Genomic DNA, 56,770 nt, shown 5'->3' with positions numbered 1-56,770 from the left:
GACAGCCCCGCGCCGACCGCATTGTGCTCATAGAGCACGGCGTCGAAATCCGAATATTTCATCACATAGAGGATCGGCGCGAAGGTCTCTTCGGTCACCGGTGACACCTGCTTCGGCATTTCGACCAGCGCCGGACGCACATAGTAGGCCTCAGGCTGGCCGTTCTCGACCCGCATTCCGCCGGTTATCTTACCGCCATGCGAAGCCGCCTCCTCCAACGCCTTCTGCATGTTGTCGTAGGCAGCCTTGTCGATCAACGGGCCGACGAGAGCGCTTGTCTCCAGCGGATTGCCGACCGAGACGCTTTCATAGGCCTTCTTCAGGCGCGGAACGAGCTGGTCATAGACGCTCTCATGCACGAACAGGCGCCGCAGCGTCGTGCAGCGCTGGCCGGCCGTGCCCATCGCTCCAAAGGCGATCGCGCGCAGCGCCATGTCGAGATCGGCCGTCGGGCAGACGACGCCGGCATTGTTGCCGCCGAGCTCCAGCACGGCACGGGCAAAGCGCTTCGCCAGCCGTGGGCCGACATCCCTGCCCATGCGCGTCGAACCGGTGGCGGAGACCAACGGCACCTTCGGATGGTCGACCAGGATCTCGCCGACGGCGCGATCGCCGATCAGCACCGGCACCAGCCCTTCCGGCGCATCGCCGAAACGCTTTGCCGCGCGCTTGAAGATCGCTTCGCAGGCGAGCGCCGTCAGCGGTGTCTTCTCGGACGGCTTCCACACCACCGCGTCGCCGCAGACCAGCGCCAGCGCTGCGTTCCACGACCAGACCGCCACCGGGAAATTGAAGGCCGAAATGACGCCGACGACGCCGAGCGGATGCCAGGTCTCCATCATGCGGTGGCCGGGGCGCTCGGTGGCGATGGTCAGGCCGTACAATTGCCGGGAGAGACCGACGGCGAAATCGCAGATGTCGATCATCTCCTGCACTTCCCCAAGACCCTCGGATGGAATCTTGCCGACTTCGATCGATACCAACCGGCCAAGCTCGGCCTTGTGGGTGCGCAATTCCTCGCCGAGCAGCCGTACCAGTTCGCCACGCTTGGGAGCTGGCACCTGCCGCCACGCCAGGAAAGCCCTGTGCGCCTTGTCGATGGTCGTCGCCGCATCGGCCGGCGAGATGGTCTTCAGCGCGGCGATCTGCTCGCCGGTCACCGGGCTGCGCACGATGAGATCGCCGCCCGTAAGCGCGCCCTCGGCAACGCCCAGTTTCGCCAGAAGCCCGGCCGTTTCCTTCGCAATCGTCATTTTCATCCCTTTCAGATCCCGTCGCTCATATGGCGTCGGTCAAAGCCTTGTGGCACGCCGTCTCCGTGCCGGTCGGCACATCGGGCACTGTCATGGCGTGGCATTACTCGTTTCAGGGAAAAATCGCCACCCCGGCATGGTCTAAGCAAAGGTCAGACCGTTGAACCAGGCGGAGGCGTCGGATCAATGCGCCGTTTGCTTGGCGCCTTCTTTCATCAGCCGGTCGATATGCATGCGGATATGCGCCGCCTCGGCGGCCGTATTGGCAAGCGCGATGGCGCGGTCGAAAGCGACACGCGCCTCGTCGCCGCGGCCAAGCTGCATCAGCAGGCCGCCCTTGAGGCCGAAGAAGTGGAAATAGCCGGAAAGCCTTTGCTCCAGCGGCTCGATCATGGCGAGTGCGGCTTCCGGCCCACGCACCTTGGAGACGGCGACGGCGCGGTTGAGCGTCACCACCGGCGACGGCTGCATCTGCTCGAGCAGCCCGTAGAGCAGGTCGATCTCGTTCCAGTCCGTATCCTCGGGCTTTTCCGCCCGTGCATGCAGCGCGGCGATCGCCGCTTGCACCTGGTAGGGACCGGGCTTGCGATGGCGCAACGCCTTATCGACCAGCGCCAGGCCTTCATCGATCATCTTGCGGCTCCACAGGCTGCGGTCCTGGTCTTCGAGCAGCACGATCTCGCCGTTCTCGTCGAAGCGAGCCGGCGCGCGTGCATGCTGCAGCAGCAACAGCGCCGTCAGCCCCATGATCTCCGGCTCGGTCTGGAATAGCCTGAGCAGCAGCCGGGCCAGCCGGATCGCCTCTTCGCAAAGCGGCGCACGCGCCGACGCCTCGCCGCTGTTGCTGGAATAGCCTTCGTTGAAGATCAGGTAGACCATGGCGGCGACGGCGGCGAGCCGTTCGGAGCGCTCGACCGCTCCCGGCGTCTCGAACGGCACCCCGGCATCGGCGATACGCGCCTTGGCGCGCGTGATACGCTGCTCCATGGCGCTTTCCCCGACGAGGAAGGCGCGGGCGATCTGCTTGACCGTCAGGCCGGAGACGATGCGCAACGCCACCGCGATCTGCTGGGTGGCCGGCAGGTCGGGATGGCAGCAGATGAACAGCAGCCGCAAAATATCGTCGCGGTAATGCGCACCGTCCAGCCGCTCGGCGATGTCGCTCTCGGCATCGTCGAGATCGGAGATCTGGTCCTCCTCCGGCAGCGGCGCCTGCTTGGCGCGCTTGCGCACCGCATCGATGCCGCTGTTGCGGCCGACGAAGATCAGCCAGGCTGCCGGATCGCGCGGCGGGCCATTTTTCGGCCAGTTGTTCAGGGCCCTCAGGCAGGCGTCCTGGAATGCTTCCTCCGCCGCGTCGAGGTCGCGGAAGTAGCGCAGCAATGCTCCCATCGCCTGCGGGCGAGCGGTGCTGATTGCCGTGCTGATCCAGGCAAGTTCGGTCATGCGGAAACCTTGGCGGGATTGAAGAGCGAGACCGGCCGGATCTCGTAGGAGCCGCCGCTCGGGTTGACCTCGGAAAGCTCGCGCGCGAAGTCGACGGCCTCGTCGAGGTCGGCGCATTCGAGCGTGTAGAAGCCGAGGAACTGTTCCTTGGTTTCGGCAAACGGGCCGTCGATGACGATCGATTCGCCCTTGACCTTTCGCAGCGTTGTCGCCGCCGTCGTCGGCAAAAGCCGCGCCACGGGGCCAAGCCGCCCGGCGTTGGCATATTTCTCTTGTACGCCGATAAGTTTTTCCATGACGGCATCGTCCTGCTCCTTGCTCCAGGAGCAGACGACGTCTTCAGAGGCATAGCAGAGGATCGCGTAGAGCATGGGTCGTCCTTTTCTCTGTCAAAGGACGAAACACTAGGACCGATCCCGACATGGCGTCGACAAAAAAATACGCCCCCGGTCCTGCGTCATTCCCTCGCCTTCAGCCATCTCAAGACCAGGGCCTCCTCGTCGTCGAGCCCGGCGATCGAGCGCTTGCCTCTGTTGGCGTCCGCCATTTCGCCAAGCAGCCCTCCTTCGGACCAGGCGCGGAAGACTTCCGGATGGATGTAGCAGCGGCGGCAGACGGCGCGCGTATTGCCGAGCCGCTCGGCAACCTTGTCGATGACGCCGTTCATCGCCCGCTTTTGTTGTGCCTGGCCTTCCGGGCGTTCGGTTTGCGCAAACAGCGACGCCGCGTGGATGGTTCCGCCCCACGTTCTGAAATGCTTGGAGCTGAACTCGACGCCGGCATTCTCCCTGATATAGCGGTTGACGTCGTCGGAGCGCACCGGATGCCTGTTTCCTTCCTCGTCGAGATACTGGAACAGTTTCTGGCCCGGCAGGTCCTGCGCTCCACGCACGATCTTGGCGATCCGGCGATCGACAAGCTTCAATCTCCATTCCTTGCCGGATTTGCCGATGAAGGCAAAACGCAGGCTCGAGCCCTTGATGTCGACATGGCGGTCGCGCAGCGTGGTCAGCCCAAAACTCTTGTTATCGCGGGCGTAGGCGGCGTTGCCGACGCGGATCATCGTGTTGTCGAGCAGCCAGACGATGGCCGCAACGACGCGTTCCAGCGGCAGGCCGTGACGGCGCAGATCGGCATCGATCTGCCGTCGCAATTCGGGCAGGCTTTCGGCGAAGGCGATGAGGCTCGAGTATTTGACCCCGTCACGCTCCTCCGCCCAGTGCTGATGATAGCGGTATTGCTTGCGCCCGCGCTGGTCCCGACCGGTTGCCTGAATGTGACCGTCGGCATCCGCCGAGATCCACACATCCGTCCAGGCCGGTGGAATGGCGAGCGCCTTGATGCGTGCCAGCGCGTCCTGGTCGACGGCACGTCCGTCGGGCCCTTTGTACGAGAACCCGTTGCCTGAACGCAGCCGGCGAATACCGGGTTCGGTGTCGGCGACATAGTTGAGCGAGGCCCGAACGGCCGAGGCGTGCGCGCCGTTCTCCAGCGCTCCGTTCCGCGGCACCCCGTTCTTTGGTGCAGCTTTCCTAACAGCCGATCGGCCAGACGACGACCCGGATTTGTCCAGCATGTCCTCTCCACGGAATTTCCGTAGATAAGCCGCCTGCTGGCTGCGGGTTCCACCGCCTTTTGATTGCCAGGACAGATTAACGACGACGCCGTGCAACGAGGAGGTGCCATCACGCCTTTTCGAGCACGACCGGTATGACGTCGACTGCCTGCTCGCCAACCTGCCCGCCCGTGGTTTTCAGCACGCCGACGATCGGCGCCACATCGGAGTAGTCGCGGCCATAGCCGACCGTGATATGATCGTTGCTAGCGCGCATGCCGTTGGTCGGATCGAATTCCTGCCAGCCGGCATCGCGCCCGCACCACACCTTGACCCAGGCATGCATGGCGTCGGCGCCTTCGAGCCGCGGCTTCCCACGCGGCGGGATGGTGCGTAGGAATCCGCTGACATAGCCTGCAGGAATGCCGAGGCCACGCAGGCCGGCGATCATAATATGGGAAAAATCCTGGCAGACGCCGCGCTTCAGGCCGAAGGCGTCGCTGGCCCGCGTCTGCACCGTGGTCGCCTCGCCGTCATAGGTGAAATCGCGGTGAATGCGGTTGCACAGAGCCATGGCCGTGCCGACCGTCGAACTGCTGGCACTGCCTTTCGCATAGGCAGTGATTGCCGGGTCGATGCCGGCATGATCGCTGGCGGCCAGAAAGTGATGCGGCGAAGCCGGCGCCAGCGAGTGCACCGCGCCGAGTTCTTCCCTCAGCCGGCGTAGGTCGGGCGATACGTCGAGCCCGGGCTCCGGCCGCGACACTGAAACACGCGCGCTCATCCTGATGTCGAGCGCATCATGTGCGTCACGAAAGGCGATCGAGGTGACACTGTTGCCGAAAAAGTCGGAAAAGTCGGAGCGTTCGCTGGGCGCCGGCACAAAAGACAGTGAAGCGGCGATGACGCGCTGTACGCCAGGGATGGTCGGCGGCAGCACACGCACCTGATGGCGGCCGCCGCCGGCCGCCGCATCATAGTCGTAACGCAGGTGAAGCCTGATGTCGTAGAGCATGCCGTCTCTACCCGAAATAGGCTTTGGAGAGGCTGTTGTAGAGGCCGCCGATTTCATTGGCGAGATCGCTGAGGGCCTTGGCCGTCATGTCCGAGGGCTCCCTGATGGCGATCGACGTGTTGAGCTGCAGGATTTCCTTGGCCGCCGGCGACATATGGCCTTCACCGCCGACAGAGGGCAGCAGCGCGATTTCGGCCTTCAGCCGTTCGAGCTGGAACAGGATTGAGCGCGGGTTGAGCGGATCGAGCGCCAGAAGGTCGACAACGGTACGCCGTCCCGCCTGCACCGGATATTGCCGGCGGTGGGTCATAACGCTGTCGCCGATCTCCAGCATCATGTCGAGCGCGCCTTCCGGCGCCTCGGCCCTGGTCAGTCGGGCGAGCGTGCGGGCGATCTGGATGCCGCGTTCGAGCCTGCGGCCGATTTCCAGGAAACGCCAGCCGGCGAAACGGTACATATTCTCGTGCAGCAGGCCGGAAAACCCGGCCAGCTTGCGCAGGATGACCGTCATTGCCCTTGTCGCGTCGTCGCCCGGCGCCACTGTCACGGCAAATTGATGGATCGTCTTCGACAGGTCCTTCAATGCCAGCCAGCCATCGGGCGAGAAGCGGTCGCGGATCTGCCCGGCGCTGTACACGGCGCTGTCCAGCGTGCCGATGAGCCCCAACGGGATTGCCGTCTCGACGTCGATACCGAACGGCGCGAGATAGTCCCTGATGTCGGCGAGCAGCGGCATCTCGGGATCGGATGTCTCGGCCAGCCGCACGTGGTAGGCGCGCAGGATGCGCACCGTGTCTTCCGATCGCTCGATATAGCGGCCGAGCCATGTCAGGTTTTCCGCCGCGCGGCTGGGCAGGCTGCCCGGCAAGGTTCGGGTGAAGCTGTCATGCTCCTGCGGCAGCAGCGTCTCACGCTCCACCGGCCTGTCGCTGACCACCCAAACATCCGCCGCCTGGCCGCCGCGCTGCATGGCGATGGCCGTCGGGTCGAGCGAGAAGCCGACACGGGCAAAACCGCCCGGCATCACGGTCCAGCCTTCCGGCGTCCGCGCCAGATAGACGCGCAGGCTTGCCGGCCGCGGCTCCAGCCAGCCGCTGACATAGACAGGAGTGGTCGACAGCGTCACCGCTTCCTGGCCGACAAAGTCGCCGCCGTCTTGTTCGATCCGGGCGACGAGCTCGGCCCGTTCCTCGGCCGACAGCGCTGACCCGAGCTTGGTCGAGCCGTCGTCCTCGAAGGCAAGCCGCGTCGACAGTGCCGGGCCGATCACCATGCTATCGATATTGGCGAGCACATGTTCGCGCTCCGTATCCTGCCCGCACCACCATGTCGCGACCGTCGGCAGCAGCAGTTCCTCATTGCGCAGGGCGCGCGAAATCTTCGGCAGGAAGGCGAGCAGAGCGCGCGTCTCCATCAGGCCGGAACCCAGTGCATTGACGGCCGAAACCGCCCCTTGCCGGACCGCTTCGACCAGCCCCGGCGTGCCGATCTGCGAGTCCGACCGCAACTCGAGCGGATCGGCAAAGGCAGCGTCGAGCCGTCGCCACAAGACGCTGACCGGCATCAGCCCCGAAACTGTGCGCACCATCAGCCTGCCGCCGGAGACAGTCAGGTCCTCGCCCTCGAGCAGCATGATGCCGAGATAGCGGGCGATATAGGCATGTTCATAATAGGTCTCGTTCAGCGGTCCCGGCGTCAGGATGGCGACACGGCCGCCGGCTTGCTTGGCCATGCCGATCAGCGCATCGCGAAAACGGCGGAAGAAACCGGCCAAGCGGTGCACATGCATCTCGCCGTAAATGTCGGACAGTGCCCTTGTGGTGGCGACGCGGTTTTCCAGCGCAAAGCCGGCGCCCGACGGCGCCTGGGTGCGGTCGCCAAGCACCCACCAGCGGCCGTCCGGGCCACGACCGAGCTCGAAGGCGCAGAAATGCAGGAAATGGCCGCTGGCAGGCCTGGTGCCGACGACCGGCCGCAAATATTCCGGGCTGGCCGCGATCAATCCAGCCGGCAGAATGCCTTTCTCGACCAGCCGGTTCGGCCCGTAAATGTCGGCGATGGTCTCCTCGAACAGATCGGCGCGCTGGACCAGGCCGGCGCTGATGTCAGCCCATTCCTCCTCCTCGATCAGCAGCGGCACATGCGCCAGCGGCCATTCCCGCTCATTGGCGCCGGCCTTGTCGTAGACGCGGTAGTAGACGCCGGCATCGCGCAGGTACTGGTCGGCGCGGGCAAAACGCTGGGCAAGCTTTTCCGGCCCCAGGTCCTCCAGCGCCTCGATGAAGTGCCGCCAGGCCGGCCGCGGATTGCCCGACGCATCGACCATCTCGTCGACGACGCCGTCGATCGGCTGGTAGTGCTCCAGCAGACTGTGGGTTTGCGGCTTGCTGCGCAGCTTTTTGTGATTCCCCTTCGCCATAGCTGATCAGAGTCTTTGCGGCCGCCGAAGGTCAAGGGTCATCGGGAAATCTTCAGAGGCTTCTTCGTTGCGCAGCACATAGCCGGACGGAGTATGGCCACGCGGCTCGAAGCGGGCGAGCCGCCGCGCCTCCGCTTCATTGCCGTTGACCGGGAACGTGTCGTAGCTGCGCCCGCCGGGATGTGCCACATGGTAGACGCAACCGCCAACCGCGCGGCCCGACCAGCGGTCATAGATATCGAAGACCAGCGGCGTGTTGACCGGCAGCGCCGGATGCAGGCCCGACGCCGGCTGCCAGGCCTTGAAGCGAACGCCGGCCACCGCGATCTCGCGGTTGTCGGTCACCTTCATCGGCACCCGGCGGCCGTTGCAGACGACGGCGTGACGTTCCGGGTTGAGCCCCTCGGTCTTCACCTGCAGCCGTTCGACGGAGGAATCGACAAAGCGCACCGTGCCGCCGATCGCGCCTTGCTCGCCCATCACATGCCAAGGCTCCAGTGCTTGCCTGAGCTCCAGCTTGATGCCGGCATGCTGGACCTCGCCGCAGAACGGAAAGCGGAATTCGAGCTGGGCGTCGAACCATTCCGGACGGAACGCAAAGCCGTTCAGCTTGAGGTCGTCCAGCACATCGAGAAAATCCGCCCAGACATAATGCGGCAGCATGAAACGGTCGTGCAGCGAGGTGCCCCAGCGTACGAAGCGGCCGTCGAGCGGGTTCTTCCAGGCCCGGGCGATGATGGCGCGCACCAGCAATTGCTGCGCCAGGCTCATGCGCGCGTTGGGCGGCATCTCGAAGCCGCGGAATTCGACCAGCCCCAGCCGGCCGGTCGGCCCGTCCGGCGAAAACAGCTTGTCGATACAGATTTCGGAGCGATGCGTATTGCCCGTCACGTCGGTCAGGAGGTTGCGGAACAGCCGGTCGACCAGCCACGGCAGGGGTGCCGCGCCCTTGTCCGGATGTGGCACCTGCGCCATCGCGATCTCGAGTTCGTAGAGCGAATCGTGTCGTGCCTCGTCGAAGCGCGGCGCCTGGCTGGTCGGGCCGATGAACAGGCCGGAGAACAGATAGGATAGCGACGGATGCCGCTGCCATTGCAGCACCAGGCTCTTCAACAGGTCGGGGCGGCGCAGGAACGGACTGTCATTGGGCGTGGCACCGCCGACGACGACGTGGTTGCCGCCGCCGGTGCCGGTGTGACGGCCGTCGATCATGAATTTGTCGGCGCCAAGCCGCGTCTGCCGCGCCTCTTCGTAGATCGCCGTGGTCGTCGCCACGCAATCCTGCCAATTCGCGGCGGGGTGGATATTGACCTCGATGACGCCGGGATCGGGTGCGACACGGATGACATTAAGGCGCGGATCGTGCGGCGGGCCGTAGCCCTCGATATGCACCGGCAGGCCGATAGCCCTTGCCGCGTTCTCCGCCGCCGCGACCAGTTCGAGATAATCCTCCAGCGCCTCGACCGGCGGCATGAACACACAAAGCCGTCCGTCGCGCGGCTCGACCGAAAGCGCTGTGCGCACGGCGCCGCCGATCTCGGTAATCTCCTGTTCGACGCGGTCTTGCTGGCCGGTAACGGCCGTGAAGGAGACCGCCTGCTGGCGTCGCGCCATTTCGTCGGCGCCTTCCAGTTCGGCCGGAGCGGGCGAAGAAGCAGCACCGGGCAAGATCGCCTCACGCGCCGGCAATGGTCCGCGCGGCAGCGATGGATCGACCGGTACGATATAGGGGAACTGCGCCGGCGGCACATAAGGCAGCGTGCCGAGCGGCAGGCGGTAGCCGACCGGCGAATCGCCGGGCACCAGGAACAGCCTGCCGCGCCGCGTCTTCCACTTCTCCGAGCGCCAGCGCGGTCCGGAAGCCTGGCTGTTCCAGCGCTGGACGGGCAGCACGTAACCCGACGGCTTGGTCAGCCCGCGTTCGAACACCCGCGCCATGCGGCTGCGCTCCTCCGGGTCCTCCAGCTTCGAATTGGAGGGATCGACATTGTCCGGCAGCTTGCCTTCCTTGAGCAGCCATTCGGCCGGATCCTCATAGGCTTCGCTGACCATCGTCTTGTCGATGCCGAGTTCGTCGGCAATCGCGGTCAGCAGGCTCTCGGCCTGCTTCGGTCCGACATCCGCCTCGCTCTTTTCATGTGCGATCAGTGACGGATCGCTCCACACCGGCTCGCCGTCGGTGCGCCAGTAAAGCGAGAACGTCCAGCGCGGCAGGCTTTCGCCGGGGTACCATTTGCCCTGTCCGTAATGCAAAAAGCCGCCCGGCGCGAAGCGTTCGCGCAGCCGGCGGATCAGCGCATCGGCCTTTTCGCGTTTGGTCGGCCCGACGGCGGCGGTGTTCCACTCGGCCGCCTCGAAATCGTCGATTGAGACGAAGGTCGGCTCGCCGCCCATGGTCAGCCGCACGTCGCCGGCCTGGAGTGCTGCATCGACCTCGACGCCCAGCGCGTCGAGCGCCTGCCAGCTCTCGTCGGAGAACGGCTTGGTGATGCGCGGATGTTCGGCGATGCGGTCGACCCGCATGTCGAAGCCGAATTCGACATTGGCGAAGCTCGCCATGCCGGAGATCGGCGCGGCATTGCGGAAATGCGGCGTTGCCGCGAGCGGCACATGGCTTTCGCCGGTAAGCAGGCCGGAGGTCGGGTCGAAGCCGATCCAGCCGGCGCCCGGCAGATACACCTCGCACCAGGCATGGAGGTCAGTGAAATCGGTCGCCGTACCGGGCGGTCCGTCGAGCGCGACGAGGTCGGGTTTGAGCTGGATCAGATAGCCGGAGACGAAACGCGCGGCGATGCCGAGGTTCCTCAGTATCTGCACCAGGAGCCAGCTCGAATCGCGGCAGGATCCCTTGCCGGCGGCCAGCGTTTCCTCGGGCGAGAAGACGCCGGTTTCCATGCGCACGATATAGGCGATCTCGCGCTGCAGCCGCGCATTGAGGTCGACGACAAAATTGACGGTATTGGTCGCACTGCGGTCGATGGTTTTGAGGAACGCCTGCAACAGTGGCCCTGCCGGTTCCGGCGTCCGGTAGATGGTCAGATCGTCCCTGATCTCTTCCGGGTATTCGAACGGAAACGTCTCGGCCGACGGTTCGACGAAGAAATCGAACGGATTGTAGACCGTCATGTCGGCAACGAGATCGACCTCGATCTTCAATTCCGTTACCGGCTCGGGGAAGACGAAGCGGGCAAGGAAATTGCCGTAGGGGTCCTGCTGCAGATTGACGAAGTGGTTTGCCGGCCCGACCTTCAGCGAATGGCTGAGCACTTTGGTGCGGGAATGCGGCGCAGGCTGCAACCTTATGACTTGCGGGCCCAATACGACCGGCCGGTCGTATTTGTAGTGGGTCAGGTGATAGACGGCTGCCAGAATTGCCATGGTGCCCCTGAAGTCGGCGTTTCAAAAGGAGTTCGCTGAACCCTGACACGAATGCTGACCATTCTCCAAGCAGAGATGTTGCGCTGCACCTAAACTAAGCAGCCTTCACAGCCTCACAAACGGAGCGCCGACCCTGGGATTCCGCAGCGTGGCCGCAGACGTTGCAACGCTGCAGAGCCGAAGGCCGGTGGGTCAGCACCGGCCACTGTCCCGCCGATATCGATGATCGGCAACCCGCGCGACGCTTGGTCGAAAAGAGCTGAAAAGAAAACCCGCCTCTGTGGGCGGGTCGTCGGTGCCAATTAGCACCATAGCCAAATTAGTAGCATAGCTGCCGGCACAAAGCAAGAACAAAATGTGGCACCGTCGGCGAAAATTGCCGATCTGCCGCTTTGCGAGGGAAGATGCGAAGCACGGGCATCCTTGGAGCGAAGAACACCTGAACCCTAAAAGAACGCCTGCAACCCGGTCTGCGCCCGTCCGAGGATCAGCGCATGCACATCATGCGTGCCCTCATAGGTGTTGACCGTTTCCAGGTTCTGGGCGTGGCGCATGACGTGGTAGCCGATCTGGATGCCATTGCCGCCATGCATGTCGCGGGCCTGGCGGGCGATGTCGAGCGCCTTGCCGCAATTGTTGCGCTTGACGAGTGAGATCATCTCCGGCGCCATCTTGCCTTCATCCATCAGCCGCCCGACGCGCAGGCTGCCCTGCAGGCCGAGCGCGATCTCGGTCTGCATGTCGGCGAGCTTCTTCTGGAAAAGCTGCGTGCCGGCCAGCGGCTTGCCGAACTGCTTGCGGTCGAGGCCATACTGGCGGGCGCGGTGCCAGCAATCCTCCGCCGCGCCCATGGCGCCCCAGGAGATGCCGTAGCGCGCGCGGTTGAGGCAGCCGAACGGCCCCTTCAAGCCCGAGACATTGGGCAGCAGCGCGTCCTCGCCGACTTCGACGCCTTCCATCACCACTTCGCCGGTGATCGACGCTCGCAGCGACAGCTTGCCGCCGATCTTCGGCGCCGACAGCCCGTTCATGCCCTTTTCCAGGACAAAGCCGCGAATCTCGTTGTCATGCGCGGCCGATTTTGCCCAGACGACGAACACGTCGGCGATCGGGGCGTTGGAAATCCACATCTTCGAGCCGGAGATCCTGTAGCCGCTCGCAGTCTTCTCGGCCCGCGTCTTCATGCCGCCCGGGTCGGAACCGGCATCCGGCTCGGTCAGGCCGAAGCAGCCGATCCATTCGCCCGACGCCAGCTTCGGCAGGTATTTCTTGCGCTGCTCTTCCGAGCCATAGGCATGGATCGGATACATCACCAGCGACGACTGCACGCTCATCATCGAGCGATAGCCGGAATCGACGCGTTCGACCTCGCGCGCCACCAGCCCGTAGGTGACGTAGTTGGCGCCGAGCCCGCCATATTCCTCGGGGATGGTGATGCCGAGCAGACCGGCCTCGCCCATTTCGCGAAAGATCCCGGCGTCGGTCTTCTCCTCGAGATAGGCTTCCTCGATCTTCGGAGCGAGCTTGTCGGCGGCAAACGCCGCGGCGCCATCACGCACCATGCGCTCGTCTTCCGAAAGCTGGTCCTCGATCAGGAAAGGATCGTCCCAGACGAATGCATTCTTATCGGCGGCCATGGCTCTCGGTCTCCCAAACTCATGCATGTCGCCCAAAGCTTGCCCACGGGCCTGACCCGAGGGTGTTCGGCAGCTTGGGGATAACGACATGCATCAAACAGAAATCTTGAAACGCGCGGCTTATCGGCTTCCGTCCTGAAAAAATCAAACGAAATAGCTTCGCCGATCCATGAGCATTGGTGATGGATCATCAATGTCGAGCGCCGCCTTCTGACCTGGCGTAGCCCTGCTCGCGAATTACTTGCGCTTCAACGCATCGGCCAAAGCGGCGCCGAACGCGCCCTGCTGCGCCGGCCGCTCCGGCTGGCGTTGGGGCGTGGGCGCGCGCGGCACCGGCCTGTTGCCATTGTCGCGCGGCTTCGGGGCGCCACCGTCGCCGTCCTTGCGCATCGACAGGCCGATGCGCTTGCGCTTGATATCGACGTCGACGACACGCACCTTGACCACGTCGCCGGCCTTGACCACCTCGTGCGCGTCCTTGATGAAACGGTCGGCCAGTTGCGAGACGTGCACCAATCCGTCCTGGTGCACGCCGATATCGACAAAGGCGCCGAAGGCCGCGACATTGGTGACGGTGCCTTCAAGCTGCATGCCGGGCTTCAGATCCTTGATGTCGTCGATGCCGTCGGCAAAGGTCGCGGTCTTGAAGCCGGGGCGCGGATCGCGGCCGGGCTTTTCCAGCTCCGACAGGATATCGCGCACCGTCGGCAGGCCGAAGCGCTCGTCGACGAAGACGCGCGGATCGAGTGCCTTGAGTGCGGCGCTGTCGCCCATCAGCGAGCGAACGTCGCGCCCGCAGGCCGCAACGATCTTCTTGGCCACGCCATAGGCTTCCGGATGCACCGCCGAGGCATCGAGCGGTTCGGTGCCGTTCGCAATGCGCAGGAAGCCGGCGCATTGCTCGAACGCGCGGGGTCCAAGGCGGGACACCTTCAACAGTTCGCGGCGGCTGGCGAACGGGCCGGTCGCATCGCGATGCGTAACGATCGCTTCGGCCAGCGATGCGCCGAGACCCGAAACCCGCGCCAGAAGCGGCGCCGACGCCGTGTTGAGATCGACGCCGACGGCATTGACCGCATCCTCGACCACCGCCTCAAGCGAGCGGCCGAGGCGGTACTGGTCGACATCGTGCTGGTACTGGCCGACGCCTATCGACTTCGGCTCGATCTTGACCAGTTCGGCGAGCGGATCCTGCAGGCGCCGCGCGATCGACACCGCCCCGCGCAGCGACACGTCGAGGCCGGGAAATTCCGCCGCCGCCGTTGCCGACGCCGAATAGACCGAGGCGCCGGCCTCGCTGACGATCACCTTGAGCGGCTTCGGCCCGGACCCGGCCGGCATATCAGCCAGCATGTCGGCCACCAGCCTTTCGGTCTCGCGGCTGCCAGTGCCGTTGCCGATCGAAATCAGCTCGACCTTGTGCAGCCGGATGAGCTTCGCCAGTTCGGCCTGCGTGCCGCGGACATCGTTCTTCGGCGGGAACGGATAGACCGTCGTCGTCGCCAGCAGCTTGCCGGTGCCGTCCACCACCGCCACCTTGACGCCGGTGCGAATGCCCGGGTCGAGGCCCATCGTGGCGCGCGAACCGGCGGGGGCTGCGAGAAGCAAATCCTTCAGATTGCGGGCGAACACATGGATCGCCTCCTCCTCGGCTCGCTCGCGCAAGTCCCGCATCAGATCGAGCGTCAGGTGCAGCGACAGCTTTATGCGCCAGGTCCAGCCGGCGACCTCCATCAGCCAGCGATCGCCTGGCAACTGGCGGCCGATGGCGTAGGCGTCGGCGATCATCCGCTCGACCGGTTTCACCGGCGAGGCATCGTCGGCATCGACCTCGATATCGAGCGACAGAACCTCCTCGTTGCGGCCGCGCAGCATGGCCAGCGCGCGATGGCTGGGCACGTTGGCCCAGCGCTCGACATGGTCGAAATAGTCGGAGAATTTCGCGCCCGCCTCCTGCTTGCCGTCGACGACGCGCGAGCGCAGGAAGGCGCGTTCCTTCATGTAGGCACGGAGCTTGCCGACCAGGTCGGCATTCTCGGCGAACTGTTCGGACAGGATATCGCGCGCACCTTCGAGCGCTGCCTTGGCGTCGGCCACCTCCTCCTCGACAAAAGCCTGCGCCAATTCGGCCGGCACGGCCGTACGGTCAGCGAGAATGGCCTCGGCCAGCGGTCCCAGTCCGCGCTCGCGTGCGATCTCGGCCTTGGTCCGGCGCTTCGGCTTGTAAGGCAGGTAGATGTCTTCGAGCTCGGCCTTTGTGATGGCCGCAGCGATCTTTGCCTCAAGCTCTTCCGTTAGCTTGCCCTGCTCGCGGATCGAACCAACGATGGTGTCGCGGCGCGCGTCGAGCTCGCGCAGATAGGCGAGCCGCTCGGCGAGGTCGCGCAACTGCGTGTCGTCGAGGCCGCCGGTGACCTCCTTGCGGTAGCGCGCCACGAACGGCACGGTCGCACCGTCGTCGAGCAAGCCGATCGCCGCCGCGGCCTGTTCGGGCCGGGCGCCGATCTCGGCGGCTATGATGGTTGCGATGCGCGTGATGTCGGATGCCATGTCGATCCTGCTGTTCGTCGAAAAGAGACGCGACCATAGGCGCAGAGCACTGCTGCGCCAACTGCGCCATTTTCAACCCGGCGAAAGGTCCACAGGAAAGGCGCGGCTGTCTGGATCGGATCAGACCATCCGGCCCAGCGCCTCGAAGAAGGAAACCATGTCCAGATCGAGCGGATCGTCGACCGGTACCGGCTGCGACGACATCTTTGCGATTACCATTTCGGCCTTCGGATTGACGTAAAGCCACTGGCCGTGGATGCCGATGCCGCAGAAGGCGCCGCTTGCCGCGCCCGTCTGGTACCATTTGTTGCGATAGCAGCCACGCGGAAACAGGAACGCCATCGTGCCGCGTTGCCAAGCCTCGGCGTCACCGCCAGTTTCGGTCGTGTCGCGCACCCAGCTCTCCGGCACGATACGGCAGCCATTGGCCATGCCGCCTTGCCGCATCATCTCGCCGACCCGGGCGAGGTCGCGCGGCGTCACCGAAATGCCGCCGGCCGTACGCGCCGTGCCTTCCATGTCCACGGTTACCGAAGCTTCGCTGACAGCGCCGAGCGGCTCCCATAATTTCTCGCGCATCAGATCGGCGAAGCGCCGGCCCGACGCACGTTCGAGCAGGATGCCGAGCAGGTCGGAATTGGGCGAACGGTAGCGGAACGTCCGGCCATGCGGCTCGGCCAGGCCCTGCAGCGTCATGAGGAAAGTGGCCAGGCTCTCGGTGCCCCCGCCTGGATTCCACAGCATGGCGCGGCGATAGCGGGCGAAGGCGCTTTCCGGATCGAGATAGGCCTCTTCGAAGTCGAGGCTGACACCCATGTCGAGCACGTGCCGCACACTCGCATCGCCATAGGCCGAGCCGGCAGCTTCGGGCAGATAGCGGCTTACCGGAGCCTGCGGATCGAAAATCCCCTCGCCTGCCAATATCCCGGCAACAATCGCGGTCAGCGACTTGCTGATCGAAAAGACGATGTGGCGCGCCCCGAACTCCATATGCGGTGCGAACCAGTCGCCGACGAATTTGCCGCCTTTCATGATCGTCAGCGCGTCGGTATCGGAGCGCTTGAGAAAAGCTGCGACAGTCTCCGCGCCGCCTGCAAGAGCGACCTTTTCACCAAGTAGCTCGCCGAAATCCTGCGCCGGCGCCTCGCTGCTGCCCGGCTTTGCCGCCACGGCAGCGCTCGGCACCAGCTCGCCGGCATTCTGGAACGACCACCGGCTGAACGGGCTTTCTCGCCAATTGCCGAGCAGCACCTGGTTTCGGGCAAAGCCATATCTCGTTTCGAACGCGGTCTTGCCGGTCATGGCGCTTCCTTCGGTCTTGGCGTTCTAGGCGAGCGCCGCGGCGATCGCGTGCACGGCTTTCAAAGTCGCCACCGAATAGGCGACGTTGGTAAAATCCGGATAGCTCGAAAGCTTCACCACGACCATTTTCATGTTCCAGTCGATATGGATCAGCTGCCCGAACACGCCCCGGCACATCAGTGCCCGCGAGCGCGGGTCCTCGATCCAGAACTGGTTGCGGTAGCTGCCTTCCGGCAGGCTGGGACTGAAGTCCGGTCCATGCCTGCCATTGCGCGTCGCCTCGATCCAGTCGGCCGGCACGACGCCGCCGCCATTGTCGAGGATCAGCTGGCCGAAGCGGCCATAGTCGCGCAGCGTGGCGTTGAAGCCCCCGTCGGCAACTGCATAACCGGCGCTGTCAACGGTGAAGCAGGCACTTTCATCCGCGCCGAGCTTTTGCCAGAGCTCTTCCGAGACCAGCTGCGCCAGGCGCTTGCCGCTCACCCGTTCCATGATGAAGGCAAGCACGTCGGTCTCGATCGAGCGGTATTCGAAGGCAGCGCCGTGCGGTCGGCTCTTTTCCTTAAGCCCCAGGATCAGCTCGAACATGTGCGACGGCCAGCGGAAGGCCGGATCGCTGTCCGGCGGCACCGGCTTCCAGCCGGTGGCGACATCGACCTGGCCGATGTCCGAATAGGGATCGGTGTATTCCTCGGAAAAGCTCACCCCGCTCGTCATGTCGAGCGCATGCTGCACACTGGCGCCTGCCCAGCCGGTCGCCTCCAGCTCCGGCAGATAGGTCGTCACCGGCAAAGCCGGATCGATCAGCCCGCGTCCGACCAGTATGCCGAACACCGATGCGGTGACCGACTTCGCCATCGACTGCGACAGATGCAGCGTGCGCTCGGTCATGCCGTTGAAGTAGCGCTCATAGGCGACCTTGCCGTCCTTGAGCACGAGGAACCCGTCGGTGTAGGTCTCGTCGAGCAGCCCGGCCAGCGTCGTCGCCTTACCCGTGCTGTCGCTCACCGGCAGCGCATCGAAATCGACCTCGGCCCGGTCCAGCCTGTGGCGATGGCCGTTGCCGCGCCAGACTTCGACGGTCGGCAGAATTTCGCGGATATGCTGGAACGCCCATCGGTTCCATGGCGGCCGGTCCCAGTCGAGCTTCGGCGGAACCATCTGCGGCGGCGAACCCTGCATGATCGGCGGCGCCGGTTCGCTGTTGCGGTAAGATTGCATCCAACCCCCTTGCGCAAGGAAGGGAGGCCGAAGCCTCCCTTCAGTCTGATCCTAGAGCAAGGCTACTTGCGCAAATTGGTCCAGATCTTGTTGTAGATCTCGACCACTTCCGGTGGGCAAGGCGGTACGAATTCCGCCGCCGGTGCATCGGCCGGCGGATTGATTTCCGGCGCGCTGGCGAAATCGGGCGGCAGGAACTTGTGACTGCCGGCAATGCCGTTGTCGTAGCCGGCGAATTCCGAAATCAGCGCCGCGTTTTCCGGAGCCATGACGAAATCCTGGAACAGCTTGGCGTTTTCGAGATTCTTGGCGCCCTTCAACACGGCGACATTGTCCATCCAGCCTTCGATGCCTTCCTTGGGATAGGCATATTTGATCGCCGGGATTTTCTGGCGCGCACGATAGGTTGCGCCATTCCAAGCCTCGGTAACGATCACGTCGCCGGAGGTGATCTTGGTGATGGTGTCGTAGCTGAAGGTCTTCCATGACGGCTTGGCGGCCATCAGTATGTCGTTGACCTTCTTCAGATTGGCCTTGTCGGCGCCGCAGCGCGGCACGCCGGCATAGCGCTCGGCCGCATGCATCACAGTGTTGACATCGTCGAGCATGTTGATCTGGCCCTTCAACTCGTCTGGCGGATCGAACAGGATCGCCAGCGTGTCGATGTCGCCCTTGTATTTGTCGGTGTTGACTTCGAACGCAGTGGTGCCGAATTGCCACGGGACGGTGTAGTGACGGCCATTGTCCCAGTAGATGTCGACGAAGCGCGGGTCGAGGTTCTTGCCGTTCGGCATCGCATTGGGCTCGGTCTTTTCGAGCAGGCCCTCATCGATCATGATCTTCACGGTGTAGTCGGAAGGGACGACGATGTCATAGCCGGAATTGCCGGCGCGTACCTTCGACAGCATCGTCTCATTCGAATCGTAGTCGTCCAGCGTCACTTTGACGTTGTACTGTTTTTCGAATTTTTCGATCAGCTTCGGGTTGGTGTAGTCACCCCAATTGTAGATGTGCAGCTCACCGTCGGCGAGCGCAGGCACCGCCCATAAAAGCGCCGCCGTCGACACGGCAGCCATCATTTTCCTAGACATCACACTCTCCTTTGCCTTCGCATTGATTCACTGGCCTATAATTTACTTGGCGCGTCGGCGCGCGATCAGGAACGAGATTGAGACGAACAGGATCGAAACCAGCAGCAGGATGGTGGAGATGGCATTTATCTCCGGCGTCATTGGCCGCCTGATCTGGTTCCAGATGTAGAGGGGCAGCGTCGTCTGCCCGGGGCCGGCGACCAGCTGCGTGATGGTGAAATCGTCGAAGGAGACGATAAAGGCGAGCGCCCCACCTGACAGGATGCCGGGAACCAGCAATGGCAGCGTTATGCGCCTGAAAGCATGCCACGGCGTGGCATAGAGGTCGGCCGCCGCAGCTTCGAGCGTCAGGTCCATGTCCTCGAGCCGCGCCCGGATCGGCATATAGGCGAATGGAATGCAAAAAACGGTGTGGGCGAGGATCAGATTTCCGATGCCGAAATTGAGCCCGAAAGTGCCCGCGATCAGCGCAAAGAAAGAGAGCGTCGCCACCGCTGTGATGATTTCCGGAACCATCAGCGGCAGGTTGATGACCATGAAGGCGGCCGACAGCCCGCGCCACGGCTTCACCCGGGTCATGCCGATTGCCGCCAGCGTCGCGGCGATCGTCGAAACGATCGTGGCGGTGACAGAGATGATCAGCGTGTTCTTGGCGGCGTTGTGGAATTCCTGGTTGAACAGCGCACTGCCATACCAGCCGAACCCGATGCCCTCCCAACGCGTCACCAGAGACCCTGTATTCAGCGAAAAGATCATCAGGATCAGGATCGGCGCGTAGAGCACGCAGAGGCAGATGATGGCGATCGAGCGGAACCCCGGCTGGTCCTTGATATCGGCACTGCGGGGGTCAGCCATGCGCCATCTTCCCCGACGTGTTGCGGACATAGAAGTAGAGCGCCACCAGCACCGCGGCCATCAGGATCAGCGCCTGCGCGCAACCGAGCGGCCAATTGCGCCCGGAACCGAACTGCTGGGCGATGAGATCGCCGATCATCAGATGGATGCCGCCGCCCAGGATCAGCGGCGTCACATAAGCGCCGAGGGCCGGAATGAAGACCAGCAGGCAGCCGGCGATGATGCCGGGCCGCGACAGCGGGATGATCACGCGCCACAGCACCTGCCGACGTGTCGCGTAGAGGTCGTAGGCGGCCTCGACCAGCCGGAAATCCAGCTTCTCCAGGCTGGAATAGAGCGGCAGCACCATGAACGGCAGGAACGAATAGAGCAGGCCGAGCTGGATGGCGAAGTTGGTGTAGAGCATGGTGATCGGCTTCTCGATCACCCCCAGTGCCATCAGCGCGTTGTTGATGAGGCCTTCGTCGCGGATGATGAACATGATGGCGAGCGTGCGCACCAGAAGGTTCGACCAGAATGGGATGGTCATCAGCAGCACCCACCAGTTGCGCTGCGCCGGCGGTCGCGTCGCCATGAAATAGGCGGTCGGAAAGCCGAGCAGCAGGCAGATGATCGTCGTCACCACGGCAAACAGAAACGAGCGCAAATAGATGATCAGGAAATCCGGCGTGAACTGCAGCGTGTCGTCGAAAATATCGCGCTGGAACAGGAAGTTCAGATAGGCGTCTGTCGAGAACTTCCACTGCACCCCGCCATAGGGTGCTGCGGCGAGAAATGAATAGATGAGGATGATGAGAAGCGGCAGCACGCCGAAGATGCCGATGATTACCAAAGCCGGTAGCGAAAGCAGGCGGTGGCGCCTTGCAGTGGCTTTCTCCGCCTCCGCTTCGAATACCGCCGCCTTGGAAAACGTGACTGCCATCAATCCCTCAAAATGCGCGCGCCATCGTCCTCGAACACGACACCGACCTTGGCGCCCGGCTCGAATGAGACGGCGCCCGAGCGGCTGTTCTGGTGGCGCACGATGAAATCGTCGCCGCCGTCGAGCTTCACGTGATAGTGGGTGTCGGTGCCGAAATAGACGACATTTGCCAGGGTTCCCGAGACCATGCCCTTGGCGGCATCGGCGACGAGATCGGCGTGTTCCGGCCGCACCACAACAGTCACCGCGCCGGAAGGGTCGAAGTTTTCCGGAAATCCCGCCGCCACCGTCGCTTCGGAGGCGATCTTCACCATCGCGATACCGGATTTCTTCGACACGACAGTGCCCTTGAGGAAATTGGTTTCGCCAATGAAGTCGGCAACGAAGCGCTCGGCCGGCCGGTCGTAAATATCGCGCGGCGTGCCGACCTGCAGGATCTTGCCGGCCGACATCACGGCGATGCGGTCCGACATGGTCAGCGCTTCTTCCTGGTCGTGGGTGACGAAGATGAAGGTGATGCCGGTCTGGTGCTGCAGCCGTTTCAGTTCGATCTGCATTTCCTTGCGCAGCTTGTAGTCGAGTGCCGACAACGGCTCGTCGAGCAACAGCACTTTTGGCTGCGGTGCCAGCGCGCGCGCCAGTGCCACGCGCTGTTGCTGGCCGCCGGAGATCTGGCTGGTGCGGCGGGCGCTCAGCGCCTCCATCTTGACCAGCTTCAGCATCTCGGCGACGCGTGCCTTGATTTCGGTCTTCGGCTTGCCCAGCATCTCCAGGCCGAAGCCGATATTCTCGGCCACGGTCATGTGCGGGAACAGCGCGTAGGACTGGAACACGGTGTTGACTGGCCGCTTGAACGGCGGCAGCGGCGCGATGTCGTGCCCGTGCAGGAGGATTTCGCCTTCGCTGGGAAAATCGAAGCCGGCGATCAGCCGCAGCAGCGTCGTCTTTCCGCAGCCCGACGGCCCCAGCAGCGTGAAGAACTCGTTCTCGCGGATTGACACCGAAACCGTGTCGAGAGCGGCGACTTGGGCGTCCCCGGTACCGAACACCTTGCGGACGCCGCGGACCTCGATTGCACTCTTACCCGGCTGATCCGGCACGCATTACCCCATTTTCATGTCCGCTCTTGATGGCGGATCCAGTTCCCATTCGATTGTCAGCATATGCCGGTCGGCTTGGCAACCATGCATCTGGACCTCGGTTCAGAATGCAAGCTCCGTGCCATCGTCAGCGTCATCATCAACCCTGGTAAGTGATCTTGCCGCCGCAGATGGTGCTGACCGGATGCACCTTGTGTAGCAAACCCGGTTCAGTTGCCTCGATATCGGCCGACAGCACCACCAGATCGGCCAGATAGCCTGGTTTCAGCCGGCCTTTGCGGTGCTCCATGAATTCGGCATAGGCACCTTCGACCGTATAACCGGCAAGCGCCTCGATTAGCGAGAAGCTCTGGTCTGGATCGCCCTCTGCCCAAGGCTTGCGCAGCACCGCCGCCTGAATGCCCAGGATCGGGTCGACCCGCGACACCGGCCAGTCGGAAGCGAAGACGACATGCGCGCCCGCCTGTTTCAGTGTCCGCCAGGCATAGCTCAGCGGCCATCTTTCGCGGCCGATGCGCGAAAGCGTCGGCTCCAGCGGGAAGTCCATGGCGCCGGGCGGGTGCGGCGGCTGCATCGAGGCGATGACGCCGAGTTCGGCGAAGCGCGGCACGTCGGCGGCAGTGGTGACCTCGATGTGCTCGACCCGGTGCCGGCTGTCGCGCCTGCCGTTCTTCCGCTGCGCCGCCTCGTAACCGTCGAGAACCGCGCGCACCGCGCCGTCGCCGATCGAATGCACGGCGATCTGCAGGCCGCGCCGGTCGGCCTCCAGCGCCACCTCGGCGAAATGCTCGGGCGTAAACAGCGGCTCACCGCGCCAGCCCGGCCGGTCGGCATAGTCGTCGACCATGACCGCGGTCCAGCCTTCCAGCACGCCGTCGTAAAACATCTTGACCATGCCGGACGACAGCCATTCCGATTGGTAGGAGTTGGCCATGCTCGATGCCTTTTCCAGCACGTCGAGCGTCATGAAATTCTTGAAATGAAAAGGTATCTTGGTGCGGCAGAGCAGCCGCCCTTCCTGTTCCAGCCCGGCTAGCAGCTCGAGCTGGTAAAAATTGCCGTCCATGTTCTGGATCGAGGTGATGCCGTGGCGGGCGCACCATTCCAACCCGCGATGCATCAGGTCGCGATCGGCAGCGACTTCGGCGGCGGAAGGGTACGGCTCGGGCTCGCCGCCTGTCGCAAGGCCGAGCCGCACGCGGTTCTGCCCGGAAAGCTCGAGGATCGGCCCGAACGCCTCGCCCTCGCGCAATTCGCCCGCCGCCAGGCCATCCGCTCCCATGACGATCTCGTTGCCGGGACCGAGTTGGTTGCCGTGCAGGATGCCAGCCAGTTCCAGCGCCTTTGTGTTGGCCCACATCGTGTGGTGATCGGAAGCCGACATCGCGAACGGCCGGTCGGCGATGATGCGATCGAGATGATGGCGGGTGACCGGCTCTTCCTTGGAAAGGATAGTGTAGTCGACGCCGGCCCCCAGCAGCAATTTGGCGTTCGGCCGTGCCGCCGCGTAGGCGCGGATCGCGTCGCTCAGCGCATCGAAGCCATGCACGCCCTGAAGGTGCAGATTGTCGAGTTCGGCCGCGCCGCCGAAAAGATGCATATGCGCTTCGATAAAGCCCGGCACCACCGACCCGCCTTGCGCATCGATGACCTTCGTGGCCGGCCCTTTCAGCGCCTCGATCGTCCGGCGATCGCCAACCGCCAGGATGTTGCCGTCCTTTATCGCCACCGCTTCGGCCGTCGGATTGCCTTCATCCATGGTCAGCACGCGGGCATTGGTGACGATCAGGTCGGCATTTGAACTCATGATTTCCCACGGTTTGGTTGCGCTGCCGGCAGGCTAGACGACCGGCTGCCGCGCCAGCAAGCCATGGCTGGTTGGCCCAGCGCCTTGTGAAGGGCCATGCAGGACGGTTAGGGTCGCCGCGTCTCACCACGGAAAGATTTCATGAAGACTGTTTTTTCGCCTCTCCATGCCGGCCATTCCGGCAATGTCGAACTGATCGCCGGCGCCATCGTGCCGGCTTTTGAAAAGCCCTCGCGCGCCGAGTTCATCAGGGCGCGGGTGGAGAGCGAAAAGCTCGGTCCGATCCTGTCACCGGAAAGTCACGACCTCGCCGCCGCCAAGAAGGTTCATGCCAGCGACTACATCGATTTCCTGCCGACCGTGTGGCCGCTCTGGGAAGCGTCGGGCCGCACCGGTTCGGCCATTCCCTTCACCTGGCCGACGCGCGGCCTGCGCGACGACGTGCGCCCGAAAGGCATCGATGCGTTGCTCGGCTTCTACTCCTTCGACGGCGGCGCGACTTTTGTCAAAGGCACATGGGACGCTATCAAGTCGTCCTATGATGTCGCGCTGACAGCCGCCGCGCTGGTCAAGGCCGGTGAGCCTTCCGCCTTCGCGCTGTGCCGCCCGCCGGGGCACCATGCAGGGGCGGCCTTCATGGGCGGCTATTGCTTCATCAACAACGCCGCCGTCGCCGCGCAATGGTTTCGCGACCATGGCGCCGGGCGCGTTTCGATCCTCGACATCGACTATCACCACGGCAACGGCACCCAGGAGATATTCTATCGCCGCGGCGACGTGCAGGTGCTGAACCTGCATGGCGATCCGATGACCGAATATCCGTTCTTTCTCGGCCATGCCGACGAACGCGGCGAGGGCGACGGCGAAGGCTTCAACGACAATTATCCGATGCCCTTCGGCACCGGCTGGGACGTGTGGAACGCCTCACTCGAGGAGGCCTGCACGAGGCTTTCGGCTTATGCTCCTGACGTCGTCGTGGTTTCACTCGGCGTCGACACTTTCGAGAAGGACCCGATCAGCCAGTTCAAGCTGAAAACGGAAAACTATCCCAGAATCGGCCGCCGCATCGCCAGGCTCGGCCTGCCGACGCTGTTCGTCATGGAAGGCGGCTACGCCGTCGAGGAGATCGGCGTCAACGCCGTCGGCGTGCTGACCGGCTTCGAGGACCGCTAGAAGTGCCGCCGGTGCCTGCAATCATGTAGCGGCGCTCGGCGTGGCAAGCGGTGCGGCCTGCCCGCGCGAGCGGCCAAGATAATAGACCGCCGCCGCCGCGATGACGCCGGCGGCCAGGATGCCTGCCGCCAGCACCGGCCGGTACCAGAACCAGGCGATCGCCATCGTCGTCGTGCCGACCAGGATCGCCAGGAAAAAGGCAATGATGCCGGTGCCCATCCGCGCCACGCTGCCGAGCAAAGGAATAATGTCGAGGACGACGCCAATCGGGCTGAGCAGCAGGGCAAAGCCGATGGCCAACAGCAGCAGGCCGGCGGCGCGCAGCAGCCAGGTGATAAGCGTGTTCTGGCTGACCGCGTCGGCGAACATCTTTTCCGCCAGCACATTGCCGATGTCGACCATCAGCAACTGGTCGCCGGCCTTTGTCTGGTAGGGTTCGAACCCGCCCGCTGCCTGGCGCGCGACGACGCTGACCAGGCCGAGCGGCGCCAGCTCGTAGCCAATGCGATAGTCGCCCAGCGCCGGCGACGTGGTGTTGAAGCCGAGATAGATCTTTCCGTCGACGATGTTGACCCGCTTGGTGCCGGTATAGGCGGCATCGATGGTAGCCGACTGGTCCGGTGACAGTGAAAATTCCTTGTCGCCGCCGATCAGGTCCAGCACCGGCCGGTCGAGCGTGAAGGCACCGAGCTTGCCGTCCGGGATCTGGAACCTCTTGCTGTGTATCTCCATCGGCGGATTCTCATGGCCGTCCGGCTTCTTGAACTCCGACGAGTTGATCTGGCTGTCGTCCCACACTTTCGAATAGCTGTAGGTTGTCACCGTCTCCTCGCCGCCACCAAGCTTCTTCGTCGTCTCGGATTTCTGTTCTTCTTTCCACTGGTACATCTCGGTGCTGCGCGACAGCCGCAATCCTTGCGCCGAAATGCCAAAGTCCGGATCGGCAAGGCCGCCGCTCGCCGTCACCGCCCCGGTGACATGGACAAGCTTGCCGTCATTGCCAGCATCGATGCTATCGGCGCCAACCGAGATCACCGCGCCCGATCCCTCGGCCAGCGAACGCGCCGTCTGCACGGCGCGACCCTCGTTCCAGAACAGGCCGATCACCATCAGCACGATCAAGAGCAAGCCGAAAACGATCCCGCCGACCGCGCGCTTGATCCGCCCGAACCACGAGACGGACGTTATTTCCTGAATTGAATCGCCCATTGTTTCCCCCAATTCCCCAAAGCCAGTTTCACGAATCCGCGCTCTGTCGCGCAGTGGCATGCAACCGGCGTTACGCCAAACCGAGACAGACGCCCCATCCGTCCCGACAACAGGAGCCTATCGCAATCGACGAATTGCCGATACGGCACACTTGCAGTTGGATCCGACCGCCGCAAAGCACACGGGCGCTTCGAAAATGTACCCTCGGAGCGCCCCGACCGATGGAATTCGTTTCAGTCAAATCGCGTTTGATGTCGGATTCGTCTACGGTTAGATTGTAGCCGAATCAGCCGTTCCTCGGGGGCGCGGCGACCACCAAAACCTCATGTTCCGGAACCATTCCGGAGCCGGATTCGCGCTCCCTGCAACAGGTGCGATTTTTGTGCGCGGCGTCGCGTGGTGGTGTCCCTGGTGAAGTGATGCGTATTCGGCAGCTGGCGATGCCAGCATCTGGATCAAATCTCGCAACTCGATCTGTTGAGTTTCCTGACCTGACAACGCCGACGGAGCGGTAGAGCAGCAACGATGTATCAATTCCCCCGAGCCGAAATGCAGACCGCTGCCGGGGCCAGGCATCGGCAGCTTCTTAGCCGTTCGATCCACATGCTGTTGGCGGCGATGGCGGCTGGCCGCGATTCGCTGGAAGCGGCCGAGGCCCTGCATTTCACCAGTCGCGTCTGGACCGCCTTCGTCGAAGATCTCCGCTCTGGCGACAGCGCCCTGCCCACGGAGCTGCGCGCCAATCTCATCTCGATCGGTTTGTGGCTGCTGCGCGAAACCGAAGACATCCGCCAGGGCCGCACCGACAATTTCGAAGGCTTGATCGAAGTGGCGGCGATCGTCAGGGACGGCATGCAGTGAGCCCGCTATGGCGCGCGCGGACGGGCTCCGCGCTCGCTATCTTGTTGTTGGACCATGATCTTTCTCGAGAATGCGTTCGCCCTTTGCGCTGTGATGTTCTATTTTTTGAATCCATGGCTTGAGGGGCCGATTCATCGCAAGAACAAACGCATTTGAGCCCGGGAAAGCATCGATGAACGACGACACACCGGAAAGCGAAAGCGCCTCGGCGCTGGCGCCGTTCCGGCACGGCATCTTCCGGGCGGTGTGGTCCGCCAGCCTCGTCTCCAATTTCGGCGGCCTCATCCAGGGCGTCGGTGCCGCCTGGATGATGACTACGATCGCTACCTCGTCCTACCAGGTCGCATTGGTCCAGGCCTCTACCACTTTGCCGATCATGCTCTTCGCGCTGCTGGCCGGCGCCATCGCCGACAGTTTCAACCGGCGCAAAATCATGCTGATCGCGCAGATCTTCATGCTCGCCGTCTCGGCTCTTCTCACCGTCTTCACCTATCTCGACCTGATGACGCCGTGGACGCTGCTCGCCTTCACCTTCCTGATCGACAGCGGCACCGCGCTCAACAGCCCGTCCTGGCAGGCTTCGGTCGGCGACATGGTGCCCCGTCCCAAGGTGCCGGCGGCGATCGCGCTCAACTCGATGGGCTTCAACCTGACGCGCAGCGTCGGCCCGGCGATCGGCGGCATCATCGTTGCCGCCGCAGGCGCCGCCGCGGCCTTTGCCGTCAACACGCTGAGCTATGTCGGCCTTATCGTCGTGCTGGCCCGCTGGAGACCGGAACTGCCGGCATCGACTTTGCCGCGCGAGACGCTGGGCGCCGCAATGGGCGCCGGCCTGCGCTACGTCGCGATGTCGCCCAATATCGGCAAGGTGCTGGTCAGGAGCTCGGCTTTCGGCTTCAGCGCCGGCGCGGTCCTGGCGCTGCTGCCGCTGGTCGCGCGCGACGTCGTCAAGGGCGATGCGCTGAGCTACGGCATCATGCTCGGCGCCTTCGGCATCGGTGCCGTCGGCGGCGCGCTGACCAGCGTCAGGCTGCGGCAGCTGCTGTCCAGCGAAACCATGGTGCGCATGGCATTCGCCGGTTTCGCTGTCTGCGCCTTCAATGCCGCCGTCAGCGAGAATGCCTGGCAGACCTCACTCGGCCTGCTGGTCGGCGGCGCCTGCTGGGTGACAGCGCTTTCGCACTTCAATGTCACCGTGCAGATGTCGACACCGCGCTGGGTGGTCGGCCGCGTGCTTTCGGTCTACCAGACCGCAACCTTCGGCGGCATCGCGCTCGGCAGCTGGGTCTGGGGCGTCGTTGCCGACGCCCATGGCGCCGAAGTCGCCCTGATGGCGGCCAGCGTCGCGATGCTGGCGGGAGGCGCCATTGGCCTGCTGCTGCCGCTGCCGCAGCAGGCCGTGCTCAACCTCGATCCGCTTAACCGCTTCCAGGAGCCGCATCTGGCGCTTGATCTCAAGCCGCGCAGTGGTCCCATCGCCATCATGATCGAATACGTGATCCGCAACGAGGACGTGCCGGAATTCCTCGCCACCATGGCCGAACGGGGCCGCATCCGCCGTCGTGACGGCGCCCGCAACTGGACATTGGCGCGCGATCTCGAAAATCCCTCGATATGGATCGAGCACTACCACACGCCAACCTGGGTCGAATATATCCGCCACAACAGGCGAGCCACCTACGCCGACGCGGTCATCGGCGAGCGCATAAGGGCCCTGCACAGCGGCAACGAGCCACCCCGCGTCCGCCGCATGATCGAGCGGCCGACGACAGCCGGCACGGCGCTGGTGATGCCGAAGGGACCGATCGAGCATTAGTGGCCGGCGCGGCGTCCAGTTGGACGAGCAAATGAAATTGCTACGCCTGGCCCAATCCGCGAATGTACGAATGGGATGGCCATTGTGGAGAGACGGTTTATATCAGTTGATGTGATTATGACCACTAAGGGGAGACGATGCGTTACATACGTCCGCTTTCAATTGAAGACGCCGCCGGCCTGTTGGCCGGCTCAGCCGGCACGGCCGCCATCCTTGCCGGAGGCAGCGACCTCTTGGTGAGAATGAAAGGCGGCTTTATCGAACCCGACCTGATCGTCGACATCAAGGCGATCGACGGGCTTGGCGAGATCAGGGAAACAGCCGAGGGCTTCAGCATCGGCGCGGCGGTCCCCTGCGCGGTGCTGGGCGAGAGCAAGGCCCTGAAGAACGCATGGCCCGGCGTCGTCGAAGCTGCGAACCTGATCGGCTCGAAGCAGGTGCAGGGACGCTGCACCATCGTCGGCAATCTGTGCAACGCCTCGCCGGCCGCCGACAGCGTGCCGGCGCTGGTAGCCGCTGGCGCCAAGGCGGTGGTCGTCGGCCCGGGAGCCAGGCGCACGATTGCCGTGGAAGCGGTACCGACTGGGCCGGGCAAGACGTCGCTGACCAAGGGCGAGATCATCGAGGCAATCCTGCTCGACAAACGTCTGCCGCGTTCGGGCGATGCCTATCTGCGTTTCATTCCGCGCACGGAGATGGACATCGCCGTGGTAAGCGCCGGCGTGAACCTGATGCTCGATGAGCAAGGTCGCGTCAAATTCGCCCGCCTGGCGCTGGGCGCCGTGGCGCCGACGGTGATTCTGGTCGAGGAGGCCGCCGAGGTTCTCATCGGCTCCAAGCTGGACGAAGCCACGCTGGAAAGGCTCGCCAAGGTCTGCTCGGGGGCCTGTCGTCCGATCGACGACAAGCGAGGCACTATCGAATTCAGACGGAAAGTTGCGGGTGTGCTGGCCAAGCGGGCCGCCACGACCGCCTATGCACGTGCAGGAGGCAAATAATGGCTGGTGTGGCAGTATCAACGACAATCAATGGCGACAATGTCGAGTACCTTTGCCAGCCGGACGAGACGCTGCTCGATGTCCTGCGCGATCGCCTGGGGCTGACGGGCGCCAAGGAAGGCTGCGGCACCGGCGACTGCGGCGCCTGCAGCATCATCCTCGACGACCGGCTGGTGTGCTCGTGCCTGGTGCTCGGCGCGGAGGCTGAAGGGCGGCGCATCGAAACCATCGAGGGCATGGCGCATGGCGACAAGCTGCATCCGCTGCAGCAGAAATTCCTGGAACACGCCGCGCTTCAATGCGGCATCTGCACGCCGGGCTTCCTCATGGCGGCCAAGGACCTGTTGGCCAAGAACCCCGATCCGACCGAGGAGGAGATCCGCTTCGGCCTCGCCGGGAACCTCTGCCGCTGCACCGGCTATGACAAGATCGTGCGTGCCGTTCAGGACGCCGCGAGCGTGATGAAGGGAGCATGACGATGAATTTCGATCCACGTTACTCCGGACGCAATTTCACCTCTGTCGGCACGCGCCCCATCCGTCCCGACGGCGTCGACAAGGTGACGGGCCGCGCACGCTATGGCGCCGACTTCAACATGGCCGGGCAACTGGTCGGGCGCGTTCTCAGAAGCCCCCATGCGCATGCCACGATCAGGAAGATCGACACGTCGAAGGCGGAGAAGCTCGCCGGCGTCAAGGCGGTGATCACCGCGGCCGACCTGCCCGACCTCACCGACGGCGATGCCGCCATGTACGACATCCTCGACAACTGCATGGCGCGCAAGAAAGCGCTCTACGACGGCCATGCTGTGGCCGCGGTCGCTGCGGTCGATGCCCGCACGGCGAGGCAGGCACTGAAGCTGATCGAGGTCGACTACGAGGTGCTGCCGCATGTCACCGACGTCGACGAGGCGATGAAGCACTCCTCACCCGTGCTCAACGACGCCATCTTCACCGAGGGCCTTGAGCAAAAGCCCGTCAAGCCTTCCAACGTCACCAAGCGCACCCAGTACGGCCATGGCGACATCCATGAAGGTTTCGGCCACGCCGATTTCGTCGTCGAACGCTCCTTCAAGACCGAGCAGACGCACCAGGGTTATATCGAGCCGCATGCCTGCGTGGCCAATGTCAGCTCCGACGGCACCGCCGATCTTTGGGTCTGCACGCAAGGGCATTTCGTCTATCGCCAGCACTGCGCCCAGCTGCTTGGCATGGAGGCCTCGAAGCTGCGCGTCACCTCGTCGGAGATCGGCGGTGGTTTCGGCGGCAAGACCCATGTCTGGGCCGAGCCGGTGGCGCTGGCGCTGTCGCGCAAAGCCGGCCGGCCGGTCAAGCTGGTCATGACGCGCGACGAGGTGTTCCGCGCCTCCGGCCCGACTAGCGCCACCTCGATCGACGTCAGGATCGGCGCCCGTAAGGACGGCACGATCACGGCGGCCGAGGCCACGCTGCGCTATTCCTGCGGCCCCTATGCCGGCATGTGGGCTGAGATCGGCGCCATGACCGCCTTTGCCTGCTACAAGCTCGAGAACGTCAAGACGGTCGGCTACGAAGTGCTGGTCAACCGGCCCAAGACGGCGGCCTATCGCGCGCCGTCGGCACCGATGGCGGCGTTTGCGGTGGAAAGCGCGGTCGACGAGCTGGCCAAGGAGATCGGCATGGACCCGGTCGAGTTCCGGATCAGGAACGCGGCGCAGGAAGGCACCAGATCGTCCTACGGCCCGGTATACGGCCCGATCGGCATCGGCCCAACGCTGGAGGCGGCGAAGAGCCATCCGCACATGAAGGCGCCGCTCGGCAAGAACCAGGGCCGCGGCATGGCCTGCGGCTTCTGGTTCAACTTCGGTGGCCAGACCTGCACCGACCTCAACATCGGCATGGACGGTTCGGTCTCGCTTGCCGTCGGAACCGTTGACGTGGGTGGCTCGCGCGCCTCGCTTTCGCTGGTGGCGGCAGAGGAGCTCGGTATCCCCTATGAGCAGGTCAAGGCGGTGGTCGCCGATACCTCCAGCCTCGGCTACAACGATATGACGGACGGCAGCCGCGGCACCTTCTCGTCTTCGATGGCGACGATCTCCGCCGCTCGCAACGCCATCAAGATCCTGCGGGATCGCGCCGCGCAGACGTGGGACATCCCGGTCGACGACGTGGTCTGGGAAAAGGGCCACGCGATCGCTAGGGGCGAGAAGTACGGCAACCTTGCTGCGCTGTCGCTGAAGGAGATCGCGGCCGCTTCCGGAAAGACGGGCGGACCGATCGCCGGCCACAGCGAGCTCGTCGCCGACGGCGCCGGCGTCTCCTTCGCCACCCATATCTGCGATATCGAGGTGGATCCGGAGACCGGCTTCACCAGGGTGCTGCGCTACACCGTCGTTCAGGACGCCGGCAAGGCGGTGCATCCGACCTACGTCGAGGGGCAGTACCAGGGGGGTGCCGCGCAAGGCATCGGCTGGGCGCTCAACGAAGAGTACATCTACGGCAAGGACGGGCGGCTGCAGAACCCTGGCTTCCTGGACTACCGCATCCCGGTCTGCTCGGACCTGCCGATGATCGACACACAGATCCTCGAGATCCCCAACCCTAACCATCCCTACGGGGTGCGCGGCGTCGGCGAGACCTCGATCGTGCCGCCGCTGGCGGCGATCGCCAATGCAGTCTCGAACGCGGTCGGCGTGCGCATGGCGCATATACCGATGTCGCCGCCGCGCATCCTGGCGGCGATCGAGGCGGAACGGGAAGGCTGATGGTTGAAGTAACGCTCTGGGGATCGCTCGGCGCGATCGCCGGAGGCAAGAGCAAGGTCGAGATCGAGGCGAAGGATATTCGGGAGCTGTTCAGGAAGCTGGCTGAACAGTATCCCGGCCTCGAGCCCTACATCGATCGCGGCATCGCCGTCGCCATCGACGGGACGATCTATCGCGACACCTGGTCGAAGGAACTGCCGGAAGGGGCGGAGATATTCCTGCTGCCGCGTCTTGCCGGGGGATAACTGGACAACCGTGTCCCTACCATCGACGACCAAGACTTGGCCTAGGCTCGAGAAAAACCTTGGCTATCCACGAGAATTCTTGGCCAGTTCAGCCGGCGAGTTTGGCTCCTTTTCGATGACTGCTTCTGTGTCAATCACAGACATAGAGGCGAGCGAGCTACACGTCTGCTTTGAGGCGAAAGCAGCCGCCCGCAGCGTAGAAGTCAAATGGCTTGGATCAGAACCTACCATTTACCAATGTCAGCTTCATGATTCATAGGCACAGTCTTGGGAGTCAGATGCGATGGCGGAGCGCCTCAATGATCACCGCCATCGCAGGCGAGAGCTGTCGCCTGCTCGGGTAGTAGAGGTGATAGCCCGCAAATGGCGGACTCCAGTCGTCAAGCACGAGCCTAAGGCATCCCTTGGCGATGTGGTGGCTGACGAGGTTTTCCGGGACATAGGCGATCCCGAAACCGCTTATCGCAGCCTCGATCATGGGAATGGACGAATTGAAGGTGAGCTGGCCTTCCACGCGCACACGAAGGTCGCGGCCATCCCTGGCGAATTCCCAGGCATATAATCCGCCGAACGTCGCCTGCCGCATATTAATGCAGTCATGATCGACCAGATCCTGCGGTGCGGTCGGAACCGGATGGCGGGAAAAGTACTCCGGCGAAGCCACGGCCACGAGCCTCCAATCCGGCCCGATGCGCACTGCGATCATATCCCTGTCGATGCTCTCACCAAGCCGCACGCCTGCGTCGAAGCGCTCCTCCACAATGTTCTTCATGCCGTTGTCGCTGTAGAGTTCGACGCACACGTCAGGATAGTCGCTGAGCAAGGGCTGCAGCTTCGGCCAGACGGTCGTCTGGAGCGCATGGTCGGAAAGCGTGATACGGACCGTTCCGGAGGGCTTGTCGCGAAAGGCCACCAGGCTTGCGAGGTCCGCTTCGATTTCCTCGAAGCGGGGAACAAGAGATTGGAAAAGTCGCTCGCCGGCCTCGGTCGGTGCGACGCTCCGCGTCGTACGTGTCAGCAGGCGGACGCCGAGACGAGCTTCAAGCTCCTTGATTGTCGAACTCAGGGTCGACTGCGAGGTTCCGAGCTTGGCCGCCGCCTTGGTGAAGCTCCGTTCCCGCGCGACCGCCACGAACCATAGCAGATCCTTCATGCCATCGCGCTGCATAGGGTACCTCCCGTCGGATATTTATATCATGAGCAGATAAGTCCATGCGAATTACTTAGTCTAATAGAATGGGTTCCTCTGCAATATCTTCTGGCATCGCGACGGCGTTGGCGGCTGATCCGCCCGGTCGCCCTGCAAGGATGCCAATTATGGAAACGACGTACGACACAAGGCTTGTCGGTGACCGCGCCGCATGGGGCGCGGTTTTGGCGATGGCGCTGTGTGTTTTCGTGCTCATCGCGTCGGAATTCATGCCGGTCAGCCTGCTGTCGCCGCTAGCGGCCGATCTCGGCATCACCGAGGGCCGCGCGGGACAGGCGATCTCGATTTCGGGCGTTTTCGCCGTCGTGACCAGCCTGCTGGTCGCCGGCCTCACGCGCCATATCGACCGCCGACTGGTCGTGACCGGCTTCACCCTCCTCCTCATCGTGTCCGGTTTGGCTGTCACCTTCGCGCCGAACTACGCGTTCCTCATGGTCGGCCGGGCGCTGCTCGGCATCGCGATCGGCGGGTTCTGGTCGATGTCGACCGCGATCGTCATGCGCCTCGTGCCGCAAGACATGGTTCCGAAGGGTCTCGCCATGCTGAACGCCGGCAATGCCATTGCGGCCACCATCGCCGCGCCGCTGGGCAGTTTTCTTGGCGCCTATGTCGGCTGGCGCGGCGCTTTCTTCCTCGTCGTGCCGTTTGGGCTTCTGGCGCTGGCCTGGCAGTGGACAAGCCTGCCGGCGCTGCCCCCGCGCCGGGGGAAGCGTTCAGGCAATCCACTGGCGCTCCTCGGCCGTCTTCCCGTCGCCATCGGCATGGCGTCGATCATGATGCTGTTCATGGGCCAGTTCGCGCTCTTCACCTATCTGCGGCCCTTCCTCGAGGGCGTCACCCGGCTCGACATCGCTGCTCTCTCGGCGATCCTGCTGGCGATGGGGCTGGCGGGGGTGCTCGGCACATGGTGCGTCGGCCGGCTTTTGTCCACGCGTCTGTTCAGCATCCTCATCGTCATCCCGCTGGTCATGGCGGCCTTGGCCGCTGCGCTCATCGCCCTTGGTGCCCTCCCCGTTCCCACAGCGCTGCTGCTCGTTGCCTGGGGCTTCTTCGGCACGGCCGCGCCCGTTGGCTGGGGCACGTGGCTCAGCCGGACGTTGCCGAACGACGCAGAGGCCGGCGGCGGGCTGCAGGTGGCAGTCATCCAGCTCGCCATCACCGGCGGCGCCGCGATCGGCGGCACGCTCTTCGATACGGTCGGCTGGTGGGGAGCGTTCACTCTAGGTGCAGTGCTGCTCTGCGGATCGGCGCTCGCCGCCCTTGCCGCATCGCATATGGCCCTGAGATCTTTGCCATGATCATCGAGCGTGCGCCGCTTAACCGCCGGACATTGCTCGGCGCCGCGCTCGCGGTGGCGGCCCTGCCTCGAGCAGCCGCCAGCCAAGAAGGCGAAGCCCCAGTCAGCCATGAGTCAACCAACATGAAGATCAGGATGATTTTCAACGGCCGCATCATGACCGCCACGCTCTACGACAATCCGTCGGCGCGGGATTTCTTTTCCATGCTGCCGCTCGATCTCAAGATCGAGGACTACGCGCATAACGAGAAGATCGCCTATCTGCCGCGCAAGCTGACAGAGAAGGGAAGTGGTCCGTTCGCCAACGAGCAGCCCTACGACCTCTGCTATTTCACGTCCTGGGGTAACCTGGCCATGTTCTACGCCGACTATCGCCATCCCGGGCTGATCAGGCTCGGCCCCTTCGACGAGGGCGAGCAGGCCCTGCACATTCGCGGCGAGTTCCCGCTTCGCATCGAACGCACTTGAGGACACAAAGGAGATCACCATGGACATTCTTCGCGCTGGCACGAGGCCTTCCGGCAAGGGACCACCTGACTGGTTCACCGGAACGGTGCGGATCGATCCGCTCTTTAATCCCTTCGATGCCGGGCGGGTTCAAGGCGCACAGGTGACCTTCGAGCCCGGCGCCCGCACCGCTTGGCACACGCATCCGCTCGGCCAGACGCTGATCGTCGTCTCGGGCCTGGGCCGCGTGCAGCGCGAGGCTGGCCCGGTCGAGGAAATCCGTGCCGGCGACGTCGTCTGGTTCGCGCCCGGCGAAAAGCACTGGCACGGCGCGTCGGCTCAGATTGCCATGACCCACATTGCTCTCCAGGAGGTCAAGGACGGCAAGGTCGTGGACTGGCTGGAACATGTCAGCGACGCCGACTACCGCGCTTGATCTTCTCCACTCGAAAGGAACCAAAATGCTCGCAACCGTTCTTCACAAACCGGGCGACATCCGCTGCGAGGAGATCGCTGATCCGAAAATCATGCGGCCGACGGACGCCATCATCAAGCTCTCGGCAAGCTGCATCTGCGGCTCGGATCTGTGGCCCTATCGCGGGCTGCAGCGGGTCGACGGCCCGATGCATATGGGCCACGAATATTGTGGCATCGTCGTCGAGGTCGGCGCAGAGGTGCGCACGGTGCGCCCCGGCCAGTTCGTCGTCGGCTCGTTCTGCCTCTCCGACAATACCTGCCCGCATTGCCGCTTCGGCTTCCAGTCGTCCTGTGTGCAGCGCGAGTTCATGTCGGGCGCGCAGGCGCCTTACGCCCGCGTGCCGTTGGCGGATGGCACACTGGTCGCCACCGCCGAGGTGCCGCCGGCCGAACTCATCCCTGACCTGCTGGCTGTGTCCGATGTGCTCGGCACCGGCTGGTATGCGGCCGACGCAGCCGAGGTCCGAGAAGGATCGACGGTGGTGGTGGTCGGCGACGGTGCGGTCGGCCTGATGGGCGTGCTTGCGGCCAAGGAGATGGGCGCCGAGCGCATCATCGCCATGAGCCGGCACGCCAGCCGCCAAAAACTCGCCCGCGAGTTCGGCGCGACCGACATCGTCGCCGAGCGCGGCGAGGAAGGTGTGGCCCGGATCAAAGAGCTCACCAAGGACGTCGGCGCGGACTCGGTGCTGGAATGCGTCGGCACGGCGGAATCCTTCGACCAGGCGCTGGCCTGCTCTCGCCCCGGCGGCACCATCGGCTATGTCGGCGTGCCGCACGGCGTGAACTTCGACGGCCAAAAACTGTTCTTCGGCCAGAAGCGCATGCTGGGCGGCCCGGCGCCGGTGCGCCGCTTCCTGCCCGACCTTATGGGCCGTGTGCTGCAAGGTCGGATCAAGCCCGGCAAGGTCTTCGACCTCAAGCTGCCGTTGGCCGAGGTCGCTGAAGGCTACCGCGCCATGGACGAGCGGCGCGCCATCAAGGTCATGCTTTCGGTGTGAGCGAAGATTGGCGGACGGCCTGTCCGCACCCACAAATCAGAAAAGGAACAACGACATATGACGATGAGATTGAAGATTGCCGCCCTTGCGCTTTCGGTCGCCACGCCGGCTTTCTCGCAAGAGTCGCCGATCATCGGCGCATGGCGCATGAGGTCGCTCGAGGCCGGTGCCGAGGGAAGCCTCAAGCCCGTGCCATATTCCGGCCAGGTCATCTTCACCGAGGCCGGCACCCTGTCGGTGCAGGCGCAGAACCCCGACGCCAAGGCACCGGACACGCCTTACACAGAGAATGGCTACGAAGCCTATTACGGGCCGGTCGCTATCGACGACCAGGACAAGACCTTCGTCATCACGATCGAGTCCTCCCTGGTCCGCAACCTTGTCGGGAAGAGCATGAAACGCAAATTCGAAGTCTCGGACAACAAACTGGTCCTGACGCCGGACAATCCGGCCGAAGGCTGGCGCGTGACCTACGAACGTTACTGATCGGAACAGCCCGACTGTCAAAGTTTTATCGGTGGCCACAATGGCGCGGACTTCAGACCGAAATGGCGCGATAGCGGAACTGGTGCCAATCATGGCGGCTGTCTTCGCCGGCTTCCTCCTGATCGGCTTGGCGCTACCCGTCCTGCCGCTGCATCTTCACCAGCAGCTCGGCTTCGGCCCCTTCGCGGTCGGGCTGGTCACTGGCAGCCAGTTCGTCGCCTCGATGCTGTCGCGCATTGGGGCTGGAAACTATGCCGATGGGCGCGGCGGCAAGAGGGCCGTCGTCGTCGGCCTCATTGCCGCTGCCGTGGCGGGGCTATTTTACCTCGGCTCACTGACATTGCTCGACCGGCCGGTGGCGTCCGCATCAGCGCTGTTCGCCGGCCGGGCGGTACTGGGCGCGTCTGAGAGCTTCATCATCACCGGTGGCGTCGCCTGGGGCCTCTCCCTTGCGGGCGGACAGAACTCCGGAAAGGTCATAGCCTGGGTGGGCACGGCGATGTTCGCAGCACTCGCGCTAGGCGCGCCGATCGGATCTGCGCTTTATGCGGCGAGCGGCTTCACCGCGATCGCACTGGCGACGATCGTCCTGCCGCTTGCAACGCTGCTTGCCATCCTGCCGATGCGCGGCGCCAGCGCCGCCGCGAGCAGCGTGCCGCAGTCATGGAGGAGCGTGGCGCAAGCGGTCTGGCTTCCCGGAGTGGGAGCAGCTTTCAGCAGTCTCGGCTATGGTGCGATTCTGGCCTTCGGCGCGCTGCTCTTTGCCGAGCGGGGCTGGCAGCCGGTCTGGCTTCCCTTCACGGCCTATGCCGCGTCGCTGATCGTGGCAAGGCTATGCTTCGGCCACCTGCCTGACAGGTTAGGGGGCGCACGGGTCGCCATGATCTTCGTGGCTGTCGAGGCTGCAGGGCTGATGCTGATCTGGCTTGCGCCCGGGCCCGTTCTAGCCGCCATCGGAGCGGGCCTGACTGGCCTTGGCTACTCGCTGGTCTATCCCGGCCTCGGTGCCGAGGCCGTGAGCCGTCTTCCGCCACGCAGCCGCGGCCTGGCCATGGGACTCTACACCGTCTTCCTCGACGTGGCGCTCGGCTTCGGCAGTCCGGCGCTCGGCTTGGTCGCCGCATCGGCCGGGCTGCAATTCGTCTTCTTCGCCGTCGCGATGGCGACGCTTCCGGCGTTGGGCATCGCTCTGCTGCTGGGTCGCCGTAACGCTCCACTATAGAGCCGGATAGTCTGGGCTCGAGATGTCGCGCAACTACGATCGCTCCCGCTTCGCGGGAAGCTGAGGCATCAGCCGAACCTGCTTTTGGTGGCGATAGAGGCCGATCAGGTCGTCGGATCGATCATGGCCGGGTATGACGGCCATCGAGGGTAGATATCGCGCATCGCTACCCTGCAGTCCCATCGCCAAAAAGGGATCGGCGAGGCCCTCATCCACGAAGCGGAAAGGCGGCTCGCCGGCCTTGGTTGCATAAAGATCAACCTCCAAATTGTCGCTTCCAATTCGACGGTTCTTGGGTTCTACCGAAAGTGCGGATACGAGGTCGAGGAGCGCATAAGCATGAGCAAACTGTTATCGAAAGTTTGAGGTGCTCCGCCGATTAACTCCTCGTCGCGGCTCGACGGCTCAGGTCCATTGGAATCTTGCTGCCGATGATTATTGTGGCAGGCGAATCTCTCCGGGAATCGCGTTGCGGGACACGGCCGACAGCCGAAGCCGGGCGAAGTTCAGCCAACCGGTGGGGCACAAAACACCCTCCATATGGTCCAATTGCTGGTGCAGTGAGAACATGCATGCAGATCGCATCCAAGCCACGCGTCCGCCTGGCAAGCCGTCAGGAACTGGATGAAATTGGCGGGCTCGTCTCCGACGCCTTCGCATCGTTACGGCCCGTTCTGGCACCGCACATCTTCGAGCCCTACGTCAAGGATGCGCGGGATGTCGCGGGGCGTTGGGCGAAAGCCAGCGTCGCGGTGCTCGAAGTCGAGGGACGCCTCGTCGGGACGGTCACCTACTACGCCGATGCCGCCTTTGACGGCATGGGCTGGCCGCCCGGGCTGGCAGGCCTCAGGACCCTCGCGGTTGCTCCCTCGGCACAGGGCCGCGGATATGGCCGCGCGCTTTGCGAATGGTGCGTCTTGCAAGCGCGTCGGCAGGGCTCGAGCGGCCTTGCGCTTCACACCGCCTCGTTCATGACGTCTGCATGCAAGCTGTATGAGAGCCTTGGCTTCGAGAGACGCCCCGCCCACGACCTTTTCGCATCCGACATTATTGGCTTTGATCCAGCTCTCGGCGATCAGGAGATCATCGCCTACCTGCTGCCGCTCAAGCAGGTCGAGAGCAGCCGCGATCGATAATGTTCGACCGCCGTTGAACGGACGGGGTCATCATCTTGCTTCCGGGTGCTGTCCGCAGCTTCCACCGGTTGTCTCGATGCGAGCAGATCCTAGTCTTTCGTATAGTCAGGCCCAAAACGGGTCGGCAGGTTGTCGGCGAGTTTCAACCAAGGGAGCTTCTCCTCAAAGGCGACATGCAGCGTAGGTGCAAATTTTTCTGGCTCCTCCATCGCTGCCGCAAAAAAATGCATGACATCAGACATGTTCTTTGAGCGGAAGGACAGCGGCGTGCCACAGTGATCGCAAAATGTTCTTTCCACACCGGGAGAAGAGTTGAATACCTTCGGTAGCTTGCCCAGCCATCGCCATTGGCCGTTCAACACGCCAATGTAGGTGGTCATCGGCGCAGAACATTGCCGCCGACAACTTTCACAATGACAGACCACGCAGGCCCGTGCCGGGCCATCGACTTCAAAAGCAATAGCGCCACATAAGCAATGACCACGCATGCAAATTCCCCTTGAGTCAACAAGGACAGCTTCATGCCTGGGCGTGAGGGAGGCGCCACGACATGCGCCGAGCTGGCGCCCAATTCCGACATTCGGCGCCAGCGATTTCCTAGCGTGCGCGACGCGTTCCTTCACTACCGCCTTTGCGGCATATTGAAATGTTCGTAGAGTTTCTTCGCCGGGCCGCTGAATTCACGGCCTAGCAGGTCTATCGCAACCCGAACACTACAGTGGAATTGCGGTCACTTCTTTGGCCGTTCGGATCACGAACATCGTTTGGTATCGCGCGACGTTGCTTCGGTCTCGGAACAGTCGCTCGCATAGCGCATCGAACTCTTCCATATCCGTCAGGCGGAGCATCAGGACGGCGTCGGTTTCGCCGCTCACGCTGTAGGCCTGAGTGACGGCCGGTTCCTGAGCGGCCAACTCGAGAAAGTCCCGCATATACTGCTCGCCATGACGCTCCAGTTCGACGGTGACGATCGCCTTCAAGCCCCGGCCAGCCTTTGCCGGTGCGAGAAGCGCGACAACGCGGCTAATGACGCCGCTTTTCTTCAGTCGTCGTATGCGGCGCAGGCAGCTCGAAGGGGAAAGCCCGACTAACCCCGCCAGTTTGGCGTTCGTTCGTGAGGCATCATCCTGGAGCAGGTTGAGAAGCCTTCTGTCGATCTTGTCCATCTCGGTCGCGCTCATCGTCGATGTATTGCAATTTTATTGCACGTAATCGCAAACTTTGACCACAAATGCGAAGCGTCTCAGGTTACCCAGATGGCTCCAGGGATGATGGAGCAGCATGATGGCAATTTGCGCCGCCTTCTATCGCAAGACATTGGAGACGCTTGAAATCTATTGGGAGCTGGTTCGCGTGATCGTTCCGGTTGCGATAGCCACGCGGCTCCTGCAGGATCTTGGCGTCATCCAGGCGATTTCTCCGTTCTTCTCACCGCTCATGTTGCAGGTGGGGTTGCCGCCTGAACTCGCCTTTGCCTGGCTGACGGGATTGCTGGTCGGGATCTGGGGCGCGCTTGTGATCGTATTCACCTTGCTTCCGGTTTCGGCGCTCAGCACTGCCGACATGACGGTTCTTTCGGCTCTTTTGCTGTTTGCACATGCCATTCCGATCGAGCAACGGATCATTCAGAGGGCCGGGCCGAGCTTCCTGGTCACCGCGGCGCTTCGTATTGGCGGGGGTTTGGTCTTTGCCGTCCTTCTGCATCAGATATTCGCCATGACCGGATGGCTGTCAGGACCGGTGAAGCCGGCGTGGATGCCGGCGAATGAAAGCACCGACTGGGGCGGCTTTCTCTTGGGCACAGTCAAAACCCTGGGCATCATGCTCGTCGTTTTGCTTGCGCTAAGCTGGGTGATCGAGCTTCTCAAGATGTCGGGCATTTTGGAGTGGATGAACAGAGGGCTTGCACCGCTCTTTCGGCTCGCCGGCATCGAAAGGCAGACGGTACCTTTCGCCGCTGTCGGCCTGTTTCTCGGGATTTCCTATGGCGCAGGACTGCTGATCCGCGACGCGCGCACGCCTAGCGCGGAGCCGCGTCAGATATTCCTCGCCTGCGTGTTCATGGGTTTTGCCCATAGCCTCATTGAGGACACGTTGGTCGTTGTCGCACTTGGCGCCGATGCTACGAGCGTGCTTCTCGGTCGCCTAGCGTTTGCCGTGCTCGCGACCGCCGTGATCGCAAAAGTAATCAATGCGGTTCCCGACGCTCTTTTCTTCAAGACACTCTTCCACAAGGAAGAAGGCAGTTCGCGCAATCGGATTTCTGAGCCGGCGATTAGCGGACCGTTGACGTGAGCCGTCCTTACGCAGCAGCCGACATGTGTGTCGCATCACTATCGCGAGAGGACGCGAATCCGGCTCTGGAACTCACCACGATCGACATAGCATCCGCGCAGATGTCGCGGCCCGGTGTTCGGGTTGAACGATTGGCGGCCATGCAACACCCGGCGATTGTCGAAGACCGCCATTTCGCCGGCCTTCAGGCGGTAGGCTATTTGGAAACGCGGCCCGCGGATCATCATCATCAGCTTGCGATAAGCCGCATAAAAGGGCGCGCATAGGTCGGAGGGAAGGTCGATGACATCGACAAGATGGGCGTTGAACCGCAACTCCGTCACTTCCCCGTCGCGTTGCGTTACAATCACAGGAAACCGACCGCGCAGATCGTAGTTTTCATCGTGAAAACGATAGGGGATCTCGATCTCGCACAATAGGCGGTAGGCTTCCGGATCTTCCGCCTGTAGCGCGGCGACGACCGCAAACCCGTCGGCAAAGATCGATCCACCGCCCTCAGCGTCATTGGCGATACAATGCAGGAACTGGTAGCCGGGCGGCACCTCCTGGTTCGCGAGATCGGTGTGTAGCGGCAAGGCGACCGGCGTATAGGCCAGATTGTTCGGGTTCGGCATCGACACGACTTCGAACATCGTGCCGAAATTTGTCTGGCGCAGGAAACCAATCCGCTCGGCCGAACGCCGCCCCGCATCGGGATCATCGTCAAGCCCATCGACGATGGAGAGCCCGTATGCAGCCGTTGCCTTCAGCCAGGCGAGCAGATCGGCATCGCTTTGCAAGATGTCCCCGGCGGCGTGACGCGGCATGGTTTCAAGATTGATTGAGGCGTCCCAGAGTTTCGGAGCGATGTCGGCCGGATCGTCCCGCTTTCTGCCGGGACGGTAGGACTCAAAGAACTGGCTCGGGAATTCCTCCTCAGCCTGGTCGTTCTGCCAGACAATGCCCACAGCGCTGCCCCTGTCCCGCACGCTGATGGGTCTGAGCGAGGGGTCTACGCTGGTCAGGTCGAAAGTTCGTTCTTCGGTCTGCGGGTGAAACGCCGATGGTGCATTGTCCTTTAGCCAAAGCCAGGGGTAGCAGACTGTTTCGCCCGACACGAAAGTCACGGCAAGCGCGGTCTCCCGGGATTCCACGGAAAGCAGGGTATTCATGATGATGTCTCTCTGAACACAGAATTTGATTTTCAGCTTGGATCAGGCCCGCAGGCCGTCAACCCAACGGTGGTGGCCACCACAAGCTCGGCTTCCCATAGCGATGGGATCCAGGATTTCTGTTCGGTTCTTCGAGCACGCCATCTCCAGGCGGAATCTGGCTCCAGATGAAATCTGGTTCAAAGCCACCGCGATGGTAGGGGTCATTCGCCGGCGGTGTCCAGCTAAATGCAGCGGGATCGCCATCCCCTCTCGGCTACCCCTCGCCCGACAGATCGCGCCGCGCCTTGTCGAGTTCCTCGGCATAGCGGCGCATCAGGTGGCCTTCGGTCAGCAAACCGACCACCTTGCGGTCGGTGAAATCCTCGACCACTGCCAATTCCTCGGCGCCGGCGCGCTGGAAGGTCTCGGCCGCCGACTGCACGTTCATGCTCGGCACCAGCACCGCATCCCTAAATTTGGCGAAGGACAGCACCGGCATCTCGTCATCCGACAAATGGCTGTGCAATTCGGCGACGATCAGCACGCCGACATAGTGCAGTTCGGCATCCACCGCGATGACGCGCTGCGAGGCACCGAGCGGCACCTGCTTGCGGAATGTTGCAAGCGTCGTTGAGGCGTCGATGGTGCGGACATCCTTGCGCATCATCGAGCCGACCGTCAGGCTGCGCATCCAGCCTACATCATGGGCGCTGCGGATGGTTTCGCCGCGCAGGTGAAAGCGCCATGTCGAGAAGGAATAGCCAAACGTTTCTCGCACTAGGATCGCCGCCATGAGCGAGGCGGCCAGCACCACGCCGGTCAGCGTCAGGTCGCGGGTCGATTCCAGCGCCAGGAAGGTCATCGTCAACGGGCCACCGACGACGCCGACGGCGAGCGAGGTCATGCCGACGACGGCGGCGACGGCGGGGTCGATGCCGGTCGCCGGCGAGACGAACGCCATCGCGCCGGCGAACATCTTGCCGAGCAGGGCACCGAGGAACAAAGAGGCAAAGAACAGCCCGCCGCGGAAGCCGGAGCCGAGCGAGATCGCCGACGCCGACAGCTTCAGCACGAAGAGGCTGGCCACCACGGCCAGCCCGTAATTCATCGCGAATTCGCGGTGCAGCGCGCCATGGCCGCTGGACAGGACCTGCGGCGTGATCAGCCCCAGCAGCCCGACCATCACGCCGCCGATGGCTGGGCGCAACGAGGCGTCGATCGACAGCCGCGCAAAGATGCGCTCGATCAGGCTCACCAGATGCATGATGGCGATCGAAGCACCGCCACCCAAAAGCCCGAGCAGCATGAACGGCAAATACTGGCTGACGGTGAGCGCCGGCAGACCCGCGAGCTCCAGCGGAAACGGCACGCCGCCGAACATTTCGGCGGTCAGCGAGGCCGAGATCGCGGCGGCCATCACCGGCGCGACATTGGCGACCGAATAGATGCCGATGACCAGCTCGAAACCGTAGAAGGCGCCGGTCAGCGGCGCATCGAAGGCGGCGGCGATCGCGCCGGCCGCACCGCAGCCGACGAGGATGCGGACATCGTTGCGGCGCAGCCTGAACAAGCGCGCCAGCCGCGACGCCAGGCCGGAACCCACCTGCGTGTAGCCGGCCTCGAGCCCGACCGAAGCGCCGAAGCCGCTCGAGATCATCGTCTGCCCGGCGATGATGAAAGTGTCGGTCAGCGACATGCGGCCGCCGTAAAGGGCGTTGGCTTCGATCGGATCGACCGGCGTGCGGAACTTCCGCTTTCTCAGCCAGATCACCGTCAGCCCGAGCAGGATGCCGCCGATCGCCGGTATCAGCGCTTGCTCCGGCCTTTGCAGCGAAAACATCGCCGAAAGCCGACCACCGGGCTGAACGCCGAACATAAGCCCATGCAGGACCTGCACCAGTTCGCTCATGCCGGTGACCAGCGCACCCGCTATCACCCCGACCAAAGCCGCCAGAATGACGACGGCGATGCCGCGCGCCTCGAGCAGCGGGATCGATCGGATCAGCACCGCGCGCAGTCGGCGGGCATAGACTTGCGGTTCGTTTCTGGAAAGCACCGGGGCGGCTCGCCGATATCAAAAGGGGAGTGGTGCCTGATACGCCCGGCGGCTTTGCATGGCAACAATGCCGGCCGCCAAGGTGTCATGCCCGCGTGATGCTGCGGCAATAAAGCCCATCTTCAGCTCGGGGAACCGCGTTGACGTAAACGTCAACCCGAAGCTATATGCGCCGACCGTGGCTGTAAAACCAGGCAAGCGGCTTCGGCCGGGTCGAAGCGCCAAGGCGCGACAAACGCAACCAGACGAGGAGAACCGCCATGAGCGTTCAGGAGATTGCCGACAAGATCAGGTCGCGCGTGGCGAGCGCCGGGTTCGATCGCTCCGTGAAATTCGACACCGGCAGCGACGGCGTCATCGTCATCGACGGCGCCGATGTCTCGACCACCGATGCACCGGCAGATTGCACCATACAGCTGTCGCTCGACGATTTGGACTCGCTGATATCAGGCGATCTCAACCCGACCATGGCTTTCATGTCAGGCAAGATAAAGGTCGAAGGCGACATGAGCGTCGCCATGGCGCTCAGCCAGCTGATCGGCTGATCCACTTAAGGCGAAACAAGCCGCCGCACGATGGGCGGGCGGCTTGCTTCGAACCATCAGGCAGCGAGCGACAGCCTCTGCGCCTTCAGCTTGCGCCCGGCCGCCTTCAACGTGCCCTGCGCGCCGTCGAGCGCGCCGACCACCAGTTCCCGCGCCAGCAGGCGGTGCCGCTCGTAAGGCCCCGGCATGGCCAGCGAGCCGGTCTTTGCGGCCGAAAACCCGAAGCGCTCGTAATAGGGCGCGTCGCCGGCCAGCAGGATCGCCGCATGGCCAAGCCGCTCGGCCTCAGTCACTGCATGGCGCATCAGCGCCGAGCCGATGCCGGCATTTTTCAGCGCCGGGTCGACCGCAAGCGGGCCGAGCAGCAGCGCTGCCTTGCCGCCCTCGCCCAGCACCACGTCCCACAGCCGCACGGTGCCGGCAACAGCGCCCGACGCATCGCGCGCGACAAAGGCAAGGCCCTCCGAAGGCCGGCGGCCGCGCCGCAGCTTTTCCGACGACTTCGTCCGGCGCTTCGGCCCCATGGCGCGATCGAGCAAAGTCTCGCGCGCACCGATATCGGCAGCGGTTTCGGCAGTGATGACAAAAGCGCCGGCATTCTCCCCCCTCGAGGGGGACATCCCCGCGGCGCCTTCAACAATGAAATCCAAAACGTCCATTTCCGCGATCCTTCACGAGCGGATTGTTCCACAGGCGAGCCCGGGCGGGCGACAGGCGCCCACCTCGGGATGATCTGATCGGTTCTTTCGAACCGTCAGATCACGTAGGATCGGAGAGGCTCGAAGCCGTTGAAGGCAACCGACGCGTAGGTCGTCGTGTAGGCGCCAGTGCCCTCGATCAGCACCTCGTCGCCAATGGTCAGCGACAAGGGCAGCGGATACGGCGTCTTTTCGTACATCACGTCGGCCGAATCGCAGGTCGGGCCGGCGAGCACGCAAGGCGCGGTCTCGCTGCCGTCATGCGCGGTGACGATCGGGTAGCGGATCGCCTCGTCCATCGTCTCGGCGAGACCGCCGAACTTGCCGATGTCGAGGAACACCCAGCGCACATTGTCGTTGTCGGCCTTCTTCGAGATCAGCACGACCTCCGACTTGATGACGCCGGCATTGCCGACCATGCCGCGGCCCGGCTCGATGATCGTCTCGGGGATCGCGTTGCCGAAGTGCTTCCTGAGCGCCGAGAAGATCGCCTGGCCATAGGCCTGCGCCACCGGCACATCCCTGAGATAGCGGGTCGGGAAGCCGCCGCCCATATTGACCATCTTCAGCACGATGCCTTCGTCGGCGAGCGTCGCGAACACCTTCTTGGCGTCGCCCAGCGCGCGGTCCCAGGCGGTCAGGTCGGTCTGCTGCGAGCCGACATGGAACGACACACCATAAGCATCGAGGCCGAGCGCCCTGGCATGGCGCAGCACGTCGACCGCCATCGCCGGCACACAGCCGAACTTGCGCGACAGCGGCCATTCGGCGCCCTCGCCGTCGGTCAGGACGCGGCAGAACACGCGAGCGCCGGGAGCGACACGGGCGATCTTCTCGACCTCCTCGACGCAGTCCACCGCAAACAGCTTAATGCCGAGCTGGTAGGCGCGCTGGATGTCGCGCTCCTTCTTGATGGTGTTGCCGAAGGAGATGCGGTCCGCCGGCGCACCGGCGTCCATCGCCATCTCGACTTCGGCAACGGAAGCGGTGTCGAAGGACGAGCCCATCGCAGCAAGCAGGCGCAGGATTTCCGGCGCCGGGTTTGCTTTCACCGCATAGTAGATCTTGGAATCGGGAAGCGCCTTCTCGAAGGCGCGGAAATTGTCGCGCACGACATCGAGGTCGACGACGAGGCACGGGCCGTTCGGACGTCGGGTAGCGAGGAAATCAAGGATGCGCTGGGTAGCCATCGGGGTCTCTCCATCAGCGCCTTTCGGCGCGCACAAAGGCTTGCGGACGCGGGCTCTCGGCCTCGCGAACACGCGGTGGACAAAGGCGGGACGGAAATCCATGGAACCAGCCGGTGGAGACCCCGGAACCATGAAGCGCCGTCTCGCGGCGGTGAACCTTGGCCTTGCCCGGCCTCGGTTCGCTTTGTCTGCCTTGGCTTGGATGGGAGACCCCGTCCGCACTGCCGGCAATGAAGGTGTGCCTCTTCAGTAACCCCGGTCTTTGGACGACCGGCAGAACACCAGAAAGGCCCGCACCGTCGTTGCTTCAAGGTGTCCTCGGTTGGCGGTTGGCCGCTAAACCGACTGGAGGGGTTGGCTCCAGTTACCTTACCGATTGCCCTCACCATTCGAGGATCGGCGGACACCCACAGGCACGTGCGACTTTGGGCAAGCGCGATATAAGAGCGAAAGATTTCACAATCAATAAAAATCGTATGGCAGGTTGTAAAATTTGTGGCATCGAACAATGCTGCGGCAACCAGAAGAACAATGCTGCGGCAAGCACATCCGGATATCGAACGCATGACAGGCACTCGCGGCCCGCTGAACGCTTTTCTCGACCTTGATCAAGCCCCTGTTACCAATGCGCAATCCGGCCCGCTTGTCGGCTTGCGGCTGGCCGTCAAGGATATCTTCGACGTCGCCGGCTACCGCACCGGCTGCGGCAATCCGCAGAAATACCGGGAAGCTTCACCGGCCACGGCGACCGCGCCGGCCGTCCAGGCGCTGCTTGATTCGGGCGCACGCTTCGTCGGCAAGACGCAGACCGACGAACTCGCCTTTTCCCTGCTGGGGCTGAACGCGCATTTCCCGTCGCCGATCAATCCGGCGGCACCCGACCGCGTCACCGGCGGCTCATCCTCCGGTTCTGCCGCGGCGGTAGCCGGCGGGCTCGCCGACATCGCCACCGGGTCCGACACCGGCGGCTCGATCCGTGCGCCGGCAAGCTTCTGCGGCCTGATCGGCCTCAGGACGACGCATGGCCGCATCCCGCTCGACGGCACCATGCCGCTGGCGCCTTCGCTGGACACGTTCGGCTGGTTCGCCAGGGATATCGTCACTTACGAAAAGGTCGGCACGGTGCTGCTCGGCGACGATCCGCATCGCCACGAACTGGTACGCCCTTTTGCCCTCGACGCGCTGGACAGCCTCGTGCTCGGCCCGCTGGAGGCGGATGAATATCGCGCCATGGTCCGCAGTGTCGCGTCGGTGCTGGGCGCGCCGCGCAGCGTTGGCCCGCTGTCGCATTCAATCGACGATCTTTATTGGTGCTTCCGTAAGCTGCAGGGCTATGAAGCCTGGCAAAGCCACGGCGCCTGGATCGCCGGCGGCGACCGCATGCTCGGCCCCGGCGTCAAGGAGCGCTTCGAGCATGGCGCGACCATCAGCGCGACAACCGCGCAGCACGAAACGGAACGTCGCGTTTCGTTTCGCCTCGAACTTGCCGGCCTGCTTGGCGACGACGCCGTTCTTGTGCTTCCCACCGCTCCGGGTGCCGCGCCGCTCAAGGCCGCGACATTCGACGATTTGCAGACCTATCGCGAGCGCGCGCTGAGACTGCTATGCCTTTCCGGCCTGTCCGGTTTTCCGCAAATCACGCTGCCGCTCGGCAAGACCGGCGGGGCGCCGTTCGGCCTTTCGCTGCTCGGCCCGAAGAACAGCGACCGGCAGCTGATTGCGCTGGCCGCCCGCATCCTTTCAGCCCGCCAAGGAGGCGCATGACATGGATACGCTGACCCGCATGCGTGCCTTCATCGACGTGGTCGAGGCCGAAGGCTTTTCGGCGGCGGCGCGCAAGATCGGTCGCTCGAAGGCGTTATTGTCGAAATATGTGCGCGAGCTCGAGGACGAACTCGGCGCGCTGCTGCTCAACCGGACCACCAGGCAGTTCTCCCTGACCGAGGCCGGCCACACCTATTACCGGCGCGCCTCGGAGATCGTGCGCGAGGTCGACAGCCTTGCCGATGCGGTGCGCGAATCCTCCGGCGACGTGCGCGGCAGGATCAAGCTGTCGGCGCCGCGTACTTTCGCCGACGCGCCGATCGGCCAATCGCTGATCGACTTCGCCAAGCAGCATCCCGACATCGTCCTCGACATTCATCTCGACGATCGCTTCGTCGATCTGGTCGAAGAGGGTTTCGATCTGGCGGTGCGCATTTCGCGGCTGGAGAATTCCTCGCTGATCGCCAGGCGCCTGGCGCCATTTTCGGTACGGCTTTGCGCGTCTCCCGAACTGATCGCCAAGCACGGCATGCCGGTCAGGGCGCAAGACCTTGCCCGCGTGCCTTGCATCATCGACACCAATGGCCGCTGGCTCACCAACTGGCCGTTCAAGGGCGACAGCGGCGATACCGTGAGCGTTTCGGTTTCCGGCCCGATCGAGGTCAACAGCCCGATGGCGGCAAGGGCCGCTGCCGTGGCTGGGTTGGGATTTTCCATCCTGCCGGATTTCATCGCCGCGCCCGACATCGAAAGCGGCAAGCTGGTGACTGCGCTGGATGACCGCATCCTGCCCGGCGGCGGCATCTTCGCCGTCTACCCGCACCGGCGCTATCTGCCTGCAAAAGTTCGCGTATTCGTCGACTTCCTGGTGCAGTGGTTCAAGGCGCTGGACACCGCATGAGCTTTCAGCCGCCCTGCGGTCCCATTTTCGCCCCCTTTCTGGTAACTGTCGGCAATTCACCGAAGCCAATTGAATTGCGACCGAGAATGCACCTGAAACAGCAAGCAATCATGCTGGCTTCGGCCTTGAGCGCGACGCTTGCCGCCGTCGGACCGGCTGAGGTGCATCCCCACGTCTTCGCCGAGGCCCGGCTCGAAGTGGTCCTCGGGCCGGATCACCAAACTGTGAAGGCATTGCGCCATGTCTGGCGCTTCGACGACTTGTTTTCGAGCACGGTGATGATGGAGTTCGACAAGAATTCCGACCTGAAGCTCGACGACAAGGAGCTGAAGGATGTTGCCGACACCGTCCATGCCTCGCTTGCCGAATTCAACTACTTCCAGCTCGTCACCGTCGACGGCAAGGACGTGGCAATGACCCCGCCGCCGCAGCTGATGGCCAATTTCGACAACGACCAGTTGATCATCCTGTTCGAATCTGAACCGAAGGCGCCGATCAAGCTCAGCGGCAAGATCGACATCGGGGTGTACGACCCGACCTTCTACACCGCGATCGATTTCACCGAGGATGCCCATCTGCAGGTCGATGGCCTGCCGCCGACCTGCACCAGCAAGGTTGTCCGCCCGAATCCGGATGAGGCGATCGCCCAGAACCAGAAGACCCTGACCGACGCGTTCTTCAACGATCCGACGGGCACCGACATGAGCAAGATCTTTGCCACCAAGCTTGAACTGACCTGTCAGCCGGAAGGATAGATCCAGTGACGAAACCGTCCCTGCGTTTGGCAGTCGGTCTTCTGGCCGCCGCCTTTGTGATGACGCACTTTCTCGGCTCCGCCCACGCCCAGAGCTCGCTCGGCATCGGCACCAATGACGGCATGGCTCCAACCGCCACCGGCCCGTTCGCCCACATCCTGATGTGGATCAATCTGCGCCAGCAGGAATTCTATCATGCGCTTGCCGGCGCGATGAAGGCGATGCGCCAGGACGGCAGCAAGATGTGGCTGCTCATCGGCCTGTCCTTTGCCTATGGCATTTTCCACGCTGCCGGCCCCGGTCACGGCAAGGCGGTGATGTCATCCTACATGGTGGCCAATGAAGTGGCGCTCCGGCGCGGCATCATGCTGTCCTTCGTCTCGGCCCTGCTGCAGGCGCTGACCGCGATCGTGGTGATGCTGCTCGCCTATTTCGTGCTGCGCGGCACCGCGATATCGATGACCGACGCCGCATGGTTCCTCGAAATCATGAGCTATGTCTTCGTCACCCTGTTCGGCGCCTGGCTGCTGTGGCGCAAGGCTGGCCCGGCCATCCTGCGCCTGTTCGGCGCAAATCCCGGCTACAGCCTCTCGGCTGCCCATGCCGGCCATTCACATGCCGGCCATTCACATTCCGCGCATGCCCATGCGGCACATTCCCACGCGCTTCATGCGCATGACGATCACGACCATGCGCATGACCATCATGACCACGGCGCACACGACCACGCCCATGCTGCGCACGATCACCACAGCCATGCGGCGGGGGAGGTCTGCGAGACCTGCGGGCACTCGCATGCGCCCGACCCGGCGCTGCTTTCCGGCGATCGCTTCGACTGGCGCACGGCTTGGTCGGCGGTGGCTGCCGTCGGTATCCGCCCCTGTTCCGGCGCGCTGATCGTGCTGAGCTTCGCCTTGCTAAATGGGCTGTGGTTCGGCGGTATCCTGTCGGTGCTGGCCATGGCGTTAGGCACCGCAATCACCGTCTCGGCTCTGGCGACGCTTGCGGTCACCGCGAAGAACTGGGCGGTGTATTTCGCCGGCGACGGCCGCATGGGCAACCGCATCCATTCCTTCGTCGAAATCGGCGGTGCCGCCTTCATCTTCCTGTTCGGTCTGCTGCTGCTATCGGCCAGCCTGACTGGCGCCTGACCTCGTTGCGCCCGATCGGGGTGCTTTAACTAGGGATCCTGCCGCCCAACTCGTCCTCGATATGGACGCGTATGATCTCGTCGAAGCTCGTTTCGGCAGCGAAGCCAAGCTCCCTCGAGCGCCGCGCCTCGAAGCGTGTCGGCCAACCCTTCACGATCGCCCAGATCGTCTCGTCGGGCTCCTCGCGGATCAGTTTGACCGCCTTGGCGCCGGCAACACGTTCCAGCGCTTCGATCTGTTCGCCGACACTGACGGCGACGCCCGGCATCGTCAGGTTGCGGCGCGGCCCGACTGCAGCGCCGTCAATTCCAGCCGCATGGATCAAAAAATTCACCGCCGAACGCGGGCTGGCGTGTGTGTGGACGACCGAGCGCGGCACCGGCAGGATGGCTTCATGGCCGCTCAGCGGCTCGCGGATGATGCCGGAGAAGAAACCCGAGGCCGCCTTGTTCGGCTTTCCCGGCCTGACGCAGATGGTCGGCAGCCTGATGCCGATGCCGTCGAAGAAGCCACGCCTGGTATAGTCGGCAAGCAGCGCCTCGCCCATCAGCTTCTGCGTGCCGTAAGAGGTCAGCGGCGTCGGGTGGAACTCGTCCGGAATGATTTCGGGAAACGGCGCGCCGAACACGGCGATCGATGAGGTGAAGACGAGGCGCGGCGCAAATGCCGCCAGCCGGACGGCATCGAATAGCGCCCTTGTGCCATCGAGATTGACGCGGTAGCCGAGATCGAAATTGGCCTCCGCTTCACCCGACACCACGCCGGCGAGATGGAAGATCACGTCGGGCCGCGGCGCGACCAGATTTGTCGTCGCGCCCGGCGCGGCAAGGTCGCCGGTGTGGACGCTGATGCTGACGCCTTCGAGGGCGGGCGCCTGCGGTGGCACGATGTCGTGAAGGTCGAGCGCGGCGATCTTGCGGCCGCCGAGTGTCCCGTCCTTGGCCAGCCGGGCAATGAGCTTGCGGCCGACCATGCCTGCCGCGCCGGTAATCAGAATGCGCATGTCACTTTCCCTTTTTGCGCTGGCTGCGGCTACGCAGCCAGAACACGACGAAGATTGCCACCATGAAGATCGCGGCGACGACGCCGGCAAGAACCGTCGAGACGTTGCCGACCGCCAGCATCACGGTTGGAAGATAATAGGCTGCGATGCCGAACAGCAGCAAAATCCAGGCGGCGCCGATTGCCGCATTGCGGGTGTCGCGGTCCATCACGCGGCCCCAGGGTAGCGGGCGTTCATGTCGATCGTTGCCAATACCAGGAACTCCCGAAATCAGTGATAGTGGCCACGGTGCGGTGCCGCATCATGCGCGTGATCGTGCTCGCCATCATGCTCATGGCTGTCGGCACATTGGCCGAATTCCGGTTCGACGGTGGCATGGGCTATGCCATGCTCCTGCGCAAGCCGTTTCTTGATCGCGCTGACCGCCATATGCGCGTCGACGCCGTCATTGAGGCAGGCATGCAACGTCGCCATGTTGCTGGAACCGTCGATCGACCAGACATGCATGTGATGCACCTCGCGCACGCCCTTGATCGAGCCTTCGATGTCCCTCGCGATCAGGTCGCGGTCGAGGCTTGCCGGCACGCCTTCGAGCAGGACGTGGGCAGCCTCGCGCATCAGCGACCATGCCGTGGACAGGATCAGCAGCGCGACAAGGACCGATAGGATCGGATCAATAGGCGTCCAGCCCGTCGCCAGGATTATCAGCGCCGCGATGATCGCCGCGGCCGAGCCAAGCAGGTCGCCGAGCACGTGCAGGATGGCGCCGCGCATGTTCAAGCTGTCACGGTCGCCGCCATGCAGCACGAAGAAAGAGCCGATATTGACCGCAAGGCCGGCGATCGCAACGACCAGCATCGGCCCACCGAGCACGGGCTCAGGCGTCAGCAAACGCCCCCAGGCCTTATAGACGATCCACAGCGCAATGGCGAAGATGGCGATGCCGTTGGTGTAGGCGACCAGTGTCTTGACCCGGCCGAAGCCGTAGGTGAGGCGCACGGTCCCCGGCCGGCTCGCAAGATGAAAGGCATACCAGGCAAGGCCGAGCGCAATGCAGTCGGCAAGCATGTGGCCGGCATCCGCCAGCAGCGCCAGCGATCCCGTCAGGAGACCGCCAAGCGCTTCGACGACCATGAAGCCGGCGGTCAGGCAAGCCGCGATCAGCACGCGCTTCTTGTCGGTCGAGCCATGCACATGCCCGGCACCGTGACTGTGGTCGTGGCCCTGCGCGGCATGGTCGTGGGTATGCGCCATCTATGAGCTCCTGCTACGCGCCAAACTCGGCGCGGAAATCCTCGAGCCGCCGCTTCTGCTGGCCATCGCTGTCGAAATTGGCCGGATCGAGCCACGCCTCATAGGCTCTGCGCAGATCAGGCCATTCCTTATCGATGATCGAATACCACGCGGTATCGCGGTTTTCGCCCTTGACCACAAGATGCTGACGGAAAACGCCCTCGAACTTGAAGCCGAAACGTTCCGCCGCGCGCTTCGACGGCTCGTTGCGATTGTTGCATTTCCATTCGTAGCGGCGGTAGCCAAGCTCGTCGAAGACGTACTTCATGAACAGGAACTGCGCTTCCGTCGCCGCCGGCTTGCGCGAGATCAGCGGTCCCCAATAGATGTTGCCGATCTCGATCACGCCATAGGCCGGATCGATGCGCATCAGCGTCTGGCGCCCGGCGACCTTGCCGCTGGCCTTGTCGATGACCGTGAAGAACAGCGGGTCATCGCTGGCTTCGGCCTTGTCCAGCCATGGCTGGAAGGCGGCGCGGGTCTGCGGCGGGTCGTCGAACAGCCAGGCGAAGCGGCCGCCGGCATCGACCACTGACGAGGCCTCGAACAGGCCGTCGCCGTGCTTTTCGGCGTTGAGCGGCTCCAGCCTGACAGTGCGCCCCTCCAGCAACTTGCGTTCGGGCCGCGGGCGCGGTTGCCAATTCTTGAGATTTTCCGACACCGAAAACTCCAATCCGTTTGACTTTTGCGGGCGGACGCTCACAAAAACGCACGCTCGCTGAAAGAACCACACGGACGGGAAAAATGCTCCACACGATTTCGGCCTTCGACCGCCTCGGCGAGGAAAATGCGTTCGCAGTGCTGGCGCGTGCCACTGCACTTGCCCACCAGGGCCGCGACATTGTCAATCTCGGCATCGGCCAGCCCGACTTCAAGACGCCGCAGCATATCGTCGAGGCCGCGATCAAGGCGCTACGCGATGGCCATCACGGCTATACGCCGGCCAACGGCCTGCTGGCGACGCGCGAAGCGGTGGTACGCCGCACGCTGGCCACCACTGGCGTCGAAGTCTCGCCGGAAGCGGTGATGATCCTGCCCGGCGGCAAGCCGACGATGTTCGCGGCGATCCTGATGTTTGGCGAGCCGGGTGCCGAAATTCTCTATCCCGATCCCGGCTTTCCGATCTATCGTTCGATGATCGAGTTCACCGGTGCTGCCCCCATTCCGGTGCCGATGCGCGAGGAGAACGGCTTTGCCTTTTCGGCCGCGGAGACGCTGGCGCTGATCACCCCCAAAACCAGGCTGCTGATCCTCAACTCGCCGGCCAATCCGACCGGCGGCGTCACGCCGCGCGCCGAGATCGAGAAGCTGGTCAAGGGCCTGGAAGCGCACCCGGATGTCGCCATCCTTTCCGACGAGATCTACGACGTGATGACCTATGACGGCGAGACGCATTGTTCGCTGCTCGCCTTCCCCGAAATCCGCGACCGGCTGATCGTGCTCAACGGCTGGTCGAAGACCTGGGCAATGACCGGCTGGCGCGTGGGCTGGTCGATCTGGCCGAACGGCGACAAGGGCGCGCATCTCTACGACAAGGTGCGCAAGCTGGCGGTCAATTGCTGGTCCTGCGTCAACGCGCCGAGCCAGTATGCCGGCATAGCCGCCATCGACGGCCCGCAGGACGATGTCGACACGATGATGCGCGCCTTCGACCGCCGCAGAAAGGTCGTGGTCGAGGGGTTGAATGCTTTGCCCGGCGTTTCCTGCATTACGCCGAAAGGCGCCTTCTATGCCTTCCCCAATGTTTCCAAGACCGGCTGGAAGGCAAAGAAGCTCGCCTCGGCGCTGCTCGAGGATGCCGGCGTGGCGCTGATCGGCGGCCCCGATTTCGGCATTCTCGGCGAAGGCTATGTCAGGCTATCCTACGCCAATTCCGAAGAGAACATCCTGCGCGCGCTGGAACGGATCGAGACGTTTCTGACGAAGTGAGGCCACGATCGACGAAAGGAGACGCCAGATGTTCTATGCCATTCTAGCCTATCACGAGGAAGAAGCGATTACGGCGCTGACGCCGGAGCAGGATTCGGCGCTGATGACCGATCTTCTCCAGATCAACGATCGGCTTTACCGGCAAGGCACCCTCGGACCGGCGGCGCGGCTCGGCGCGACACAAG

The 56,770-nt window shown here is 63.6% G+C and carries 52 protein-coding genes (2 of these 52 only partly in view); 23 read left to right on the top strand and 29 right to left on the bottom strand.

The window, feature by feature from the left end; genetic code table 11:
- The 16 genes from amaB to NKJ93_RS18715 all read right to left on the bottom strand — a co-directional run.
- Positions 1-1,253, bottom strand: the 5' portion of a protein-coding gene (amaB, locus tag NKJ93_RS18790) for an L-piperidine-6-carboxylate dehydrogenase (RefSeq protein ID WP_352590730.1). It extends 259 nt beyond the left edge of the window; 1,253 of the gene's 1,512 nt are visible here — the first part of the coding sequence; its start codon is at positions 1,251-1,253; the stop codon falls past the left edge of the window.
- Positions 1,254-1,436: 183 nt separating this feature from the next.
- Positions 1,437-2,699 (bottom strand): RNA polymerase sigma factor, encoded by a 1,263-nt coding sequence (locus NKJ93_RS18785; protein ID WP_352590661.1) that lies wholly within the window; start codon positions 2,697-2,699, stop codon positions 1,437-1,439.
- A complete protein-coding gene (locus NKJ93_RS18780) occupies positions 2,696-3,070 on the bottom strand; it encodes a YciI family protein (protein WP_023720249.1) in 375 nt (124 codons plus the stop codon). Before NKJ93_RS18780 ends, NKJ93_RS18785 begins: the two co-directional genes overlap by 4 nt.
- Before the next feature lie 86 nt (positions 3,071-3,156).
- Positions 3,157-4,275, bottom strand: a complete 1,119-nt coding sequence (locus NKJ93_RS18775; RefSeq protein ID WP_023720248.1) for a DNA topoisomerase IB — start codon at positions 4,273-4,275, stop codon at positions 3,157-3,159.
- Between the two features lie 109 nt (positions 4,276-4,384).
- The gene (locus NKJ93_RS18770; RefSeq protein WP_023720247.1) at positions 4,385-5,269 is read right to left on the bottom strand and encodes a transglutaminase family protein; all 885 of its coding nucleotides are present in this window, start codon (positions 5,267-5,269) and stop codon (positions 4,385-4,387) included.
- A 7-nt stretch (positions 5,270-5,276) separates the two neighbouring features.
- On the bottom strand, positions 5,277-7,688 hold the full coding sequence (locus NKJ93_RS18765) for a circularly permuted type 2 ATP-grasp protein (protein WP_352590658.1): 2,412 nt from the start codon (positions 7,686-7,688) through the stop codon (positions 5,277-5,279).
- A 6-nt stretch (positions 7,689-7,694) separates the two neighbouring features.
- Positions 7,695-11,066 (bottom strand): transglutaminase family protein, encoded by a 3,372-nt coding sequence (locus NKJ93_RS18760; RefSeq protein WP_352481986.1) that lies wholly within the window; start codon positions 11,064-11,066, stop codon positions 7,695-7,697.
- Positions 11,067-11,512: 446 nt separating this feature from the next.
- Entirely contained in the window at positions 11,513-12,703 is a 1,191-nt protein-coding gene (locus tag NKJ93_RS18755) for an acyl-CoA dehydrogenase (RefSeq protein ID WP_023720243.1), read from the bottom strand.
- Positions 12,704-12,940: 237 nt separating this feature from the next.
- Positions 12,941-15,253: a Tex family protein gene (locus NKJ93_RS18750; RefSeq protein WP_352590655.1), complete on the bottom strand. Its 2,313-nt coding sequence runs from the start codon at positions 15,251-15,253 to the stop codon at positions 12,941-12,943.
- Between the two features lie 120 nt (positions 15,254-15,373).
- Positions 15,374-16,555: a serine hydrolase domain-containing protein gene (locus NKJ93_RS18745; RefSeq protein WP_352590653.1), complete on the bottom strand. Its 1,182-nt coding sequence runs from the start codon at positions 16,553-16,555 to the stop codon at positions 15,374-15,376.
- Positions 16,556-16,579: 24 nt separating this feature from the next.
- The gene (locus NKJ93_RS18740; RefSeq protein ID WP_352590650.1) at positions 16,580-17,776 is read right to left on the bottom strand and encodes a serine hydrolase domain-containing protein; all 1,197 of its coding nucleotides are present in this window, start codon (positions 17,774-17,776) and stop codon (positions 16,580-16,582) included.
- A gap of 62 nt (positions 17,777-17,838) precedes the next feature.
- Positions 17,839-18,867, bottom strand: coding sequence for an extracellular solute-binding protein (locus NKJ93_RS18735; RefSeq protein ID WP_352590647.1), 1,029 nt, complete (start codon positions 18,865-18,867; stop codon positions 17,839-17,841).
- A gap of 42 nt (positions 18,868-18,909) precedes the next feature.
- Positions 18,910-19,722: an ABC transporter permease gene (locus NKJ93_RS18730; RefSeq protein WP_352590644.1), complete on the bottom strand. Its 813-nt coding sequence runs from the start codon at positions 19,720-19,722 to the stop codon at positions 18,910-18,912.
- The gene (locus tag NKJ93_RS18725) at positions 19,715-20,644 is read right to left on the bottom strand and encodes an ABC transporter permease (RefSeq protein ID WP_352590641.1); all 930 of its coding nucleotides are present in this window, start codon (positions 20,642-20,644) and stop codon (positions 19,715-19,717) included. Before NKJ93_RS18725 ends, NKJ93_RS18730 begins: the two co-directional genes overlap by 8 nt.
- Positions 20,644-21,744: an ABC transporter ATP-binding protein gene (locus NKJ93_RS18720; protein ID WP_352590638.1), complete on the bottom strand. Its 1,101-nt coding sequence runs from the start codon at positions 21,742-21,744 to the stop codon at positions 20,644-20,646. Before NKJ93_RS18720 ends, NKJ93_RS18725 begins: the two co-directional genes overlap by 1 nt.
- A gap of 139 nt (positions 21,745-21,883) precedes the next feature.
- The gene (locus tag NKJ93_RS18715; RefSeq protein ID WP_352590635.1) at positions 21,884-23,551 is read right to left on the bottom strand and encodes an amidohydrolase; all 1,668 of its coding nucleotides are present in this window, start codon (positions 23,549-23,551) and stop codon (positions 21,884-21,886) included.
- A 141-nt stretch (positions 23,552-23,692) separates the two neighbouring features.
- On the opposite strand from NKJ93_RS18715, the gene NKJ93_RS18710 reads away from it, so the two are divergent.
- Positions 23,693-24,724 (top strand): histone deacetylase family protein, encoded by a 1,032-nt coding sequence (locus tag NKJ93_RS18710; RefSeq protein ID WP_352590633.1) that lies wholly within the window; start codon positions 23,693-23,695, stop codon positions 24,722-24,724.
- A gap of 21 nt (positions 24,725-24,745) precedes the next feature.
- Here NKJ93_RS18710 and NKJ93_RS18705 read toward each other — a convergent pair whose 3' ends face one another.
- The gene (locus NKJ93_RS18705; protein WP_352590630.1) at positions 24,746-25,933 is read right to left on the bottom strand and encodes a TMEM43 family protein; all 1,188 of its coding nucleotides are present in this window, start codon (positions 25,931-25,933) and stop codon (positions 24,746-24,748) included.
- Positions 25,934-26,458: 525 nt separating this feature from the next.
- Between NKJ93_RS18705 and flaF the strand changes: the two genes are divergently transcribed.
- The 6 genes from flaF to NKJ93_RS18675 all read left to right on the top strand — a co-directional run bounded on the left by flaF (position 26,459) and on the right by NKJ93_RS18675 (position 32,596).
- Entirely contained in the window at positions 26,459-26,794 is a 336-nt protein-coding gene (flaF, locus tag NKJ93_RS18700; protein WP_352481979.1) for a flagellar biosynthesis regulator FlaF, read from the top strand.
- 172 nt (positions 26,795-26,966) lie between these two features.
- Complete coding sequence (locus NKJ93_RS18695; RefSeq protein WP_352590627.1) at positions 26,967-28,610, top strand: MFS transporter; 1,644 nt, start codon at positions 26,967-26,969, stop codon at positions 28,608-28,610.
- 137 nt (positions 28,611-28,747) lie between these two features.
- Positions 28,748-29,608 carry an FAD binding domain-containing protein gene (locus NKJ93_RS18690; RefSeq protein WP_352590625.1) on the top strand — a complete coding sequence of 287 codons (861 nt, stop codon included), beginning with the start codon at positions 28,748-28,750 and terminating at the stop codon, positions 29,606-29,608.
- The gene (locus tag NKJ93_RS18685; protein WP_023720228.1) at positions 29,608-30,084 is read left to right on the top strand and encodes a (2Fe-2S)-binding protein; all 477 of its coding nucleotides are present in this window, start codon (positions 29,608-29,610) and stop codon (positions 30,082-30,084) included. Before NKJ93_RS18690 ends, NKJ93_RS18685 begins: the two co-directional genes overlap by 1 nt.
- Before the next feature lie 2 nt (positions 30,085-30,086).
- Positions 30,087-32,351 (top strand): xanthine dehydrogenase family protein molybdopterin-binding subunit, encoded by a 2,265-nt coding sequence (locus NKJ93_RS18680; RefSeq protein ID WP_352590622.1) that lies wholly within the window; start codon positions 30,087-30,089, stop codon positions 32,349-32,351.
- Complete coding sequence (locus NKJ93_RS18675; protein ID WP_023675441.1) at positions 32,351-32,596, top strand: MoaD/ThiS family protein; 246 nt, start codon at positions 32,351-32,353, stop codon at positions 32,594-32,596. Before NKJ93_RS18680 ends, NKJ93_RS18675 begins: the two co-directional genes overlap by 1 nt.
- A gap of 274 nt (positions 32,597-32,870) precedes the next feature.
- On the opposite strand, the gene NKJ93_RS18670 is transcribed toward NKJ93_RS18675, so the two are convergent.
- Positions 32,871-33,764: a LysR family transcriptional regulator gene (locus NKJ93_RS18670; RefSeq protein WP_023720226.1), complete on the bottom strand. Its 894-nt coding sequence runs from the start codon at positions 33,762-33,764 to the stop codon at positions 32,871-32,873.
- A 149-nt stretch (positions 33,765-33,913) separates the two neighbouring features.
- On the opposite strand from NKJ93_RS18670, the gene NKJ93_RS18665 reads away from it, so the two are divergent.
- From NKJ93_RS18665 to NKJ93_RS18640, 6 genes are read left to right on the top strand one after another with little or no spacing between them, the layout of a single operon-like run.
- Positions 33,914-35,104: an MFS transporter gene (locus NKJ93_RS18665; RefSeq protein ID WP_352590619.1), complete on the top strand. Its 1,191-nt coding sequence runs from the start codon at positions 33,914-33,916 to the stop codon at positions 35,102-35,104.
- Positions 35,101-35,571 (top strand): cyclophilin-like fold protein, encoded by a 471-nt coding sequence (locus NKJ93_RS18660; RefSeq protein ID WP_352590616.1) that lies wholly within the window; start codon positions 35,101-35,103, stop codon positions 35,569-35,571. Before NKJ93_RS18665 ends, NKJ93_RS18660 begins: the two co-directional genes overlap by 4 nt.
- A 19-nt stretch (positions 35,572-35,590) precedes the next feature.
- On the top strand, positions 35,591-35,986 hold the full coding sequence (locus NKJ93_RS18655; protein WP_352481974.1) for a (R)-mandelonitrile lyase: 396 nt from the start codon (positions 35,591-35,593) through the stop codon (positions 35,984-35,986).
- 25 nt (positions 35,987-36,011) lie between these two features.
- On the top strand, positions 36,012-37,028 hold the full coding sequence (locus NKJ93_RS18650; RefSeq protein ID WP_352494728.1) for a zinc-dependent alcohol dehydrogenase family protein: 1,017 nt from the start codon (positions 36,012-36,014) through the stop codon (positions 37,026-37,028).
- Positions 37,029-37,085: 57 nt separating this feature from the next.
- Complete coding sequence (locus NKJ93_RS18645) at positions 37,086-37,514, top strand: lipocalin-like domain-containing protein (RefSeq protein ID WP_352481972.1); 429 nt, start codon at positions 37,086-37,088, stop codon at positions 37,512-37,514.
- 40 nt (positions 37,515-37,554) lie between these two features.
- A complete protein-coding gene (locus NKJ93_RS18640; protein ID WP_031194356.1) occupies positions 37,555-38,736 on the top strand; it encodes an arabinose transporter in 1,182 nt (393 codons plus the stop codon).
- A 33-nt stretch (positions 38,737-38,769) separates the two neighbouring features.
- On the opposite strand, the gene NKJ93_RS18635 is transcribed toward NKJ93_RS18640, so the two are convergent.
- Complete coding sequence (locus NKJ93_RS18635; RefSeq protein ID WP_352515698.1) at positions 38,770-39,003, bottom strand: hypothetical protein; 234 nt, start codon at positions 39,001-39,003, stop codon at positions 38,770-38,772.
- On the opposite strand from NKJ93_RS18635, the gene NKJ93_RS18630 reads away from it, so the two are divergent.
- Positions 38,932-39,102, top strand: a complete 171-nt coding sequence (locus NKJ93_RS18630) for a GNAT family N-acetyltransferase (protein ID WP_352590727.1) — start codon at positions 38,932-38,934, stop codon at positions 39,100-39,102. The genes NKJ93_RS18635 and NKJ93_RS18630 overlap by 72 nt on opposite strands.
- Positions 39,103-39,308: 206 nt before the next feature.
- Complete coding sequence (locus NKJ93_RS18625; protein WP_352590613.1) at positions 39,309-39,872, top strand: GNAT family N-acetyltransferase; 564 nt, start codon at positions 39,309-39,311, stop codon at positions 39,870-39,872.
- A gap of 89 nt (positions 39,873-39,961) precedes the next feature.
- Here the strand turns inward: NKJ93_RS18625 and NKJ93_RS18620 are convergent, their stop codons facing one another.
- Positions 39,962-40,360 (bottom strand): GFA family protein, encoded by a 399-nt coding sequence (locus NKJ93_RS18620; protein WP_352590610.1) that lies wholly within the window; start codon positions 40,358-40,360, stop codon positions 39,962-39,964.
- Between the two features lie 225 nt (positions 40,361-40,585).
- Positions 40,586-41,038 carry an Lrp/AsnC family transcriptional regulator gene (locus NKJ93_RS18615; protein ID WP_023720217.1) on the bottom strand — a complete coding sequence of 151 codons (453 nt, stop codon included), beginning with the start codon at positions 41,036-41,038 and terminating at the stop codon, positions 40,586-40,588.
- Between the two features lie 118 nt (positions 41,039-41,156).
- Here NKJ93_RS18615 and NKJ93_RS18610 point away from each other — a divergent pair, with 118 nt between their 5' ends.
- The gene (locus tag NKJ93_RS18610; protein ID WP_352590607.1) at positions 41,157-42,167 is read left to right on the top strand and encodes a nucleoside recognition domain-containing protein; all 1,011 of its coding nucleotides are present in this window, start codon (positions 41,157-41,159) and stop codon (positions 42,165-42,167) included.
- Positions 42,168-42,205: 38 nt separating this feature from the next.
- Here NKJ93_RS18610 and NKJ93_RS18605 read toward each other — a convergent pair whose 3' ends face one another.
- Both NKJ93_RS18605 and NKJ93_RS18600 read right to left on the bottom strand, forming a co-directional pair.
- Complete coding sequence (locus NKJ93_RS18605; RefSeq protein ID WP_352590604.1) at positions 42,206-43,318, bottom strand: TauD/TfdA family dioxygenase; 1,113 nt, start codon at positions 43,316-43,318, stop codon at positions 42,206-42,208.
- Between the two features lie 256 nt (positions 43,319-43,574).
- A complete protein-coding gene (locus tag NKJ93_RS18600) occupies positions 43,575-45,356 on the bottom strand; it encodes a chloride channel protein (protein ID WP_352590601.1) in 1,782 nt (593 codons plus the stop codon).
- Between the two features lie 260 nt (positions 45,357-45,616).
- On the opposite strand from NKJ93_RS18600, the gene NKJ93_RS18595 reads away from it, so the two are divergent.
- A complete protein-coding gene (locus NKJ93_RS18595) occupies positions 45,617-45,901 on the top strand; it encodes an SCP2 sterol-binding domain-containing protein (protein ID WP_023720213.1) in 285 nt (94 codons plus the stop codon).
- A gap of 56 nt (positions 45,902-45,957) precedes the next feature.
- Here NKJ93_RS18595 and NKJ93_RS18590 read toward each other — a convergent pair whose 3' ends face one another.
- Together NKJ93_RS18590 and odc2 are read right to left on the bottom strand one after the other, a co-directional pair.
- Positions 45,958-46,521 (bottom strand): GNAT family N-acetyltransferase, encoded by a 564-nt coding sequence (locus tag NKJ93_RS18590; RefSeq protein ID WP_352590724.1) that lies wholly within the window; start codon positions 46,519-46,521, stop codon positions 45,958-45,960.
- A gap of 134 nt (positions 46,522-46,655) precedes the next feature.
- Positions 46,656-47,789: an ornithine/lysine decarboxylase gene (gene odc2, locus NKJ93_RS18585; RefSeq protein WP_023720212.1), complete on the bottom strand. Its 1,134-nt coding sequence runs from the start codon at positions 47,787-47,789 to the stop codon at positions 46,656-46,658.
- 564 nt (positions 47,790-48,353) lie between these two features.
- Between odc2 and NKJ93_RS18580 the strand changes: the two genes are divergently transcribed.
- The 4 genes from NKJ93_RS18580 (at position 48,354) to NKJ93_RS18565 (ending at position 52,360) form a co-directional block, all read left to right on the top strand.
- Positions 48,354-49,553 (top strand): amidase, encoded by a 1,200-nt coding sequence (locus NKJ93_RS18580; protein WP_023720211.1) that lies wholly within the window; start codon positions 48,354-48,356, stop codon positions 49,551-49,553.
- Position 49,554: 1 nt separating this feature from the next.
- A complete protein-coding gene (locus tag NKJ93_RS18575) occupies positions 49,555-50,454 on the top strand; it encodes a LysR family transcriptional regulator (RefSeq protein ID WP_023720210.1) in 900 nt (299 codons plus the stop codon).
- Positions 50,455-50,540: 86 nt separating this feature from the next.
- The gene (locus NKJ93_RS18570; protein ID WP_023720209.1) at positions 50,541-51,209 is read left to right on the top strand and encodes a DUF1007 family protein; all 669 of its coding nucleotides are present in this window, start codon (positions 50,541-50,543) and stop codon (positions 51,207-51,209) included.
- A complete protein-coding gene (locus tag NKJ93_RS18565; protein ID WP_352590721.1) occupies positions 51,206-52,360 on the top strand; it encodes a nickel/cobalt transporter in 1,155 nt (384 codons plus the stop codon). Before NKJ93_RS18570 ends, NKJ93_RS18565 begins: the two co-directional genes overlap by 4 nt.
- Before the next feature lie 25 nt (positions 52,361-52,385).
- Here NKJ93_RS18565 and denD read toward each other — a convergent pair whose 3' ends face one another.
- The 4 genes from denD to NKJ93_RS18545 all read right to left on the bottom strand — a co-directional run bounded on the left by denD (position 52,386) and on the right by NKJ93_RS18545 (position 55,317).
- The gene (gene denD / locus NKJ93_RS18560) at positions 52,386-53,363 is read right to left on the bottom strand and encodes a D-erythronate dehydrogenase (RefSeq protein ID WP_352590598.1); all 978 of its coding nucleotides are present in this window, start codon (positions 53,361-53,363) and stop codon (positions 52,386-52,388) included.
- Position 53,364: 1 nt separating this feature from the next.
- Entirely contained in the window at positions 53,365-53,571 is a 207-nt protein-coding gene (locus NKJ93_RS18555; protein ID WP_031194351.1) for a hypothetical protein, read from the bottom strand.
- A gap of 62 nt (positions 53,572-53,633) precedes the next feature.
- The gene (locus NKJ93_RS18550; protein WP_352590595.1) at positions 53,634-54,617 is read right to left on the bottom strand and encodes a cation diffusion facilitator family transporter; all 984 of its coding nucleotides are present in this window, start codon (positions 54,615-54,617) and stop codon (positions 53,634-53,636) included.
- 13 nt (positions 54,618-54,630) lie between these two features.
- On the bottom strand, positions 54,631-55,317 hold the full coding sequence (locus NKJ93_RS18545; protein WP_023720204.1) for a GNAT family N-acetyltransferase: 687 nt from the start codon (positions 55,315-55,317) through the stop codon (positions 54,631-54,633).
- Between the two features lie 83 nt (positions 55,318-55,400).
- On the opposite strand from NKJ93_RS18545, the gene NKJ93_RS18540 reads away from it, so the two are divergent.
- Positions 55,401-56,585 (top strand): pyridoxal phosphate-dependent aminotransferase, encoded by a 1,185-nt coding sequence (locus NKJ93_RS18540; protein WP_352590592.1) that lies wholly within the window; start codon positions 55,401-55,403, stop codon positions 56,583-56,585.
- 28 nt (positions 56,586-56,613) lie between these two features.
- Positions 56,614-56,770: the 5' end (the start) of a YciI family protein gene (locus NKJ93_RS18535; protein WP_023720202.1), read on the top strand. It continues 224 nt past the right edge of the window; only the first 157 of its 381 coding nucleotides appear in the window; the start codon lies at positions 56,614-56,616; the stop codon falls past the right edge of the window.

The sequence above is a fragment of the Mesorhizobium sp. M0028 genome (assembly GCF_040323855.1).
Taxonomy (GTDB): domain Bacteria; phylum Pseudomonadota; class Alphaproteobacteria; order Rhizobiales; family Rhizobiaceae; genus Mesorhizobium.
This window is presented reverse-complemented; position numbering and strand designations above follow the sequence as displayed.

What these genes read in the sequence shown, in the direction of transcription:
- NKJ93_RS18785 (WP_352590661.1), bottom strand. Translation starts at nt 2,699, where the DNA reads ATGACCGAACTTGCCTGGATCAGCACGGCAATCAGCACCGCTCGCCCG.
- NKJ93_RS18780 (WP_023720249.1), bottom strand. Translation starts at nt 3,070, where the DNA reads ATGCTCTACGCGATCCTCTGCTATGCCTCTGAAGACGTCGTCTGCTCC.
- NKJ93_RS18775 (WP_023720248.1), bottom strand. Translation starts at nt 4,275, where the DNA reads ATGCTGGACAAATCCGGGTCGTCGTCTGGCCGATCGGCTGTTAGGAAA.
- NKJ93_RS18770 (WP_023720247.1), bottom strand. Translation starts at nt 5,269, where the DNA reads ATGCTCTACGACATCAGGCTTCACCTGCGTTACGACTATGATGCGGCG.
- NKJ93_RS18765 (WP_352590658.1), bottom strand. Translation starts at nt 7,688, where the DNA reads ATGGCGAAGGGGAATCACAAAAAGCTGCGCAGCAAGCCGCAAACCCAC.
- NKJ93_RS18760 (WP_352481986.1), bottom strand. Translation starts at nt 11,066, where the DNA reads ATGGCAATTCTGGCAGCCGTCTATCACCTGACCCACTACAAATACGAC.
- NKJ93_RS18755 (WP_023720243.1), bottom strand. Translation starts at nt 12,703, where the DNA reads ATGGCCGCCGATAAGAATGCATTCGTCTGGGACGATCCTTTCCTGATC.
- NKJ93_RS18750 (WP_352590655.1), bottom strand. Translation starts at nt 15,253, where the DNA reads ATGGCATCCGACATCACGCGCATCGCAACCATCATAGCCGCCGAGATC.
- NKJ93_RS18745 (WP_352590653.1), bottom strand. Translation starts at nt 16,555, where the DNA reads ATGACCGGCAAGACCGCGTTCGAAACGAGATATGGCTTTGCCCGAAAC.
- NKJ93_RS18740 (WP_352590650.1), bottom strand. Translation starts at nt 17,776, where the DNA reads ATGCAATCTTACCGCAACAGCGAACCGGCGCCGCCGATCATGCAGGGT.
- NKJ93_RS18735 (WP_352590647.1), bottom strand. Translation starts at nt 18,867, where the DNA reads ATGTCTAGGAAAATGATGGCTGCCGTGTCGACGGCGGCGCTTTTATGG.
- NKJ93_RS18730 (WP_352590644.1), bottom strand. Translation starts at nt 19,722, where the DNA reads ATGGCTGACCCCCGCAGTGCCGATATCAAGGACCAGCCGGGGTTCCGC.
- NKJ93_RS18725 (WP_352590641.1), bottom strand. Translation starts at nt 20,644, where the DNA reads ATGGCAGTCACGTTTTCCAAGGCGGCGGTATTCGAAGCGGAGGCGGAG.
- NKJ93_RS18715 (WP_352590635.1), bottom strand. Translation starts at nt 23,551, where the DNA reads ATGAGTTCAAATGCCGACCTGATCGTCACCAATGCCCGCGTGCTGACC.
- NKJ93_RS18710 (WP_352590633.1), top strand. Translation starts at nt 23,693, where the DNA reads ATGAAGACTGTTTTTTCGCCTCTCCATGCCGGCCATTCCGGCAATGTC.
- NKJ93_RS18705 (WP_352590630.1), bottom strand. Translation starts at nt 25,933, where the DNA reads ATGGGCGATTCAATTCAGGAAATAACGTCCGTCTCGTGGTTCGGGCGG.
- flaF (WP_352481979.1), top strand. Translation starts at nt 26,459, where the DNA reads ATGTATCAATTCCCCCGAGCCGAAATGCAGACCGCTGCCGGGGCCAGG.
- NKJ93_RS18695 (WP_352590627.1), top strand. Translation starts at nt 26,967, where the DNA reads ATGAACGACGACACACCGGAAAGCGAAAGCGCCTCGGCGCTGGCGCCG.
- NKJ93_RS18690 (WP_352590625.1), top strand. Translation starts at nt 28,748, where the DNA reads ATGCGTTACATACGTCCGCTTTCAATTGAAGACGCCGCCGGCCTGTTG.
- NKJ93_RS18685 (WP_023720228.1), top strand. Translation starts at nt 29,608, where the DNA reads ATGGCTGGTGTGGCAGTATCAACGACAATCAATGGCGACAATGTCGAG.
- NKJ93_RS18680 (WP_352590622.1), top strand. Translation starts at nt 30,087, where the DNA reads ATGAATTTCGATCCACGTTACTCCGGACGCAATTTCACCTCTGTCGGC.
- NKJ93_RS18675 (WP_023675441.1), top strand. Translation starts at nt 32,351, where the DNA reads ATGGTTGAAGTAACGCTCTGGGGATCGCTCGGCGCGATCGCCGGAGGC.
- NKJ93_RS18670 (WP_023720226.1), bottom strand. Translation starts at nt 33,764, where the DNA reads ATGCAGCGCGATGGCATGAAGGATCTGCTATGGTTCGTGGCGGTCGCG.
- NKJ93_RS18665 (WP_352590619.1), top strand. Translation starts at nt 33,914, where the DNA reads ATGGAAACGACGTACGACACAAGGCTTGTCGGTGACCGCGCCGCATGG.
- NKJ93_RS18660 (WP_352590616.1), top strand. Translation starts at nt 35,101, where the DNA reads ATGATCATCGAGCGTGCGCCGCTTAACCGCCGGACATTGCTCGGCGCC.
- NKJ93_RS18655 (WP_352481974.1), top strand. Translation starts at nt 35,591, where the DNA reads ATGGACATTCTTCGCGCTGGCACGAGGCCTTCCGGCAAGGGACCACCT.
- NKJ93_RS18650 (WP_352494728.1), top strand. Translation starts at nt 36,012, where the DNA reads ATGCTCGCAACCGTTCTTCACAAACCGGGCGACATCCGCTGCGAGGAG.
- NKJ93_RS18645 (WP_352481972.1), top strand. Translation starts at nt 37,086, where the DNA reads ATGACGATGAGATTGAAGATTGCCGCCCTTGCGCTTTCGGTCGCCACG.
- NKJ93_RS18640 (WP_031194356.1), top strand. Translation starts at nt 37,555, where the DNA reads ATGGCGCGGACTTCAGACCGAAATGGCGCGATAGCGGAACTGGTGCCA.
- NKJ93_RS18625 (WP_352590613.1), top strand. Translation starts at nt 39,309, where the DNA reads ATGCAGATCGCATCCAAGCCACGCGTCCGCCTGGCAAGCCGTCAGGAA.
- NKJ93_RS18620 (WP_352590610.1), bottom strand. Translation starts at nt 40,360, where the DNA reads ATGCGTGGTCATTGCTTATGTGGCGCTATTGCTTTTGAAGTCGATGGC.
- NKJ93_RS18615 (WP_023720217.1), bottom strand. Translation starts at nt 41,038, where the DNA reads ATGGACAAGATCGACAGAAGGCTTCTCAACCTGCTCCAGGATGATGCC.
- NKJ93_RS18610 (WP_352590607.1), top strand. Translation starts at nt 41,157, where the DNA reads ATGGCAATTTGCGCCGCCTTCTATCGCAAGACATTGGAGACGCTTGAA.
- NKJ93_RS18605 (WP_352590604.1), bottom strand. Translation starts at nt 43,318, where the DNA reads ATGAATACCCTGCTTTCCGTGGAATCCCGGGAGACCGCGCTTGCCGTG.
- NKJ93_RS18595 (WP_023720213.1), top strand. Translation starts at nt 45,617, where the DNA reads ATGAGCGTTCAGGAGATTGCCGACAAGATCAGGTCGCGCGTGGCGAGC.
- NKJ93_RS18590 (WP_352590724.1), bottom strand. Translation starts at nt 46,521, where the DNA reads ATGTCCCCCTCGAGGGGGGAGAATGCCGGCGCTTTTGTCATCACTGCC.
- odc2 (WP_023720212.1), bottom strand. Translation starts at nt 47,789, where the DNA reads ATGGCTACCCAGCGCATCCTTGATTTCCTCGCTACCCGACGTCCGAAC.
- NKJ93_RS18580 (WP_023720211.1), top strand. Translation starts at nt 48,354, where the DNA reads ATGACAGGCACTCGCGGCCCGCTGAACGCTTTTCTCGACCTTGATCAA.
- NKJ93_RS18575 (WP_023720210.1), top strand. Translation starts at nt 49,555, where the DNA reads ATGGATACGCTGACCCGCATGCGTGCCTTCATCGACGTGGTCGAGGCC.
- NKJ93_RS18570 (WP_023720209.1), top strand. Translation starts at nt 50,541, where the DNA reads ATGCACCTGAAACAGCAAGCAATCATGCTGGCTTCGGCCTTGAGCGCG.
- denD (WP_352590598.1), bottom strand. Translation starts at nt 53,363, where the DNA reads ATGCGCATTCTGATTACCGGCGCGGCAGGCATGGTCGGCCGCAAGCTC.
- NKJ93_RS18555 (WP_031194351.1), bottom strand. Translation starts at nt 53,571, where the DNA reads ATGGACCGCGACACCCGCAATGCGGCAATCGGCGCCGCCTGGATTTTG.
- NKJ93_RS18550 (WP_352590595.1), bottom strand. Translation starts at nt 54,617, where the DNA reads ATGGCGCATACCCACGACCATGCCGCGCAGGGCCACGACCACAGTCAC.
- NKJ93_RS18540 (WP_352590592.1), top strand. Translation starts at nt 55,401, where the DNA reads ATGCTCCACACGATTTCGGCCTTCGACCGCCTCGGCGAGGAAAATGCG.